This is a genomic window from Fictibacillus sp. NPDC058756, assembly GCF_042746035.1.
Taxonomy (GTDB): Bacteria; Bacillota; Bacilli; order Bacillales; family Fictibacillaceae; genus Fictibacillus.
This window is the reverse complement of the sequence record NZ_JBHYPU010000001.1, coordinates 865,074-922,744: the sequence shown is the minus strand read 5'-3', so window position 1 is coordinate 922,744 and position 57,671 is coordinate 865,074. Positions and strand designations below refer to the sequence as shown.

The following is a 57,671-nucleotide window of genomic DNA, read 5'->3' as shown; positions in this document are numbered from 1 at the left end:
GCTTTTTCAAAGAAATAAACCATGTAACCAAAATGGTATGGTGACATTTCTGGAATATTCACGATTAAGTTAGGAACTCCGCCGTCTGTATGCGCAAGAAGTGTGCCTTGGAAAGCTTTCTTATTAACAAAATCCATTGTTTGACCTGCTAGGAAATTCAGTTTGTCCAAGTTTTGATCATCTTCCTCAATCGGTAACTCTTCACGTGCTGAATCAACATAAAGTACTGTTTCAAATAGGTCACGGCGTCCTTCTTGAACGTATTGTCCCATTGAATGCAAATCAGTTGTGAAGTCCACAGACGCAGGATAAATTCCTTTGTAATCCTTACCTTCACTTTCGCCATAAAGCTGTTTCCACCATTCAGAAACGTAGTGGAGCCCTGGCTCATAGTTTACCATGAGCTCAATCGTCTTACCCTTGTTATATAGTGCATTTCGAACAGCAGCATACTGGTAGGCAATGTTTTCTGCAAGGTTTGGATTGTTGAAATCAACGGATGCATCTTTAGCACCATTCATCATTTCCTCAATGTTAACTCCGCTTACAGCGATCGGTAATAGTCCGACAGCTGTTAAAACAGAATAACGTCCACCAACATCGTCAGGAATAACGAATGATTCATAGCCTTCTTCGTTAGCTAATGTTTTTAATGCACCTTGCGCTTTATCTGTTGTTGCATAAATACGCTTGCGTGCTTCTTCTTTTCCGTATTTTTCTTCTAAGAACTTTCTAAAGATACGGAACGCGATCGCCGGTTCTGTTGTAGTACCAGATTTAGAGATAACATTTACAGAAACATCTTTATCCTTTAATACATCAAAAAGCTCTTTTACATAAGTTGATGAGATGTTTTGTCCAGCAAAGAAAACTTGCGGAGTCTTACGATCTTCTTTGGATAACAGGTTGTAGAAAGAATGATTTAACATTTCAATCGCTGCTCGTGCTCCTAAATATGAGCCTCCGATTCCAACAACAATTAAAACATCAGAATCACTTTTAATTTTTTCAGCACTTTTAACGATTCGGCTGAACTCTTCACGGTCATAGTTCTCAGGCAGATCTACCCAGCCTAAAAAATCATTGCCTGCACCTGTTTTTTCGTGGATTGCCTCATGTGCTGTTTTAACAGCTCCCGTAAGGTAATCAACTTCATGCTGCCCAATAAAAGAAAGGGCTTTGCTATAATCAAAACTCAGCTTTTTTGTCATATGTAAGCCTCCTAACAATCATTTATTCTTTCACTTTATACAATGGAACTCAGCAAATCAAGAAACCTCATTCATGTAAACGGTTTCGTGCTAATAGACGAAATATTCTTTCTTATCTCATAAAAAAGAAGGGGACATCCCCTTCTTTTATAATGACATTTTTAAGATGTTTAATACATCTTCTTTATTTTGCTTGCTGAAGTTGCCAAACTCACCTCTAGCCATTGCTTTATCGGCTATAAGATCAAGTTTCGAACTGTCAATATCATAATCCGCTAATGCGTTTGGTGCACCCAGTGATGTCCAGAATGCTGATAAACGGTCAATACCTTCCAACGCTGCTTCTTTATCTGATTTTCCTTCTGTTTCTACATTAAATACTCGAACAGCAAGCTGTTTAAATCTTTCCACATTTGTGTCTACGTTATGTCTCATCCAATTTGGGAAAAGAATGGCTAAGCCGCCAGCGTGAGGAATGTCATATACAGCAGAAACAGCATGCTCTATATTATGGCTTCCCCAGTCACCGCGAAGACCCATTTGAAGGGTTCCATTAAGCGCCATCGTACCATTGTAAAGAATGGTTTCACGCAGTTCGTAATTTTCCAGGTCTTCTAGCAGCTTAGGAGCCGTTTCCATGACCGTTAATAAAATCGATTCGGCAAAACGGTCTTGCAAAGGAGTATTTTCTGCATTATGAAAGTACTGTTCTAATACGTGGGACATCATATCTACAATTCCGTAAATCGTTTGATCTTTTGGAACTGAGAAAGTATATGTTGGGTCCAAAATTGAAAATTTCGGGAATACTAATGGGCTTCCCCAGCCATATTTCTCTTGTGTCTCCCAATTCGTGATAACTGATCCTGAATTCATTTCTGATCCAGTAGCTGCTAAAGTAAGAACCGTACCAAAAGGAAGAGCTTCTTGAGGCTGAGCTTTTAGAGTGATTAGGTCCCAAACATCTCCATCATATTTTGCTCCCGCTGCAATCGCTTTTGTACAATCGATCACACTTCCGCCACCTACTGCCAATAAGCATTCAATATTGTTTTCTTTACAGAGGTCTACGCCTTTTTTTACAGTTGACAGCCGTGGATTAGGTTCTACTCCAGAAAGCTCGCTTACTTCCATCCCCATCTTATTTAACTCACTCATAACTTCATCATATAATCCGTTGCGCTTAATGCTTCCCCCGCCATAGACAACAAGTACTTTTTTACCGTAACGGCCAAGTTCATCTTTAAGAGTCTTAATCTGATTTTTACCGAATACTAATCGGGTAGGGTTGTAATATATATATTCATTCATTGTAATTACTCCTCCTTACATCATTTAATCCGTATTATGTGGGACTCAGCCTTAAAAAGTAAAGTAATCAGCTTACCGAAACTTAGGATGCGTCAGTAAATGTTGTTTTATCCTGCAGAAGTCGGGAATGTATAAATAAAGTTAAAATTTGGCACTATAAGAGAGCATTTTTATAAAAAAATAGGAGGAATTATGAAATGAGTGGATTACAGCGATTTGCGCTGGCATTAGTGATTGTTGGAGCAATAAATTGGGGGCTAATCGGATTTTTTCAGTTTGATCTAGTTGCAGCCATCTTCGGCGGGCAGGACACTGCTTTAGCTCGTATCGTATACGGACTTGTTGGTCTATCTGGTTTGTACTGTTTAACATTATTATTTAAGCCTTCTGAAGAATTAAGCGGCGAAAGAACTCCTGAACATAATCGAGTTTAATATTCGGATTCGATCATTTTTGTGTACAAAAAAACCTCTCGAGATGAGAGGTTTTTTTATTATTTTTTAAGGCGCTTGTTAAGTTGAGCCTGACGATCAGTAGACTCTTTCAACCAGTCTTTAAGCTTTGCTTCAAGAGTGTTGAAACCTTTGTTAGCGTCTTGATTGTTATTGCTGCTGCTTTTCTTGTTGTTGTTGTTGAAACCACCAGGACGGCGTTCTTTTTTCGGTGCTGGTGCTGGTGCTTCTTGTGTTTGTCGGATGGAAAGTGAAATTTTCTTGCTGTCTTCGTCAACAGAAAGAATCTTTACTGACACAACGTCGCCAACACTTAAAGCGTCATTAATATCTTTAACGAAGCCATGGGAAACTTCAGAAATATGCACAAGACCTTGTACATTATCATTTAATGCAACAAACGCACCAAAAGGCTTAATGCCTGTAACTTTACCTTCAACAATGCTACCTACTTCAAAATTCATGAAAACACTCCTAACTATTTTTTAACCTGTTAAGTATAACATAACTATACAGTACAAGTAAAATCAATATATGGAGTGTTAACGGCCAGTTAATGTTAATTCCTGTTCTATATTAGGATTGTACATTTCGTTCTTCCCGAAATTGTATCTTTTCTCAATATTTATCTGGTGCCATAACATGAACATCAGTACCGTCCATATCTTTCTGCTGTAATCTCCTCTTCCTGCCCGGTGTCCTTCAAGAAGATTAAGTACCGTATCTTTATATAAATATTGATCCGTATCACTCGATAGAATCAGTTGTTTAGCCCAGTCAAACATTTCATTTTTCAGCCAGTGCCTGATCGGAACAGGAAAACCTAACTTCCTGCGGTGAAGAACTGAATCAGGTACAATACCTTGCATAGCTTCTCTTAAGGCATATTTAGTAGTTCCGTTTGTTACTGTCAGATTAGGATGTAAACTTGAAGCAATTTTAAACACTTCTTTATCTAAGAATGGAACTCGCAGTTCCAATGAATGAGCCATTGTCATCTTGTCTGCTTTAACGAGTATATCCCCCCTCATCCATGTATGAAGGTCGATATATTGCATTTTGTGTACATCATGAAACGCTGCAGCTTGATCATATAAAGGTTTTGTCACATTTTTATAATTATAGGCTGACCGATAATCTTTCAGAAGTTTACTCTTTTCAAATTCTGAAAACATCTTAGCGTTTCCAATATAACGCTCTTCAATCGTCATGCTTCCCCGCTCCAAGAAACTTTTGCCTTTAATTCCCTCAGGAAGAACGTTTGCAATCGCAGCAAGACCTTTTGTTATTCCTTTTGGCATGGAAGATAAATGACGTAAAGAGTATGGTTCATGATAGATGTTATATCCTCCAAAAAGCTCATCTGCTCCCTCACCTGATAATACGACTGTCACATGCTTTGCTGCTTCACGAGCCACAAAATACAATGGAACCGCTGCTGGATCTGCAACAGGGTCATCCATGTGCCAGATTATCTTTGGGAGCTCCCTGATAAATTCATCGGGTTTTACTAAATAATGAATGTTTTCAACGTTCAATGCAGCAGCTGTTTGTACTGCAACATCGATCTCACTGAAACCTTCTCTTTCAAATCCTACAGTAAAAGTTTTCAGTGACGGATGAAGTTCACTTGCAATTGCTACAATTGCACTGGAATCTATCCCGCCAGATAAGAAAGCCCCTACAGGAACGTCTGAACGCATGTGCACTTTTACGGAGTCACGCAAACAAGAGCGAATTTCATCTTTAGCTTCTTCAAGTGTCATATCTTTTGGTGTGAAATTCGGCATCCAATATGACTTGATCTTTAAAGGTCTGCCTGCTTTTTTAACAAAATAATGCCCTGGTTCGAGTTTCTTGATTCCTTTTGTTAAAGTCATCGGTTCAGGAACAAATTGATAAGTTAAATAGTGATGCAGTGCTTCAGTATCTATTTGCTGCTCTTGTTTCACAAGAGTGATGCTTTTCTTTTCAGATGCACAATACAAACCCTCTTCATCCTCTAAATAAAAGAACGGCTTAATTCCAAATGGATCCCGCGCACCAAAAAGCTCTTTCGTTTCTTTATCCCAGATTAAAAACCCGAACATCCCTCGAAGTTCTTTCATTGCCTCTTCGCGTCTTTCACTAAAAAGAGCGAGTATGACTTCAGTATCAGAGTGTGTTTTAAACTCAAAACCTTTTTCTTCAAGGTCTTTCCTTATTTCAACATAATTATAGATTTCTCCATTAAAAATGATCCAATAACGATCATCTTCATATGATAAAGGCTGTTTCCCGCTTTCTAAGTCGATGATGCTTAAACGGCGAAATCCAAAGCGGACATATTGATCAACAAAGTGTCCACTATCATCCGGACCTCTGTGTGTAATGATGTTTGTCATCTCAATTAATTTTTCAGTTTCCTGCTGTTCAGCAGTTTCAGGTGTATTTAACATATATCCAATAAAGCCGCACATTTTTAAGTTCCTCCCAGATAAAGCAGTTCAAATATCAAGTTTTTCATGTATCTAAAAAGGCAAAAGGTTTTCCAAAATATTAAATAGTTACCTTTATTTGAGAAACACCTCTTAATTATAACGTCTATTTTTAACTATTCACTACATTTTTGTTAAAAAAATGAAAAACAAGGAATCTGTACTATATTTGTCGAGAAAAACAAAAAAAAGTTACAACATTTTATTAATGGCTCATTGCTTTTGAACATTTTTATGGAGTACGCTTCTTTGACTAGTTGATTGGAGCGCAAGGTGCGAGACTCCTCGAAAATAAATATCAATTTTCTTCGTGCGATGTAACGCTGCCAAAGCCTTCCTTGTCCTGCAGGAGCAGCAGGACAGGTGAGACTCCTTATGGTGCAAAGCGCCGAGGAGGCTCACCGTACGCCCCGCGGAAAGCGAGCACCTGGAGCGGAAATCAATATCTTCGAATCACAACAATGTTTACGAAACAGCCTATTAAATCATTGAGTTGGGATCTAAAATCCGTTCTGCTTCTTCCGGTGTGAATAATCCTTTTTCAATTAAAAGTTCCTTCAACGTTTTCCCTGTTTCAAAGCTTTCTTTTGCCACTGCAGCTGCCTTTTCATATCCGATATGAGGATTTAATGCAGTTACCAGGGAAAGGCTTTGATCCAGCCACTCTTTAATTCTTTCTTGATTCGCGCTGGTTCCTTTCAAGCATTTATCCGTAAATACATTCATGCCATTGCTTATAATCGTAATAGATTGCAAAACATTATAACCAATTACAGGCATCATTGGATTAATTTCAAGCTGGCTTCCGATGGCAGCAGTTGTTACACAAGAATCATTTCCAATTACCTGTGCGCAAATCATATATAAATTTTCTAGAATTACCGGATTGATTTTGCCTGGCATTATAGAGGAACCTGGCTGGACCGCAGGCAGTGTAATTTCTGCAAGCCCGGTTCTTGGTCCGCTGCTCAATAGACGCAGATCACTTGAAATTTTTATGAGATGAACCGCTAGTTCTCTCAAGTGGCCGCTGATACGGATTGCAGAATTGGTATTTTGCATAAACATATACGTGTTTTCACTCTGTGTGAATGGAAGGTTCGTCCGTTTCGCAATCTCTTTTATGGCTAGAACTGCATACTTCTCATGTGCATTAATTCCGGTTCCTACTGCGTTTCCGCCTAATCCGAGTTCAAATAAATACTTTTCAGCTTCTTTTAAACTGTTTTTAACAGACAGAACAGCTCCTTTATATCCTTTAAATTCACTCCCCAGCCTGATAGGAACAGCGTCCTGCAAATGAGTACGTCCTGCTTTTATAACTGAATGGAATTCCCGTTCTTTTTCTTCCAAGACTTCTAGTAAATGATCTATAGCAGGATACAGCGTTTCATATAGCTGACCCGCAATTGAGATATGTATGGCTGTTGGAATTGTGTCATTTGTAGACTGTGACATATTTACATCATCGTTTGGATGAACGAGACTAAAATCACCTTTTTTGCCTCCTAGTATTTCAGCTGCTCTTGATGCGATCACTTCATTAACATTCATATTTTGCGAAGTACCTGCACCCGCCTGGTAAACATCTACAACAAATTGTTCGTTCCATTGGCCATTGATAATTTCTTCAGCAGCCTGAATAATACTGTCGGCTTTTTTAGCATTTAAATCACCGCATTCTTTATTAGCTGCGGCAGCACTTGCTTTGATGATCGCTTGTGCTTTAATAAAAGAAAAAGGCAGTCTGAGACCGCTTATAGGAAAATTATTTACCGCTCTCTGAGTCTGGGCACCGTAATAAACATCTTCAGGTACTTTTACTTCTCCTAACGTGTCCTTAGCAATTCGGAATTTATCCACTTCGTTCACTCCTTTTTAAAGCACTCTTATGACTTGTATTCCCATCAACAGAATATATGTAATCCTATTTTCAAATATTTACTTAACAAAAACACCTGTGGGCTTAACGCGGCAGACGAAAAATGGAAGCGTCGATTTAGACCCTATCTCCCGTCCCTTTGTTGATGAGGTTTCACGGTACGTGTTCTTTTTTTATTACACGTTTGCTCAGAATCATTGAGTATCGCTCAAAAACGCCGAGTTACGCTCAAACTACCTCTAGGTACGCTCAAAATCTTCCTTTTTCGCTCATATACACATCTTCCTTACAACGCTCCGCTGAAAGCGAGCACGTATGAGCGGAAATAACAGCTTCTTATAGCAACATAATACGAAAACAAACTTTTGAACAGAAACAAAACCGCCATGGATAAGGCGGTTTTACAATTGAGGCAACGCTATGACCACAGCAGGTTCTTTTTTAATAAACTTATGCTCTGTCTTATAGCCCGCTTTTTTTTGTTTCAAAAAGGTTCTCTTTGAAATTGGACGGGGCCTTGACCAGGAAAGGGAGTCAAGATTTTTCCAATTATCATGTGTAATAATTTCACTTTTGTAGTAATAACAGTTTCCGCTAGTATACTCTTCACAAATATAGCGGACTGTTTGACGACTGTGCATATCATCTCTCCATTTTTTACTTCATTATCCCCGCATGACGTTTCATTCATACTTTAAGCAAAAAAAGGCCTGAAGACCCTACCTCCAAGCCTTAATCTGTTAATTTCTGGTGTTCCACCACCACCAGCCACCAAATATCAAGATGAGAATAAACAAGATTATTATTACAGCCCAGATCCAACCGTAGCCATAACCGCCATAACCGTAGCCACCTGCATACGGGTAATAGTAAGGATAATATGGAAATGCCATCCTGCTACCTCCTTCATTTCTTTTCTTTATGCGTTCTTACTCCTTATTAAAATATGTACGAAGCATGTAAAGAGGAATAGAGACAAACGCACAAATTTTGATTGGACTGCTGGAATTCCGGGATGAAACAACCTTTATGATTATAGGAAATAATTGCACCTTGTATCTTTAGACAGGTTTGGTAAAACTACGTATAAGATTTTTGCGGACGGAGGGTAAAAATTCATGGCCGTAAATAAACAGCATCCATTTGTTCCTGGATATCGGTTAAATGTAAACAATGTGGAGATTTATTACGAATACTTCGATCATGAAAACCCGGATGCAAAAGTAATTGTGCTCGTTCATGGGTTTTTATCATCTACAATCAGTTTCAGAAAATTACTTCCCTATCTTACAAAAGAATATAAAGTGATTGCTCTTGACCTGCCCGGGTTCGGTCAGAGTGAAAAATCTACAAGTTTTATCTATAAGCTTAGTAACTATGGACAATTAATCATTGATTTTTTAGATAAGCTTAACATTCAAGATGTGATATTAATCGGTCATTCTATGGGCGGTCAGATTAGCATGCATGCAGCAAGAAAAGCACCTAAACGGATTAAAAAGCTTATTCTTCTTGGCTGCTGTTCCTATGTAAAACGAGCGAGCCGTTCTTTAATCGCATGCTCTTATTTACCTTTGTTTACATGGGGAATGAAAAGCTGGATTCAAAAAAAAGATGTGAAACAAAACCTATTGGCAGTTTTGCATGATTCAAAATTAGTCACACAAGAAATGATCGACGGATACAGCAAACCAATAAGTGAAGCGGCTTTTATCAATTGTTTAATCCGGCTTTTAAGACACCGCGAAGGGGATATGAGTTCAGAAGAGTTAAAAGAGGTAACTCAGCCAGTACTGATGATATGGGGTAAGGAAGACCGAGTTATTCCTTTGAAAACCGGCTATAGGCTCAAACACGATCTCCCAAACGCAGAACTCATTGTCTATGAAAAATGCGGCCATCTTGTCATGGAAGAAAAACCAGAAGAGATCACAAAAGAAATTCTTCGTTTTATCGAACAGCCAAATGGGGCAAAGCCATGAGATTCTTTAAAACAGGAAAGTCAATAAAATCCCACCCCATTGCAGAAAAAAAAGAAAATAAACAGTTAGATAACAATATCCTTTGGCAAGAAACTGGTATTTCGGATTGGACATCTGGTTATATCGAGTCTTTGATCTCACAAGAACGCTTTAATAAAGAGGTGCTTCGTTTCTTACAAGACCATAAAGAGCTTTCAAGCAAAGAAATGTATGAGCAGCTTCCATTTGGAAATAAACATTGGAATGAAAACCCTGATAAAAAAACGATTAATGCCATGGTTCTGCAGGGATGTGTCGCACTAAAGAAACGTTCATCTACAGGGATGATTTTCGTTCACCTAATGAAGGAACAAACCGTCAGGGCCATAAGTGTACCTGAAGTAGAATTTAGTGTAGTCGGTCCAAAAGAAGCTTTTAATGAGGATCTAGAAACAAACTTGGTATTGATTCAAAAAAGGCTACCTACCTCTGCTTTGCAAATTGAGCTTATTGAAATCGGCTTACGTACTAAAACGAAGGTCGCTGTTCTTTACTTAAAAGATATCGCAAACGAAGAAAATGTTAAGACACTGAAAAAGCGGTTAGCTGGAATTGAATATGATCACATTTTAGACAGCTCTTATTTGATCCAAATGATCGAAGACAATAAAATGTCTATCTTTCCGCAATTCATCGATACAGAAAGACCTGACAGAATTGTAGCATCCTTAATAGAAGGCAAGGTTGCATTTATAACGCAGGGTTCTCCCCATGGTGTTTATGGACCTGTATCGATCTTAGAATTCTTTTCGGCATTTGATGATTACTTTTTATCATGGCATATTGCTTCTCTTTTCCGCTTAATGAGAATGTTTGCCGTATTTTTTTCAATTTTCTCTACACCTTTATATGTTTCAGTAATCACCTATCACCCTGAATTGATACCGGATGACCTATTATCAACGCTGACCACTTCCAGGACAGACATCCCTTTTCCTCCTGTTCTTGAAGCCTTGTTCTTGGAATTAACCATAGAATTATTAAGGGAAGCTGGTGCTCGTTTGCCAACAAAAGTCGGACAAACGATCGGTATCGTTGGGGGGATCGTAATTGGAACAGCCTCTGTTGAAGCAGGTTTAACTAGTAACGTTCTTTTAATCATTGTCGCTTTATCAGCACTTGCTTCCTTTACGACTCCTGTATATCGAATGAGCAATGCGATCCGGCTTGTTCGTTTTCCGATGATTATTCTTTCAGGGTTTTGGGGACTCCTAAGTTTAACCCTGGGACTGATGATGATAATTTCACATTTATTGGCTTTAACTTCATTAGGAAGACCATACCTTGCTCCTATATATCCTCCAAGACTTTCTGATTGGAAGGATTCGTTTGTAAGATTGCCCTTTTATGTGCAAAAAGAAAGACCTAAACAATTAAAGGTCAAAGAAAAAAGAAAAATTAGCTGGTGGAAAAAGAGGGATATTGATGAATTTGAATAAAAGTAAATTTCCGCCTCAAGTTCATGAAAATGCCAAAATCGCACCAGAACTCGTTTTCTTTTTAGTTATTGGTGCACAAATCGGAGTTGGAATCCTTGGTTTTGTTAGATATATAGCGAAGTTTGTTAATCAAGACAGCTGGCTAGTTGTTATTGCAGGAGGTTTAGGCATCCATCTAGTTATTTGGATGATGTTTTCCATTCTGAACAAGCATGGGGGGGATATATTTAATATCCACCATCAATTCTTTGGAAAATGGCTGTCCCTGCCCCTAAGTATATTGCTTTCCCTGTATTACCTAACTACAGCAGTTGTAGTCCTTCGCACGTTTATCGAAGCCGTTCAAAACTGGATGTTTCCAGGTATTCCGACATGGACACTTTCTTTGTTTTTCACAGTTATGACCTATTACATCATAACAAAGGGATTTCGTGTAATAACCGGTATCGCATTTTTTAGCTTTGTATTAACAATATGGATTTTGTTTACTCACTACTTCCCTATAAAACATGGACATGTAATCAATCTAATGCCTTTTCTCGATCATGAGTTAGGTGATTTTTATCAGGCGTTTAAAGTGATGGTTTTAAGTTTTATTGGCTTTGAATATTTACTTGCCTATTATCCTCATATTCAAAATCCAAAAAAAGCACAAAAATGGGCTCATTATGGTTCAGCATCTACCACGGTTATTTATCTTATTACAACCATTTCAACACTGATGTATTTCAGTCCGAAGCAGCTGCAGGGGTTAACGTGGCCGACTCTTCAAGAATGGAAGATCGTTACCTTTCCTTTTATCGAGCGATTTGAATATATAGGGATTTCATTTTTCGGTATTGTTATCCTCATCAATCTGGCACTGGCACTTTGGGCTTCTTGCCGCGGATTAAACAGGGTGTTTGATATTAAGATCAGATTATCCGTAATTCCCGTTTCTCTTATTTTATTTCTTGCTCCTGCATTTTTCACAACCCGTTTTCAGGTAGATGAACTTAATAACTATACAGGAAAAATCGGATATTATTTGTTTTATGCCTATATACCGCTGCTTTTTATAATAAGTACTTTTAAAAAAGGAGCAAACAAATGAAAAAAGTAATTCTCCTTTTTATGTGTTTCTTATTAAGTGGATGTGCAGAAAGTGAAGTTCTGGATGACATTACAATCGTAAGGACACTTGGGTTTGATAAAGCATCAAAAGACAATGAAATTAAAGGTACAATCAATTATCCGATATTTATAAATGAACAAACCTTTAAAATGAAATACTTATCTGCGTCTGGCGAAACGTCAAAAGAAATTAGAAACGAACTAAATGAAATGACCGCGAGACCTATCTTTATAGGAAAATTAAATACGGTGTTATTTAGCGAGAAACTTGCCCGAGAAGGAATCATGGAAACACTGGATACATTGCAGAGAGATCCCGGTGTAGGAAGAGCCATTTATCTGGGTATCACTAAACAAAGTACAGAAAGTGTTTTATCCGATGATTATGGTAATACAAATTTGGGTGGCAACTATTTCAGCAATATGATTAAACAAAATGAAAACTATTCTAATCTGCCGTATTTAAATTTCCATACGTTTCTATACGCTTTTTTTGCAGATTGTATGGATCCTGTGATGCCATATTTATCAAAGAAGAATGAGGCAGTTAAAATTATGGGTCTTGCTCTTTTTAACAAAGATAAGATGGTTGGAACAATAAATGAACATCAAGTCCTGATTTTCAAGACCTTGTTTCAAAATTTTAACGAAGGAAGTTTCCAGTTTTCTACAAAAGAATACAAAGGCAATCTTGAAATTCTAAAAAGTAAATTGCACTATAAAATTATAAAGAAACCTCATCAAAAAGTTATGATCATTGTAGATGTAAAAGGCCGCTTAACTGAGTATACAAAGGTTAATGCGGGTGATCCAAAAGTAGTAAAAGGGATTGAAAAAAACATAAAAAACGAACTCGAACATAAAGCCCGAGAATTAACACGTAAATTTCAAGAACTAAATATAGATCCACTCGGTATTGGTGAACATGTGCGTTCACAAACAAGGGGATTCAATTCTAAAAAATGGCATGATCAATACCAAGATACGGATATCAATGTTGTATATAACCTTAAAATTTCGGAATCCGGGATATCTCAATAAGGGGTTGTTCCAAAAGTCAGGTAAACTGACTTTTGGCAGCCCGGATTATTTTATGTTTCAAATAAGAGGCTGACTTCATAAGTTTTTTACTTTAGAGTCAGCCCCTTTACTTTTATAGAAATTTATTGTTCACGGCTCTTTGTCATCTGCTGCCAAACCGTTCCTGCTGCTTCCTCACCGCTTTGAATGCGCTCTAAAGCTATTTTAACTTGTAAAGCTACTTCAAATTCCGGGTCATCTTGGGCAGCTTTTAATGCCGGAACTGCTGTTTCATCACCAACTTCAAAAAGAAAACGTGCTGCACGCCATCTTACTAATTTGTTTTTATCAGAGAGTGCATCACACATTACTGGAATGGCCTTTGGATTGCCCAGATCGGACAAGGCATCACCTGCTGTTCGTCTTACAGACACATTTTTGTCCTGCAAGGCAAGATACAATAATGGGAGAACAGCTTCATCTTCAATCATTCCTAAATAGACAACTGCTAGACGTCTGATGGATGGCTTTTCATCCTTTAAAGCTTGTTTCAAAACCATTACATCATCTAGTGTCGGATTCATTCTTTCGAGTGCCGCATACCGCGTTTGCCAATCACTGTCACGGAGCTTCTCAGCTACTTCAGAAGTTGAAACGTTCTCTTCCTCAATTTCTTTTTCACTATTCGAGCAATACGCTTGTTCCACTAACTGATCAAGTCGTTCTTGAGGATAAACGGCTGACAGTTCTTCTGCTACTTCATTTCCTACTTGCTCAAATGTTCCATAACGAACACCTTGCTCTTCCCATTTACGCTCCATTACAAGGTTATCTGAAGAATCCTGCGCTTTAAGTGCTGCTTTTGCAAAACGTTCTGGCAGTCCAACACGTTTTTCTTCTTTTTCTGTCTTAAGCTTAATCTGCATCGGCAGTCCGCGGAACATTTGAATAAGAACTGTAATTTCAGTGATTTCATCTTCCTTTTCCTCACTTTGTTCTGCAGCCGGTTCTTCTTCCTGTCCAAATACTTTCCGTACTCCGGCTAAAATATCTTCCCATTTCGAACGGGGATTCCGGTCGAGAGCCATAAAGTCAGCAACATGATAGATGCTCTTTACCCCTTCTACTTTCAAGATTTCCTGAATAAATTCAGGTGCGTTCTGAGCATTGTCTTTTGTATAATTGTGGCGCTCTGTTCCTGGCAGTGTCTCATCTAAATTTATTTTCATGGAGTTCGGGCTTGGCGTTGGTTCAATTCCTGTAATCTTCAATTATCATTCACTCCCCTTTTATTAACTGTTTTTCATTTATTGACTCTAAATAGCTTGTAATCTGCTCTTTTTCTCTATCCGTAAACTTGTACTCACAATCCACGCCTTCATCATGTGCGATGATTTCCTGAAGCTCACCGTCTTTATCATATACTGCAAGGGCACTTGGATCGTTTAATCCTTCAGGCAGAATTTCCAAATTTTCAATATCAAATGAAATATAAACATTTAACCATGGGCCTACCTGATTAATTTCATAACCAGTGAAGTTCAGTTTTCCTTCAAAATAATTTGTAAAACCATACTTGAACATAGTTTTCCTCCAATAAGCATCTCATTCCTATTATAAGGAACATCCACCTAAATCTCAAAAAATGCTGTTAAACATAAAAAACAAACACATAAAGATGTGTTTGTTTTTAAAGAAGGCTTGCTTTTGGCTCACTTTGTTTCATTCTCTTCATTGACAAGTTGATTGGAGTGGAAGGTGCGAGACTCCTCGAAAATGAACTTCACATTTTCTTCGTGCGATTTAAAGCTGCCGGAGCCTTCCTTGTCCTGCGGGATTAGCGGGACAGGTGAGACTCCTAAGGGCACAAAGCGCCGAGGAGGCAACCTGCACGCCCCGCGGAAAGCGAGCATCCTGTAACGGAAATCAACCACTTCCAAAAGCAACAAAGTTTGTGAAAAACAATCTTTTTGAGAGAAGAGCCTTAAAGATTAACTCATTTCTTTGAGAATGGCGCGAACAGGGCTGCCATCTCCATCTTGTAACGGAAGGGGCAGCGCCATCAGTTCATACTCCCCTTCTGAAACTTCATCAAGCACCAATCCTTCTAAAATATGAATGTTATGCTGATGAAGCGCATGATGTGCCTGCAGTTCCTTGCTGTCAAGGGGATCGACTGACGGCATGTCCACTCCGATCAAACCTACTCCATGTTGTTTTAAAAAAGGAACCACTTCGGGAGATACAGGTACGATTTTTTCCGGGAAAATGGTACGGTCACTCCAGCAATTCGTTTTAAAAATCACACGTTTTGTGCCGTTTTTTATTTTCCCCTCCATACTTTCAATTGTAATCTCCAAAGCACCTGTCACATCAATCACCAAAGAGGGACCTGTGTATAGATCAAGAGGCAGGTCGATGACTCTTTTCCCTTCATTGTCAAAATGAAAAGGAGCATCGACATGTGTGCCAGTATGAGTACTCATCTCAAGTCTGCCAACGTTAACTGAACCCGATTGTTCCTTCGTCCAAGCCAGGTCAAATGCATAAGGAGTGTCTCCTGACCAGCCAGGAACACCATTATATAACGGCATAGAAATATCAAATATCTTCACTTTTCCGAATCTCCTTATGCAATGACTTCCCGTTTATTTTCATATTTCTCGTATTCACGTGTGTTCATTATTTTAGCTAAAATGTGCACAGCATCATATACATCACGGAATGAATTATAAAGAGCTACTGGAGCAAGACGGATCACATTAGGAGCACGGAAGTCAGGCACGATGCCATTATCTTTCAAAGCTTTACAGATTCTGGCTGCATCGTTATGCATTAACGCCACATGTCCGCCTCGTCTTGCATCATCTAATGGATTTACTACTTTAAAAACATCTTTTAGCTCTTGGTCCAGCAGATCCATTAACAATGTTGTAAGTTTTAATGATTTACTTCTGATCCTTTCAATCTTCGCTTCTTCGAAGATTGAAAGCGAACCGATTAATGGAGCAGTACTGAGCATATGCGGTGTACCGATTTGAAATCCGCCAGCAGATTCTTCAGCGTCAAATGTATGGTCCATATCAAACTGCGATTCTTTTTTACTTCCGAACCATCCGGAAAGTCCAGGTGTTTTTGTGAAATGCTTTTTGTTCACATAAATACCGCCTACTCCTCCAGGTCCTGCATTTACATATTTATAGTTGCACCATAAAGCGAAATCCACGCCCCATTTGGATAATTCATGAGAGATCGCACCAATTGAATGACAAAGATCAAATCCAATCGGAATATTTCGTTTGTGCGCCTCTTTAGTCAAACGTTCCATATCAAGCAGTTGGCCACTGCGGTATAGAACGGAAGGCAACACGATTAGAGCAACATCATCTGTCATCGCATCAATGATATCCTGCTCCTCCAAAGTCATACCGTTCTTGCTCTTAACTTGAACCAGTTCTGTTTCAGGGTTAAGCCCTTTCAGCTTCAGCTGGCTTTGAAGTGCATAAATATCTGACGGAAAAGTCAGCTCATCTGCTAAAATCTTTGTCTTGCCTGGTTGCGGCTCGAAAAATGTGGCTGCCAGCTGATGCAGGTTTACTGTTGTTGATCCGGTAACGATTACTTCTTTCGCTTCTGCACCTACTAGTACTGCTAACTTTTCAGCTAACTGTTCACTCAGTGTGAACCAAGGGTATTTACCACCCATCCAGCCGTCGATTCCTTGCTCTTTCCAATCATTAAGAACATCCAATAAAGACTGTTCAGCTCGTCTTGATAAGAGACCTAAGGAATTTCCATCTAAGTATATCGAATCATTTTTTACATAAAACTCGTTTTTAAATGAAGCTAGTTCATCATTCTGATCCAAAAGTTCTACTGTTTCCGCTGTAATTTGAGTCATCTTATAATTTCCTCCTGCAACTAGTTCTTGTAACCGTTTTCAACACAAGGTAAAAAGACATATACTTTTCCCCTCATCTTCCATTATGATAGAGCGAAGGGGGGTTGCCAGTGAAACGTTATTTGTGGTTTTCCGGAATAATTTCCGTTTTCTTTATTACCATTGCACTCTTATATATGTATAATAACGCAGATTTACAGGCGATAGAAGAGAGAAAGGCACCCAAGCTAGAAAATACAGCCATGCCGAAACAAACAGAGCCTGGACCAGCAGTTGAAAAGCCCGTCGAAAAAACAACAAGCCTTACACTCGCAGCTGTCGGTGATATTTTAATTCATGACACCGTTTATAATAAAGCCAAACAGCAATCCGGCGCATATAATTTCAATCCAAACTTTGTACCGGTAAAACCTTATCTGACACAGCCTGATATTACAATGGCTAACCAGGAGACTATGATTGGCGGTACACAATTTGGTTTATCTTCTTACCCATCTTTTAATTCTCCTCACGAAGTGGGTGATGCATTAAAAGAAAATGGTGTTGATCTTGTTACACTAGCGAACAACCATACACTTGACCGCGGCGAAAAAATTATTCTAAGCGCGTTAAATTATTGGAACGAAATTGATATGATGTATACAGGAGCATATGTTTCACAGGACGATCAACAGAACATCAGGATCATGAAAAAGAATGATATCACGGTTTCCTTTTTAAGCTATACATATGGGACTAACGGAATACCTGTCCCTGCCGGAAAAGATCATCTTGTGAATTTAATCGAAGCAGAAAAAATTAAAAATGACATACAAAGAGCCAAAGGTTTGTCAGATGTATCGGTTGTGTCTCTGCATTTTGGCAATGAATATGAAAGAATGCCAAATGATTTTCAAAAGGAGATTGTTAATGTTGTCACAGAAGCTGGCGGTGACATTATCATCGGACATCATCCACACGTCCTTCAGCCAGTGAAATGGGAAACGGCAAGTGACGGGTCAAAGACGTTTGTTACCTATTCATTAGGGAATTTTCTATCTGGACAAAGAAGGAACTATAAAGATATAGGCGGCATCGTTCAACTCACGGTAACAAAACATGTAAAAGGAGAAGAAACCACAATCGGTCTGGTGGAACCTAAATTCCAGCCGACTTATGTGGATCGTTCTTTCGTTATTCACCCCATGAAAGATCTGCCTGAAATGAAAAAATCATACGACGAGATTAAGGCACACATGAAACAATGGGTACCTGAACTGAATTTCTTTGAATAAAAAACAGAAAAGCTGGCTCAGATGTGAGCCAGCTTTTACTTATTTTCCTTTAGAACGCGGACTTTGTGTATCTCTTTTTGGAATTTCGTCTGCAAATTTTTCATCTGAAAACTCTACGTTTGTCATACTTTCTGTAGGTGTCTGATTGTTTTTAGCCGCTGCATCTAAAGCATGTTTTCTTTTCGCCATAATAATATCCCTCCTTACCAGTAGGATGTGTACTTTCTTAAAAATTAAAAGGTGACGCCTATATAATTGAGACGGACTATTTTTTACAATCGTTGATTACGGTACGTGATTTTTTATTATTACACGTTCGCCCGATGTGAATGGGTTTTAACCCAATAGTGTCCTTGTTTCGCCCCAACAAAGCCTCGCTGCACCCCGAAATCTAGAAGTTTCGCCCCATAACCACTCATATTCACCCCGTAAATGTTTTTCCAGCTTAAAAACCTAATCACTAGACATGCTGCTATTCAAAATTTTATAAAAAAAAGAAAAGCTGACTTCACAAAGCATTTACGTCTTTGTGAATCAGCTTTTTTAACTTATAACACCATAGCCGCAATGAATCCAAATGCGATCAATGGCAAGTTGTAATGAAGAAAAGTTGGAACACACGTATCCCAAATATGATTATGCTGATTATCTACATTCAAACCAGATGTTGGTCCAAGCGTACTGTCTGATGCTGGTGAACCTGCATCTCCTAGTGCTGCAGCTGTTCCGATCAAAGCTATGGTCGCCATTACACTAAGACCTAATTCGCCTGCAAGCGGAACAAAAATCGTTGTAATGATAGGGATAGTTGAGAATGAAGAACCAATCCCCATTGTCACAAGCAAACCGATCACTAACATTAGCAACACGCCAAGTGCGGCAGAGTTGCCAATAAATGCAGCACTGTCTTTTACCAATGTTTCAACTTCACCTGTCTCACGCATAACCGCAGCAAAACCTGCTGCAGAAATCATTACGAATCCGATGTATGACATCATTTTCATACCTTCCGTTAGAACAGCATCTGAAGATTTTAATTTTATTTGACCACTAAAATATAGCAATACAATACCTGATAATGCACCGAAGATCATTGAATCAGTTTGCAGTTGTACGAAAAGAGTTGCCGCGATTGCTAGAACTGCTGTAATGATTGATCGTTTTGTGTAAACTGCTGCTTCAGAATTGGCAGAGTCGACAATTTTATTTTCATAACTGCGAGACTTTCGATACGTAAGGAAAACAGCAATCAACAAGCCTGCGATCATACCTAATGAAGGAATCGTCATCGCTGTTGGTATTTGATCCATTTTTACTGTTAATCCGCTATCCTTCATATTTGTCTGAAGAATTTCATGAAAAATGCCTCCAAATCCTACAGGGAACCACATATATGGTGTAATTAAACCAAATGTGATAACGGTAGCCACCAGACGTCTGTCTAACTGAAGCTCATTTAAAACATGAAGAAGAGGCGGAATGAAGATTGGAATAATTGCTATATGAACTGGAATCAAGTTTTGAGAAAAAGATGAAATCATTAATATGATAAAAAGAATAAGAACTTTTGAAAGAGATTTTTTTCTCGTTTCTTCTTCTCTACCTACAAGCAAGATGGCTTTGTTAACCATCAAGGCAGGAAGTCCCGTTCGTGATAGGGCCACAGCAAAACTTCCTAACAATGCATAACTTAGTGCAATTACTGCATTCGATCCTAATCCTTCGGTAAATACGGTTATCGTTTCAGTAAGACCCATTCCAGCGATAAAACCGCCTGTAAGTGAACCTACTAGTAAAGCTACAACTACATGTATACGTAAAAGGCTTAGTACCAGCATAACTGCTACTGCTAATACCACAGCATTCATTATATTATTTCCTCCCTAAAGCTTTATTACTTTATTTCGCTAAATCGCTAATTTGTTAAACCTTTAACAAATTAACATGTTTGTAGAACTGTGTCAATGAAAAAAAGGGAGACTGAATCATGATAGATTCAGCTCCCTTTTTATTTTATGCTTTAAAGTTTCTAACAAATGTTGTCAATGTGCGGACCATTACTCCTGTTGCACCCTTTGGACCAAGTTCCGATGCTCTTGATGAGTATGCTGTTCCAGCAATATCTAAATGTATCCAAGGAGTTTTTTCTGCGAATTCTCCTACAAATAATCCCCCTGTAATGGCATGCCCGAGTCTACCGGTAGCGTTATTAAGATCAGCGACATCACTTGTCTTCAGCATATCTTTAAATGGTTGAAAACTAGGAAGCAGCCACAAGAGTTCTGCTTCATCTGATGCTGATTGTTTAATATGCTCATAGAAGTTTTCATCATTCGTTAAGGCACCTGTTGTACAATCCCCAAGGGCTACCAAAACTCCCCCTGTCAGTGTTGCAACGTCAACGATGAATGCTGCTCCTTGCTCTTTTGCGTATGTAATCGCATCTGCAAGAATCAATCGTCCTTCGGCGTCAGTGTTACGCACTTCGATTGTTTTTCCGCTTAATGAAGTGATAACGTCACCTGGCTTCATGGCAGAACCGTTTACAAGGTTTTCTGATGAAGGAATAACAAACATTACATTTATCTCAGGCTTTAATCGGCCAATAGCTTCCATCGCACCCAGAACAGCAGCACTTCCGCCCATATCACTTTTCATCTCGTGCATGTTTAATGCAGGTTTGATCGAGTATCCGCCGGCATCAAACGTTAACCCTTTACCAACTAATGCAACAACAGAATCCCAAGTCTTTCGCCCTTGGTATTTTACTGTAATTAACTTAGGAGGCTGATCGGATCCTTGGCTTACTGCAAGAATACCTCCCATACCCAGCTTTTCCATGTCTTCTTTTTCTAAAATTTCGTACTCCATACCGTATTCCAGTGCTACGTCGATGGCTTCAGCAGCAAGATCGGTTGGTGTCAGCAAGTTAGCAGGCGTGTTAACTAAATCTCGTGCAAGATTAATACCTTTCGCATACGCATATCCACTTGTTAAGCCCGCTTCTGCTTCACTATTTTCCGTATAAACCGTAACTTGCTCCAACCTTTTTTGAGGTTCATTAGATTTCTTTTTATAGTTCTCAAATTGGTATGCCGAAGTCCCTGCCGCTTCACTAAAAGCATGTGCAAGTTTTTCCATTGATACTGAATCACTTTTAAAGGTATCCAGCAGGATTGAAAAATGAGTTCTTTTCTCTTTTGAAATTTCTTGTACTGCTCTGCCAAACGTATCTCTCACTCTGTCATACGTAAGCTCATCTCGTCTGCCTAAACCAGCAAAATAAATACGTTTCGTACCAATCTGATTCAGCGTATTTAATTTTTTTATACTTTTTAATTTATTCGAAAGGTCTCCGTCTTTAATTAGCTCGGTAATATGACCTTGAAGTTGTTCATCTATATCAGCCATTACCCCAGAAAGTTTAGGCTCTTGAAATAAACCGACCAGTAGGACTTCTTCTTGTTCTTTAGCATTCCATGGATGTTTTATTGTAAACACGTTAAAGTTCCCCCTTATGCAAATTCTTACTTTCTAAACTCATTATACTCTTTCTTTTAGAATATTTCGAATTCATCTTGTTTTATTCTTCTAAATTTATATAGTATGACGGCAGCACAGGCAAAGTGTGTGATGCTGTGAATGGTACTCTATCAATATGTAAAGGCATTAAATCTAGACATTGTTCAATAAAATGAAGTACAGGTTCTAAATCTAAATTCCAGAAATGAGGTTTGTAAGGTGTCAGGTAGAGTTTTGCTGCTTTCATCATCTCACGTGCACCTTTTACATTGCCGTACTCATAATGATATAAGGCGACGGTCATCTGCAGCAGGCCTTTAATAAACAAGTTGCTGCGGTCTGTAAGCCATATCGCCTCTAAAAGGTCATGCCCTGTATAATAGTCTCCTTCATTAAAAACAACAAAAAACTCGTAATACTCCTGAGGAAAAAAGTCCATCTCTAAAATCCCCTTCCATGATTCATGTTACCAGAGATTGAACACCATTCAAATCGGGTAACAACTATCTAAAATAGCCATACTATAAACCACCACAATGAGAGGGAGCCAATTATGTCTGATTTATTTTTCAATTTCCCATTATTCGCAGCATTATTTGGAGTTTTTTCTGCACAGTTCTTAAAAATCCCTATCCACTACTTCAATACAAAAAAAATCAAATGGGATCTATTTATAAGCACCGGGGGAATGCCAAGTTCGCATTCAGCTTCCGTTACATCGCTTGCGACTGCAATTGGGGCCATGCATGGTCTAGGTTCTTCTCTTTTTGCTATTGCAGCAATGTTTGCCATTATTGTAATGTATGATGCAAAAGGTATACGATGGCATGCAGGAGAACAAGCTGCCGTATTGAATGATTTAGTAGAAGAATTCAGAGATCACGTTCAGAAATCTAATAAACAATTTGAACAAAAGGATGTTGAAGAGCAGAGAAAAGAATTAAAGGAACTTTTAGGACACAGCCCTAAAGAAGTGTTCTTTGGCGGGCTGCTTGGAATAACACAAACATTAATTCTATCGTGGCTCTTTTTATAATAGGAGGTACTTTGTTTTGAAATTGGTATCAATTTGCCCGAGCAATACAGAGCTTCTTCATTTTTTAGGAGCAACTCCCGACCTGATTGGAATTGACGACTTTTCGGACTGGCCATCAGAGGTGGAGCGATTGCCACGATTAGGTCCTGACTTATCGATTGATATGAACAAGCTTGAAGCTTTAGAGCCAGATTTAGTTTTAGCAAGTTTGAGTGTACCCGGGATGGAGAAAAACATAGAAGAATTGAACAAGCGAAACATTCCACACGTCATCTACGATCCTCAGTCTCTTACAGACATCCAGAATGACTTGCTGGATTTAGGTAAAAGGCTTAACCGATCAAATAATGCTGAGCATGTTGTTAAATGGATGAAAGATGAAATAAACGAATATATGAGAATAAGCAATTCTTTAAATAAACGTAAAAAAATCTATTTTGAATGGTGGCCAAAACCGGTTTTCACGCCTGGTAAGATAAATTGGCTCACTGAGATCTCACGTCTTGCAGGTGGTATGAACCTATTTGAAGATGTAGAACTCGCCAGTGTCCAGACAACATGGGAAGATGTTGTAGACCGCAAACCTGATCTGATCGGCATGGTATGGGTTGGTGTAAAGACGGATAAAATGCGTCCTTCTCATATAAAGAAAAGAGAAGGTTGGGATATATTGAACGCTCATGGAACTGAGATTGTAAAGCTTGAGGAATCGCTATTTTGCCGTCCTTCACCGCGTTTAATCTTCGGTCTAAAAAGACTTGCTGCACTTATTCATCCTGAGAATTATCCTGCTTTTATACCTGAGCAAGAAGAAAATGATATGAAAGAGCTTCAAGTTATCATTAGATGACCTGAAGCTCATTTTTGGTTATGGAGCTTTTATCAATATATAAACTGCTGTCTGAACACTTGCATCGACTTCTCTTCGTTCCATGCCTTAAGTTCTGTTTCAGTTATATCGCCATCACCGAGCTGCACCACATACACATTAATGGTTTTCTTGCCCCACTTTTCATATACTTCTTCTACTGTATTGTAATAAAGATCAATTCTATGCCCTTTAATTGCAGATCCAGTATCAGCAACGACACCATAGCCGTATCCTGGAACCCATAGAACGGTGCCTATCGGAAAAACTTTTGTATCCGCGGCAATTGTTGAATATAAATCTCTTTTTACCTTTACTCCGGATTTCGTTATTCCATATGCAGGATGAGTTTTTTCTTTTCCTGTACTTTCTTTGCCGGCAGTATAGCCTGTTGCAGTTACACTTACTGCCGGATATTTTGAAAAGTCAATTGTATCCTCTATCGATTTTGGAGGTTTTGCCTCAGCAGAAGAAAGCATCATGTTTGGAGCATAAAATGAAGGCATTGATTTTAAGGTTTGTAATAAAGTTTTCAACGCAGCGTCTACAATCTGGATATCACTGGATTTTTTTTCATCCAGCCAGCTAGCGATATCGTCTGCCTGAACCCCGGAAACAGAACGAAACGTGGTAAAAATAGCGCAGACAAAAAGAAAAGTCAGCACTGTTCTTTTTGCAATTTTTCTTAGTTTAAGCAAAAAATGTCCACTCCTCTCCTTTCTATTCCTTCCCATTCATGAAAAAATGTATACGGATTAGTTGTTTAGTTAAAGTCGAGAAGAGTTTGTGCAGAGACTCCTTCAGGCTCACCATACGCGGAAAGCGAGCATCCTGGAGCGGAAATCAACCACTTCCAATAGCAACAAAGTTTGCGAAAACACCAAAAAAAAGACTCCCCAGAGGAGAGTCTTTTAGAACATCTGATAACCGCGGACACGAAGCATCTTGATCGCAACACCTGCTAAAATAGCACCGATAAGTCCGAAAGTTAAAATTGTTATATCTGAAGGAGATAAATTTACTAAATCACTTGCAAGCTTTTGAAAACTTGAACCTGGCTTAGTAAAATACTCAAAAAATCTTATATCATCCACAATCATAACGACGACTAGAGGATAAAGAATAACCATAAACCATGTAGCGCGCAGAAGCATATTAAACAAAAAGCCTATTCCAAAAAATAGAACCATGAAAAGCAGCATTGAAATAAAAAACTGTGGTAAAAGCAAATCCATGATGTTGACACCCCCATATATCTGTCGTTAGTTTACTAAATGGGGGGATTTACGTCAATTGCATTGAGAGCGTTACCTCGCTAAGCTCTTTTCTTTCCGCTTCCGCAGCATTCTACACACGTTTCAGAACCTCCAAGCAACAGCTGGAAATATCCTTTACCATCACAATATTGACATTGATCATGTTTTTTCTGAACCGCATGTTTTCTCATGTTGTAACACTCCCTTGTTTTTAGTTTAAATTTTCAGATAATAATAACAAGGATTCAGGTTATTGAAAAACCTGTTTTAAGGCGAAATAACCTGATGTAAGCGTAAACATTGAGCACAATCTTAAATTATCAGAATATTTCGTACATTTTTATCTGCAATCAAAAATTTTATACGAAGTGTATCCGAATATATCTCCCGGATTAATTTCATCCTCGATATGCTTATTTTTTTCATTCATAAAATAATGAACCATTAATGAAGTGGCTGGATCCACCTTAAGCTCCTCAGGGGTCAAAAATGCAGCTCTTTCTATTTCATTTTCATCAGCAATTAGAGCCCCGCTCTTCTTTTTCAGTAAAAAAACAATCATATTATCACTGATGGTTTCTTTGATTACGCCTGAACGAATACCTAGTACTGAGACCACTTCTCCCAAAATACCAGTCTCTTCAAAGACTTCTCTAATTGCTGCTTCATCAACGGTTTCTCCTGCATCAACAAATCCTGCTGGAATGGACCATTTGCCTTTTAATCCGCCATATTTCTTCTTTACGACAAGCCATTTCCCATCATCTATTAAAAGGCCAGCAGCTGCAAGCCAAATCTTTCCTCTGTCTTTTTTAGTCATCAGCTTGATCGTCCTTTCTTTTTAAGCTGTATTCTTAAGAATTTTTTCTTTTCATTTGAATTTGCCTTCATTGATAAGTTGATAGGAGTGCAAGGTGCGAGACTCCAGCGGGATCAGCGTGCCAGGTGAGACTCCTAATGGCGCATAGCGCTGAGGAGGCTCACCGCACGCCCCGCGGAAAGCGAGCATCCTGGAACGGAAATCAACCACTTTCAAAAGCATCAAAGATTTTGAAAACAGTTTTTTTATTATATAAAAAAGAACAGAAGCATTAGCTCCTGTTCTTAGTTTACACGAATCGATTTAGAAAAGTTTTAATTTACCTTTTTTAATAACCATTGGTACTCCGCCAAGTAAGAACAGGTAACGGTTATCGATTACTTTTTTCATCGCTGATGCAGTAGCACCGAACAATTTCTTGTTTCCTACTTTACCAATCGCTTCACCTTTACCAAGTGATGCAACCGTACCTTTAATATCCGGTTTGAATTCTTCAAGCTTTCCGCCATTCATTAATGCTTTGATGTTGCGGCCGATTGTATAAGCTTGCTGAATTGCGATTTGTGCAGTTGGAGGGTAAGGACGGTTTGCTTCTTCGTCAATGATAAGCGCGCAATCCCCTGCAACGAAGATGTAATCAAACCCTGGCATACGAAGATCCTTATCAACTTTTACACGTCCGCGCATTGTTTCAAATCCAGCTTCTTCTACTAGATGGTTACCGCGAACTCCGCCTGTCCAAACGATTGTGTTTGCTTTAATTTCTTCACCATTCGCAAGAACAACTCCATCTGTATTACACTCTTTAATCGGAGTGTTAACTAGGAACTCAATTCCGCGGCGCTCAAGGTTGTTGATTGCATACTCAACAAGCTCTTCATCAAATCCAGGAAGTACTGTTGGAGCAGCCTCGATATTTACGATACGTACTTTTTCACGAGGAATATCATACTCGCGGCAAAGCTCAGGTATACGGTCAGCAAGCTCTCCAACGAACTCGATGCCTGTGAATCCAGCTCCACCTACTACGATTGTAATAAGCTCGTCTTTTTCGCCTTCGTTATTATAGCGAGCAAAAGAATAGTCAATATGCTCACGGATTTTACGTACAGAGTTAATGCTGCGGATGCTGAATGCATTTTCTTTAAGGCCCTGGATTCCGAAAGTTTCTGGATCTGATCCTAGAGCAATAATTAAATAGTCATATGTTAATTCTTGGTTTTCTAGAACAACACGCTTTTCATCTTTTTTAATTTCTACAACAGTATCTTGTACAAAGTTAACTTTGTTCATATCAATGATGTTGTCGATCATGATACGCGTTTTATCGTGATGCAAAGTACCTGCTGCATTTTCGTGAAGCCATGTTGTTTGGTAATGATAGTTATGTTTGTTTACAAGTGTTACTTCTGCTTCATCTGATCCTAATTCTTTCTGTAAACGAACAGCTGACATGATTCCGCCATAACCGCCGCCTAGAATAAGTATTTTTGGCTTACTCATCAATTTCACTTCCAGTTCTCATTTTTTTTAGTTTGACCTTTTCATTCATTAAATATGAAGAAAAGGAATAGATTGTGATATATTTCACGTAATAAGATATAAATAAATGCAAAAAAATGTTCGAAATATCGACATCTTTTTTTCATACGTACTCATCTTATTCCTTTTTCCTTGTTTTTTCAACCCTTTTTTCGTTATGATAATTATTCAATTCTTTTATGAATTGTTGTCTTTTTGGGTATCAACCTATGCCAAAATATACTAGTGAAAAAAGAGGACTTTTTGCCTTTATAAAGAATGTTTATGAGAGATAGCAAAGAGTTCTGGTCAGAACATATTTTATGTTCATCAGTCATAGAAAACAGAAGAGGTGAAAGTGATGGCAAAAGAAATTTACGATATTACGATTATTGGTGGAGGTCCATCAGGATTATTTGCTGCATTCTACGGCGGCATGCGTCAAATGAAAGTTAAGGTTATTGAAAGTATGCCGCAGCTCGGCGGACAGCTTTCTGCTTTATATCCTGAAAAATACATATACGATGTTGCCGGTTTCCCAAAAGTTCTGGCTCAAGACCTTGTTAACAACTTAAAAGAACAGGCTATGCAATTTAATCCTGCCGTTGTCTTAGAAGAGTCTGTTCAGAACGTTGAAAAAAATGATGATGAGATTTTCGAATTAACTACCGATAAAACGGTTCATTATAGTAAAGCAGTTCTGATTACAGCAGGTGTTGGTGCATTCCAGCCACGCCGATTGGAGTTAGCTTCTGCACAACAATATGAGGGTAAAAACCTGCACTATTTCGTAGATGATCTCCAAGCATTTGCAGGCAAAAGAGTTCTGGTTTGCGGCGGCGGAGATTCAGCTCTTGACTGGTCGCTAATGCTGGAGCCTATCTCCCCACAAGTGACACTGACTCACAGACGCGACAAGTTCCGTGCGCATGAGCATAGTGTGGAACAATTGATGAATTCTAAGGTTGTTGTTAAAACTCCATATCAAATAACTGAATTGATTGGTAACAGAGAAAATATTTCGGCAGTCGTTTTAGAAAACGACGACTTGAAAGAAACGATTGAAGTAGATGCAGTTATTGTTAACTACGGATTCATTTCATCTCTCGGTCCGATTAAAACGTGGGGTCTCGACATCCAAAAGAATTCCATTGTGGTTAACTCTAAGATGGAAACGAACATTAAAGGAATTTATGCCGCTGGTGATGTGTGTACGTATGACGGCAAAGTAAAGCTGATCGCATCTGGTTTTGGCGAAGCTCCAACTGCGGTAAACAACGCGAAAACATATATCGATCCTAACGCAAAAACTCAGCCTATGCACAGCACAAGCTTATTTTAAATATCCGAAAGGCGCCGGACAATGGTTCTGGTGCCTTTTCTACATATGTAATAAAGGAGTGAAATCAATTGAATAGACAATTTACTGAAGAAGAGATGCACGCTGCTGATTGTTTGCAGGAAATCCAAAGAATTATAAGCCAGCTTCACATAACTGACGAATCCTTCCTAGAGGAAACAAGAGATCAAGTCCCTCGTTTAAAAGAACTTTTAAGCGAGCTGGAAAAATATACCTTGGAATAATTTCCTTCTGGATTAAGTAGTCATTTTTTGTTATTATAGTTTGTGAGGCGGACAAGTGCCGCTGACCAATCAGTTTTTTCACCCGGTGTTGGCGCGCCGGGTTTTCTTATACCCTTTTTTAAACGAGGAGATAAATCCATGGAAATGAACTTAATTTTCGGTATCGTGTTCTTTATTTTAGGAACTGTTTTAATGCCCCTTGGTTTAAAACAGACAAGTAAGCAAAACAAAATGCTGCTTATAGGTGCATCCGTTTTTTCGGATTTAATCGGTCTTGCATTAATATTTAAACTAATATAATGATACTTAACATAACAAAAACCCTCCTGAACGAAAAGTTCAGGAGGGTTTTTGTTATGTTAGCATTCTTCAGGAGTTCCGGCATTTGTTGCTGTACGGAAAGATGATCCGCAGCCGCAAGAAGCGATGGCATTTGGATTTGTAATCGTAAATCCTCCGCCCATCATGTTTTGTTTAAAATCGATAACAGTGCCTTTTAACACCTTAGCACTTTCTTCATCTACAACGACACGAATACCTTCAATCATTTCTTCTTGGTCTGAGTCAGCAAGGTCACTATCGAATCCCATTCCATAAGAAAGACCTGTACATCCTCCGCCTTTTACAGCAACACGAAGAAATTGATTTTTATCTTCTTCATCAGCCAGCATTTCCTTGATTCTGCTTGCTGCACTTTCTGAAATCTCAACGATCATTTCACTTTCACTCCTTTTAATAAGGATTATGGCTTAAGTATACCGTTTCCGTTATAAGCACTCAAGGAATCGGCTTTGGCACTATTTTTCGTTATGCTGCAACTGCATAATTTTATTATGAGTTTCATCAATTTTTTTACTATATTTTAAAACCATAGGATGCTGTATTCCAAAAGTATTTGCTGTTTGTATCATCTTATTTCGAAGACTTTCTAATTGTTCGATTTTTTCTAGTCTAGCGGCAGCTGATGTGGCTTTCATTTTCGTCACTCCACTCTTATATTTAAGACAAGTAAGGTATATCTATTTTACAGTTATTTCAATAAATAGACAATAAACCCCTAGTAAAAAATACACATTTTTTTGTATTGGAAAGTTTTTTATAAAAGTGACTTCCTTGTCCAAATGTATGATTAGGCTTATAATGAAAAAAAGCATCTGAATGCTTGAATAGGCTTGTTTTTTAGATTATCTTTTAATTCCTTATTTTACATAGTATTCGCATAGTCTTTGTAAAAGAAGAGCATAGTCTCTGCCGAAGATCCAAAAAATTTAAACATCATCTGAACATTTCGCTAGAATATTAGGGGGATAAAAACATGGCAAATATATTAACGTTCGATACTCGAATGGAAGCAATTGCAGAAAAAGTTAAACATGGTGAACGTCTTACAATTGAAGATGGTTTGTATCTATATGAAACTGACGATTTGTTATCTGTAGCGTCACTCGCAAATGAAGTGAACCGTCAAAAAAACGGAGATCATGTCTATTTCATCGAAAACCTTTATATCAATCCAACAAACGTTTGTGAAGCTACTTGCAGCTTCTGCGGATTCAAACGCAAGCCTGGAGAAGAAGGCGCCTATACAATGAATGAAGAACAGCTCTTAGAGTATGTTCAAAAACGCTGGAATGACAATATCCGTGAGTTCCACATCGTTGGCGGACACAATCACGAAGTTCCATTTGATTACTACTTAAATACTGTCAGCACATTGAAAAAGCACTATCCTCAAGTAACCGTAAAAGCATATACTGGGGCTGAAATTGAATTCTTCTCTAGGATTGCTGGTACTTCAATGAAAGAAGCATTGCAGGAGCTTATCAAAGCCGGCCTTGATACGATGCCAGGCGGAGGAGCTGAAATCCTTACTGAACGATATCGCTTAAAAATGAGTCCTGACAAAGCATCAACTGATCAATGGCTTGAAGCCCATGAAATTGCACATGGTTTAGGATTGAAAACACACGCTACTATGCTATACGGTTCCATTGAAACTAAAGAAGAGCGCCTGATTCATATGGATCGTCTGCGCCAGCTTCAAGACGTAACGAACGGTTTCATGGTATTCATTCCGCTTGCGATGCAGCCTCGTTCACAATCAATGGGCTTAACGAGAAGAACATCTGCTTTTGATGATATGAGAACGATGGCAATCAGCCGTCTCATGCTGGATAACTTTGACCATATTAAAGCGTATTGGATTAATATCGGCGTACAGCTGACACAAATGGCTCTTACATTTGGATCGGATGATATCCATGGAACACTGATCGAAGAGCGCATCTCACATGCTGTTGGTGCTTTAACATCAGCTGGTATTACCCGTAAAGAACTCGTTCACTTAATTAAAACGGCAAATAAAGTACCTGTTGAACGTGATACATTCTATAACATCATTCAAAAATATTAATGAAGAAACAAAGCCCGGCTAATTAAATTGGCCGGGCTTTTCATATGAAATTTTTTTACGGTACGTGTTCTTTTATCTATTACACGTATGCTCAAAAATACGAACGTACGCTCAAGAAAATTGTTTTACGCTCAAAAAGACCAGCGTACACTCAAAATAAACAACCTGCGCTCAAACCTCGTCTAATTTCGCTCAGAGTGAGATAATTCCTGCTTTAAAAGGTATTCTCCTGTGCAAATCACTTCAGCAGGTCCAGTCATTAATACATCACCGCTTGATTGCCAGTTGATGATAAGGTCTCCGCCAGCTAAATGAATGGTAATATCATTGTTTCTTTCCGCTTTCCCATTTAAGATTGCTGCAACAGCTGCCGCACATGCTCCGGTGCCGCATGCTTGAGTAACACCTGATCCTCTTTCCCAGACTCGAAAGTGCATTTCTTCTTCAGAAACAATCTCTACAAATTCTGCATTAACCCAATCAGGAAACATCGGATCTTTTTCAATCACTGGTCCCAGAGAATGTAACGGTGCTTCCTCAATGTCATCTACAAAGAAAATCGCATGCGGGTTACCCATTGAGACAGCCGTCATATTTAGGTCGCTTCCGTTAAAAGAAACGGGTTCATTGATAACGGAGTTTTTATTTGAGAATCCTTTTACAGGAACTTGATCAGGGATGAGTATTGGGTTACCCATATTAACGGTTACCTGACTAACTTGATGTTTTTCATCTATTGTCAGTTTTGCAGTTACAAGTCCCCCAAGTGTTTCAATTGTAAACTCTTCTTCATTTACAATGCCATTTTCATAAGCATATTTAGCAACACAGCGGAGACCGTTTCCACAGTTTTTTGCTTCTGAACCATCGTTATTAAATATCCTCATTTTAACGGGTGCTTTTTCACTCGGACAAATTAAAATCATGCCATCTGACCCGATTCCCGTATATGGATTTGATACGGAAACAGCAAGATCTGCCAGGTCGGCTTCAGCGATTGCTTCTTCAAACATGTTCACATAGATATAGTTATTTCCGAGTCCATGCATTTTTGTGAATTTCAGCTTCTTCATGTTTTATTTAAAGCTCCTTATTGTTGACCTCTTAATTTTTCATCTGTATAAAAATAATCGTCATCAGCATTAAGTATTGTAAGCTTTCCGTGACAGCACGGCATGATCAACCGTTGCTTTACGCCTTCTTTTGCAAGCTCCATCTGCTCTTCTTTAAAACTTGTAAGCACGTTGTCACTTTTACAAAAAGGACACTCGGCGATATAGATGTCATTCATCATTCGTTCATAAGGCCATGTATATTCAAAGGTTATTTTCATGTGATTCATCCTCTATTTGGAAGGTGTTATAATTGCATTATCATTCACAACTAACATTTTTTAAAGTATAATAGGTCATGTAACAAAATACAATAGCGATCCATCTTCGGGGCAGGGTGAAATTCCCGACCGGCGGTAATTGAAGATTCCCTCTTCATCAGCCCGTGAGCGGAAAAATTCAGCAATGAATTTTTCATGCTGATCTGGTGTAACTCCAGAGCCGACAGTATAGTCTGGATGGGAGAAGATGTTGGTACAGCGGTTCAATTTTATAAAATTGAACCCTTTGTTTAAGTACGCATTTTAAACTCTAAAATGCTTCTTTCTCATGCTGTTCTTCATACAACAACTCCCTTAGTCCATTATTTTAGGCTAAGGTTTTTTGTGTGATACAGGCTGTGCTGCATTTGAAATCATTAGATGGCGCAAGACAAAAGAGGAGAGATTTCAATGCAAAAGGGAAAAATCAAACAAATGGTAGCTGTATCAATGCTCAGCACAATCGCATATGTGCTGATGATGCTCGACTTCCCATTTCCGGGGCTTCCACCATTTTTAAAAATCGACTTTAGTGAAGTTCCCGCACTGCTGGCGGCCATAATCTTTGGGCCCATTGCAGGCATCATGGTTGAAGGAATTAAAAACACGCTTCACTATGGTATTGTAGGAAGCTTTACAGGTGTTCCCGTCGGACAACTGGCTAATTTTATAGCAGGTATACTGTTTATTCTGCCAGTATCGTACTTATTCCGCAAAAAACATACTGTTAAACGTCTTTCAGTCGGTCTGATTTTAGGAACAGCTTTAATGACATTAACCATGGGATTCCTTAATTATGTTATTATCCTGCCGGCATACACATGGTTCCTTGGAGCTGAGCCGATGTCCAGTCAGATGATGATGGACCTGATTCTTAAAGGGATCACACCATTTAACCTAATAAAAGGTACGATTATTACTTTATTGTTCTTAGCTTTATACAACAGAATGAAGCCTTGGGTGATGAAACAAATTGCTCAGCAGGCTTAATATATGAAAGAAAACCGCTGCGTTCTCTGTACGCAGCGGTTTTTTTCTTCTACGTTAACTATTCGGTTTAATTAAACCAAAAAGAATGCCCATAGCATGTGCTTTGAGCATTCTTTTCTTTTTATAAGTGTTATTTTATAAGAATAACCCTACGATTGTTCCAGTTAAAACTGAACCCATGGTAGCTACTAGTAATACCTTCAAACCAACTTTTGCAAGCATTGATGCTTTTTCGCCATTTATTGCTTGTACAGTACCTAGAATAATTCCGATTGAAGAGAAGTTGGCAAATGAGATTAGGAAAGATGATACAATACCAACTGTCTTGTGAGACATATCAGGAATCATTTTCATAAAGTCTAGCATCGCTACAAACTCATTAGCTGCAACTTTTGTTCCCATTACTGAACCTGCTCTTACAATTTCATGTGTTGGAATTCCCATAATGAACGCGATTGGAGCAAACACATAACCTAATACTTCTTGGAATGTTAAGCCGAATACAGAATCGAACGCAAAGTTCACCATTGAAAGTAACCCGATGTAAGTGATTAGCATTGCACCAACGATTAGGGCAACTTTCCCTCCATCTAAGGCACCATTACCAATTGCTTCGAATAAAGACTTTTCTGGAATCATTTCTTTAACTTGAATCTCTTCATCTTCCTCAGCACTAACAGGACATACAATAGATGAGAGGATAAGTCCAGAGAACACGTTGATCGGAAGTGCTACCAAAACATATTCAGCAGGAATCATTTGCATGTAAGCACCCAAGATTGAACAGCTTACTGCTACCAAAGAAGAAGTAACAACAACAAATAATCGGTTAGCTGATAATTTATGAAGCTGTGACTTAACAGAAATAATTGCAGTTGTATCACCAAACACCATTGAATTTACTGCTACAAAAGATTCAATTTTTGGAAGTCCAGTAATTTTAGCAACTGCCCCACCAATGTATTTGATCGCTAATGGTAAAATTCTTGTGTAAGTTAAAATTGATAATAAGGCAGATACAAAAATAATCATCATAAGAACATTAATGAAGAAATATTCTTTTCCACTCAGATCTCCAAAGACGAACGCAATACCATCATTACCGAATGAAAGTACCTTATTAAAAACGTTTACAATCTTATTCAAAATAGTTTTACCTATTTTAGTGTTAAGCATGAAGTAGGCAATACCCAATTGTACTGCGAACATAATTACAACAGCTTTATAATTTATGTTCTTTTTATCATTCGACATTATGAAAGCGATTGCAATTAAGATAATAATTCCAAGTATTCCAAATAGAATTGACATATCAATATTCCCCCTTATACATTTAAAAAACTAGGTTGACTTTTTATATTGAAACTGCTTCCAATTTTACAACTAGTTGTCAGACATCAAATGACTGACCCCTTAATAATGTAACAAATTTCGACAAAAATGCAATCCCTTTTTTAATATTTGCACCTTAGATATTTTTCCCAATAAAAAAGGACCTATCCAATAAAAAAACAGCTTCTCCGTCTAAATATGAGAAGCTGTTCCTAAAACATAAAGTTTTCATCTATATGATTGTAAATATTCTTTACGAGTTCTTCTGGAGACTCTCCATGGACAATATCCCCATTTACGAGAGCAAAAAGTGATTTTGCACATTGTCCGCAATAACCAAGACATCCATATTCGATTACATCTAAATCATAATCCTTTTCTAATTCTTCGAGTGCTTTTTGTGCACCACTTGCCAAGTTACTGACGCAAAACTCAATAATCGGTCTCATCTTTCATTTCACCTCTTAATGAATCCATCCTAACTGTTTCTTGAAGGCTAGTCAATGTAAACACATTGATTTTTCCACAAAAATAGTTGTGAATTTATAGCAAAGTGCTATACTTAAACATGTCAAAAACGTGAAATCGTTTACTTACAGTATTTTAAGGTTATTAATCAATATACACTACTATAAACATAGATAAGAATTGTCTTGAAAGAAAAGGGGATATGACAAATGAAGCACCTCGTTTTACTTGGCGGAGGATATGGAAATATGCGTGTGTTGAAGAGGCTTCTTAATTCCTCAGACCTCCCTGAAAACATTCAGCTTACACTCATTGACCGTGTGCCATATCATTGTTTAAAAACTGAATATTATGCACTGGCTGCCGGAACAATATCTGATCACCATGTTCGGGTAACGTTTCCTGAGCACCCTCGCTTAAACATAAAATATGGTGAAGTAACAGGAATCGATATTAATGAGAAGAAAGTGCTTTTAAAAGATCAGGACGATGTATCCTATGATGATCTTGTTATCGGACTTGGGTGTGAAGACAAGTATCATAATGTGCCAGGGGCCGATCAATTCACATTGAGTATTCAAACGATTGATAAGTCCCGCCACACCTATCAAGTACTTAACAACTTACATGCTAATGCCGTTGTTGGTGTTGTTGGAGCAGGACTTTCTGGTGTTGAACTGGCATCAGAACTTCGCGAAAGCCGCCCAGATTTATCAATTAAGCTGTTTGACCGCGGAGATATCATTCTTTCAGGATACAAAAAGAGACTAAGTAACTATGTTCAAAACTGGTTTGTAGAACATGGTGTTGAAGTAATCAATAATTCTAATGTGACTAAAGTGGAAGAAGGCGCACTTTATAATCATGATGAGAGGGTAGAATGTGATGCTATCGTATGGACAGCAGGCATTCAGCCAAGCCATATTGTTCGCGAACTAGATGTTGAAAAAGACAGCCAGGGCCGCGTCGTTTTAACTGAACATCACCACCTTCCTTCTGAAGAACATGTTTATGTAGTTGGCGATTGCGCGAGTCTACCTTATGCACCTAGCGCACAGCTGGCGGAGGAACAAGCAGAACAGATCTCTCAAGTTCTATTAGCACGCTGGAACAATCAGCCGCTTCCAGAAATGAACGAGATCAAACTAAAAGGTGTTATGGGATCCCTTGGCAAGAAGAGCGGATTCGGCACGATGGGAAGCGCGGCGTTAATCGGCCGCGTACCACGCTTATTAAAGTCAGGTATCTTATGGCTTTATAAATATCAGGTATGATGAGAAGCCGGCTAACAAATAGGTTAGCCGGCTTATTTTTGATTGTACTGATTATTTACGGTACGTGTTTTTATTTTTATTTCACGTTCGCGCAAGAATGATAAAGTTTCACGCGAAAAAGTCCTCGTTTCACGCCAAACACCTTTTGTTTCACTTCAGAAACTCCTTCTTTTCGCGCTCCATGATGTTTTTTTATCTTGAAGTTCCCTATAGTTAGCTCGCAGGTTTCCTAAATTAATAAAAAAACAAAAAATGACATGAACGAACATCATTGGTGTCCGTTCGTGTCAGCTTTCTTTATAATTACCACCAAAAAGGACGGAAACGGCGAATTCGGAAAAACGGAAAGCCAAATATTCCGAAGCCTGGAAAGAATGGACCAACAAAAATGATACGACTGTCACGCTGTTCACTTTCACCAGGCATGATCATATACATATTATCCTGATCATAGCTGTGAAGTTTACCATGATACACATTGCCATCATTCAATTCGATCGTAACGTTCTGTCCCATATATTTTAGACAAAGATCATGATAATGATGGTGATAGTGACCCATATGTGAAGATTCATCTTTATATTTTTTACCTTTTGAAGGGTTCAACAATGGCATTTGCCTCCTTTTTTTCCATAACATCATATTCTAAAAAAGTGACAAAGTATGTGTACAAACCCAATTCATAAAAAATAGGCGCTTAACTTACAGCGCCATAACCATTTTGTTCAATTATGCTATAGATAGTCTTTATATTTGGGTTGCCTTCTGCAACTACCTCTCCGTCAATCACAACAACGGGATAAAAAAGGTCTTCTTCAATAATTCTTACCGAAAATGCTTGGTCTGCTTCATTTTCTGGATTTTCCATATCTATATATAGCACTTGAAATACAGCATTTGGAAATTTTCTGGATATTGCAGCTTCCAGCCATTCAGCAGTTTCTTTAGCTGATGGAAGGTGTACACAGCTCGCACATTTCTGCTCGGCACCATATACTTTAATAACAAGTGAATTTTTCATGAAGAATCACCTCAATGTATGCGCTTATTTGCTTCCATCATACCTTATTTTGCTAGAAAGAAAAAGAAGCAAATATCATGATGCTTGCTCATGGATTTTTTATTCCATATCCCGTATACTAAAGGTAAGTTCTTTTTAAGAAAGGAGCCTTGATAGTTATGGCTGAAACTCAAAACTTAGAGATGCGTGAACAAGTAGAAGAAGTTCTTGATAAATTGCGTCCGTTCCTTCTTCGTGATGGAGGAGACGTGGAATTAGTGGATATTGAAGAAGGTGTAGTAAAAGTACGCCTTATGGGTGCTTGCGGAAGCTGCCCGAGTTCAACAATCACACTAAAAGCTGGTATCGAACGTGCACTTTTAGAAGAAGTTCCTGGTGTCGTTGAATTAGAACAAGTATTTTAATTTTTATGAAGAAGCCGCTTATCTAGCGGCTTCTTTTTTTTGGCTGTTTTCGCAAAGCTTGCTCTTGAAAGTAGTTGATTTCCGTTTCAGGATGCTCGCTTTCCGGGGGGCGTGCGGTGAGCCTCCTCGGCGCTTTGCGCTATAGGAGTCTCAATGAAACCTGTGTGCTCCTGCGTCTACAAGCAACTCCTAACGAAGTGAGTTTCCTCGTCGCATGCCTTACGAGGAAGAATACTCAAGTAGATGGCACGCTAACCCCCCAGGAGTCTCGCCCCTTACACTCCAATCAACTTTTCAATGAAGTCTAAAAAACATTATTTGAAAGCGAGGCCACTGAAAAACCGGATTATCAAATCATAAAGTGCTCTATATGGACTAAAAACCATCGATTGTTGTTCTTGAATCATCCTATATCACTACACGAATTTGATTCTTTATTATACAAAAAATTAGAAACACCTCGTCACTGCGAGTTGATTTAATCCTTTTTTTGGATTTATGATGCAAACATGTAGTGATTGGAGCGGAAGGGTACTGACTCCTGCGGGACGAGTGGGACAGGTGAGACCACTAAAGGCGCGTAGCGGCAGGGGGCTCACCGCCCGCCCCGCGGAAAGCATGTACCCTGAAGCGGAAATCACCGCACCAACACTCTTTTGAAACAGTCCTTTAAGTATTAAGACATCAAATGCACAAGCAATGCTTTTTGTGCGTGAAGACGGTTTTCAGCTTCAGGAAACACAACTGAATGATGACCATCAATGATTTCTGCTGTCACTTCCTCCCCGCGATGAGCAGGCAGACAGTGCATGAAAATATAATCTTTTTTAGCATGTGACACAAGCTCCTGATTCACTTGATAGGATTCAAAATGAGCCATTCGTTCCTCAGCTTCGCTCTCCTGCCCCATACTTGCCCATACATCTGTATAGATGACATCACTGTTCTTAACACCGCTTATCGGATCATTTGTAACTTCCACGGTAGATCCTGTTTTCTTAGCGATTTCTTTTGCATAAGAAACAATTTTTTCTTTCGGTTCATAATTTTTTGGCGTAATAATGGTACAATCCATTCCGACTTTAGCTGAAGCAATCAGCAGAGAATGAGCAACATTATTGCCATCACCAATATAGGCAACTTTTTTTCCTTTAAATGATCCTTTGTATTCTAAAATTGTTAAAAGATCAGCGAGTGCCTGGCATGGATGGAAATCATCTGTCAGTCCATTAATCACAGGGATGCTACTGTTATGAGCCAGCTCTTCAACAGTCGATTGGTGGAAAGTACGGATCATCAGCCCGTCTAGATAGCCAGATAATACCTTAGCTGTATCTGAAACGGTTTCTCCTCTTCCCATTTGTATATCGCGAGTACTTAAATGGATTGCATGACCTCCAAGCTTAAGCATAGCAGCCTCGAATGACACTCGGGTGCGTGTAGATGACTTTTCAAATATCATACCAAGGATTTTTCCTTTTAATAAAGGCGGTGCGGAAGGTGCTTGCTTCTTTAAGTCTTTAGCGAGATTCAGCAAATCAATGATTTCATTTGCTGAATAATCTAGCAGTGTCAGGAAATCTTTCTTAGTTCTCGTTGTGCGTAAAGGATGAACAATTGACATCAGATCAACACTTCCTTTCTTGAGTTCTTTAATAAAACAGCTGCTTGCAGGTAAGCTTGTGCGGTCTCTTTTCGAGTAAAAACATGCAGCCTCTCCAGCACGGCACTTTTTGCAGAAGTGCTGTTTGTCTCATCGATAAAATTTATATAAGCTGTTTTATTGTCCGTTTTTATCCATTCATCAAAAGACATAACTTCTTTCGTTAAAACTTCAAATCCAAGGTCCGCCCACGCTTTCAAATCAGCTTGTGCAGGATCACCTTCTATAAAAATGCTTCCTTTGAAGTCCCAAAGGTCATTTAATTGAAGACCCGATCCTTTTAACGCTTTGAGCAGTGCTGACGTAAAATCGGTGTCTGTTCCGATTACTTCACCTGTTGAGGTCATGACCGGAGAAAGCACTGGCGAAACTCCTGACAGTTTAATCGTTGAAAAAACAGGTGCTTTTACTGTAATAAACGGTTGGCCATTATGCTCGTCTTCAAGCTTTAATTGGTTTAAAGGTGCTCCAAGCATCAGTTCTGTTGCTTTTTGCACTAAGTTCACAGCTGTAATTTTACTCATGATCGGAGCTGTCCTTGAAGCCCTTGGATTTACTTCAATCACATATACTTCTTCACCTTTTACTGCGAATTGTATATTAAATAATCCTTTATAATTCATGTTTATTGCAATTTTTCTTGAGTAGCTGATTAAGCTGTCTTGAACACTTTCTGTAAGGGACTGCGGCGGCGTTACAGTTAAGCTGTCACCAGAATGTACGCCTGTTCCTTCAATATGTTCAAAAATTCCCGGTATAAAAATGTCCGTTCCATCTGTTAGCACATCTACTTCTGCTTCTTTTCCTTCTAGGAACGTATCAATTAAGATAGGATAGACAACATCCTCATTCAGCAAAAATTCATTAAGCTCTTTTGCAGCGTAAAACACTTTCATCCCGCTCCCCCCGATTACATATGAGGGTCGGACAAGTATCGGAAACCCTAATCCTTCAGCAAAGGCTTTCGTTTCTTCTTTATTATGAGCCGTGAATCCATCTAATTTTGGAATATCAATTTCTTCTAAAAATTGATAAAAGCGATCTCGGTCTTCCATTTGATCGACCGTATCCGCTAGAGTTCCTAGAACATGGACGCCAGCATTCTCTAATTCTTCAGCTAAATTAATTGAAGTCTGACCACCAAACTGTAAAATAACATCTGTTATTCCTTCAAACTGCAAAACGTTATAAATATCCTCAAACGTTAATGGTTCGAAATATAATGAGTCGGATACTTCATAATCTGTACTTACCGTTTCAGGATTGTTGTTGATTAATATGGCTTCATATCCCAATCTGTTTAAAGCTAACGCACTGTGCACACAGCAATAATCAAATTCAACACCTTGCCCTATTCGTATAGGGCCTGAACCGATAACAGCGACTTTTTTCTTTTGATCAGGTTTCTTATCACTCACTCCGCTCCAGCTGGAATAAAAGTATGTTGTCTTTGCTTCAAATTCAGCAGCGCATGTATCAACCATTTTGTATGAAGGGATGATCTTCCACTCTTCTCGTTTAGTTCTAACCTCTTTTTCAGAAACAGACCAAATTTCAGAAAGATCGTGATCTGAAAAGCCATACTTTTTTGCCAACTTCAGCTGTGATTCATCTATGGTATTTAAGCTTAATTTCTGCAGAGTCTGATTCATCTGAACCATTTGACTGAATACTGATAAGAAATAAGGCGTGATCTTGGTTACCTCATGAATTTCTTCAGCGGAAATACCTCTTTTAAGCAGTTCAAGAACGACAAAGAAACGGCGGTCGTCTGCATGAGCTGCGAGTTTGAATAGCACTTCTTCTTCTAAAAAAGCAAGTTCTTTTAAAAACATGCCTTCTGTTTTTAGCTCGAGTGAACGAATCGCCTTTTGGAAAGCTGAAGCCATATTTCGTTCCAAAGCCATTACTTCTCCTGTTGCTTTCATCTGTGTGCCAAGCTTTCGGTCGGCGTCAGTAAATTTATCAAATGGCCAGCGAGGCATTTTTACTGCTACATAATCCAAAGCCGGCTCAAAACTTGCAAATGTAGTTCCTGTAACAGGATTCTTCAGCTCGTGAAGGTTGTATCCCAGTGCAAGCTTTGCCGCGATTTTAGCTATAGGATATCCAGTAGCTTTAGAAGCAAGTGCTGAGGAACGGCTCACTCGCGGATTAACTTCGATTAAGTAATATTCAGAAGTATGCGGATGAAGAGCAAACTGTATATTGCAGCCTCCAACGATTTCTAGTGCATTTATAATCGTAAGGGACGCTTTTCTTAATGACTGATACTCATCATCTGTCAGTGTCTGACTTGGTGCAACAACTACAGAATCACCAGTATGCACACCCACTGGATCAACGTTCTCCATATTACAGACTGTAATGCATGTGCCATTATCATCACGCATTACTTCATACTCGATCTCTTTAAAGCCTGCGATACTTTTTTCAATCAGACACTGATGGATAGGACTTGCCGAAAGACCTTGTTTGACAAGGTTTGTGAGCTCTTGTTTCGAACCTGCAATCCCTCCTCCAAATCCGCCAAGGGTATAGGCTGGACGGACAATAACCGGATAGCCTGTTTTATCTGCAAATCCAATGGCTTCTTCAACGGAAAATACGATTTCACTTTCTGGTACAGGCTCTCCGAGCTTGTGCATAAGGGCACGAAACTCTTCTCGGTCCTCTGCTTTTTTTATGGATTGTATATCTGTACCTAAAAGCTTTACTCCATATTTTTGAAGAATGCCATTTTCATAGAGATCCATCGCAAGGTTTAAGCCTGTTTGACCTCCGACAGTTGCTAACAGTCCATCAGGCATTTCTTTTTGAATAATTTGTTCTGCATATTCAACGGTTAATGGTTCAAAGTAAATCTCGTCTGCAAAAGTCTTATCCGTCATGATGGTTGCGGGATTGTTGTTGATTAAGACAACTTGAATTCCCTCTTCTTTTAGTGCTTTGCAGGCTTGTGTCCCTGAATAATCAAATTCTGCTGCCTGACCTATTACAATAGGTCCTGACCCAATCACTAGAACTTTCTTGATGTCGGATACTTTAGGCATAGCTTCTCACCTTCTCTTTATGCTTAACAGTCTGGATGAAATCCTGAAAAATTTGTGCGTGTTCTTGCGGTCCAGGTGCTGCTTCAGGATGAAATTGGACACTTGAAATATCGTATTGGCTGTGCCAGAGCCCCTCCACACTTTTATCGTTTACATTCTCAAACCAAATGTTAAAACCGGTTGAATGTAAACTCTCTTTTTTCACAACATAACTATGATTTTGTGAACTCATCGATACTTTTCCTGTTTTCACATTCATAACTGGATGATTAGCTCCTCGATGACCAAATTTCAGTTTCATTGTTTCCCCGCCAAATGCGAGTGCCAGTATTTGATGGCCAAGGCAGATTCCCAGCACCGGGTAGCGGACCGCAATATTTTTATAACGATGAAAAAAGTTTGAAAATCTCATAGGGTCACCTGCACCATTTGAGAACACGAAACCATCTGGATTCAATTTTTCTATTTCGGCAGTCTCATAGTCATACGGAACAACAGTGACTGTGCAGCCTTGAGCTATAAGGGAATCAGCAATCGATTTTTTATAGCCAAAATCAATAAGAACAATGTGTGTTTTACCTGCACCAAATTTCTTAAGTGCTGTTTTCGGCCAGCTTTCTTGTAATTGAAAGGAATCGGAAGGTATAGTGCTTGTGTGCATAACAGCAGGGACCGAACCTTTTACACGGATCTGCTGAATGAGAGCTCTTGTATCGACATTTGTTAAAGCAGGAATATGATGATGGTTAAGATACTCTGTCAATGAGTGTTGTTCGCCTTCGAGCTGAAAAGGATAGCACTCTGCCATAATGACACCTGAAACTTGAATATGAGCGGATTCCATACTTTCCGGCTTGAAGCCATAGTTACCGATAAAAGGGTAAGAAAATACAACGATTTGTCCTTGGTAAGATGGATCTGTCAGCACTTGTTCATATCCAGTCATTCCTGTATAAAATACAACTTCACCCGAACAATATTGATGATCACCGAGCCAGTCTCCTGCAAATGAAGTCCCATTTGCTAATGTAATAGAGCCTTTCATAGTAAATTCCTCTCCTTGTATAAAACCTATATCTATTCGTATTTTTATTCATATATTCGTATAAAAAATAAGGATTATTCGTCCTTTTAGTTCGATACCGTATGATACTGTTTAAACAATTGAATAATAATCGCTGCAGCTGTTTCTAATTCTTCATCAGAAACGGTTAATGGCGGGAGCAGGCGAATAACGTTCTCTCCTGCCGGAACGGTTAGTAAACCATGCTCTTCTAGCCACTCTATCAAACTGCCCGCAGGTCTCTCACATTCTATGCCGATTAATAAACCCTTGCCTCTGATTTCTTTCACGAGTGGATGTGATCGCAGCGAGTCTGCAAGAGTTTCTTTAAACTCATTTCCTTTCCGTTCAACTTCTTTTAAAAATTCGTCCTGGAAAACGATATTAAGAACCGACTGGCTCACTGCACAGGCTAAGGGGCTTCCACCAAATGTCGTTCCGTGGCTTCCTGGTCCAAAAGCAGTTTTCAATTTCTCTTTTCCAAGCATAGCTCCAATCGGGAATCCATTTCCCAGCCCTTTTGCAAGTGTAACGATGTCTGGGTTTAAATCGAAATGTTCAAATGCATATCTTTTCCCTGTTCTTCCGATCCCTGTCTGCACTTCATCAATAATCAGCAGGATTTGATTCTCATCGCATATCTTCTGAATTTCCTTATAAAATGAAAAATCAGCCATACGGACTCCGCCTTCACCTTGAAAAACTTCCATCATGATAGCAGCTGTATCCTCATCTGCGATTTTTTTCAGCTGTTCTGTTTCATTCCATGGCAAGTGCACAAATTGAGAAACAAGGGGACCGTAGCCATTTTTGATCTTTTGCTGGCCTGTTGCGGACATAGAACCGAATGTACGCCCATGAAAAGAATCCTTAAACGTTATGATTTTATTTTTTCCTGTAAACTTCTTTGCGAGTTTAATTGCTGCCTCATTGGCTTCAGCACCGCTGTTGCAAAAAAAGGCTAAATCTAATGGTGTGTTTTCTACAAGTGTTTCAGCAAGAACTTCCTGCTGTTCGATTTTAAATAGATTAGACGTATGCCATATTTTCTCACTTTGATTCTTGATAGCCGAGACGACTTCTGGATGACAATGACCGAGGCTCGTTACTGCAATTCCGCTCGTAAAATCTAAATAGCGCTTGTTGTTTTCATCATACACATATGTCCCGCTTCCCTTTTGAAGCTGAAACTCTTTTCTTTTATACGTTGGGAATAAAGAACTCATATCGCAAGAACCTCCTTATAGCAGCGTGTACCTGACAATGTTTGGTCCGTTATTAATACCTCATTGATGTTCAGGTTTAGACATTTCACAGCTGCTTCTACTTTCGGTATCATTCCGCCATATATGTGTCCTTTATTTATGCCTTGCTTTAATTGAGTAACGGTTAAATAATCAGCCTTCTGTCCTTCAACTTGAATTCCTGATATATCTGTAACGAAACAGACCGATACGGCTGAAAGTGCTGCTGCTGTTTCACCAGCTGCGGTGTCTGCATTGATATTTACTTCATCCCCGTTTTCGGTGACACCTAGTGAAGCAATAACCGGTACCTTTCCAGACTCTAATAATTTTTCTAAAAGATCTGTGTTCACTTTTTTAACTTTGCCGACACACCCATACTTTTCTTCGTCCAAAAACTCACATTGAATAAGTGTATTCTCTGACCCGCATAAGCCAGCAGCTTGAATTCCTTCCTGGTTTAATCTCTCTACAAGTTTCGTATTTGCTATATCCTTTAATGCTGCTTTTACGCATGAAAGGATCTCTGGTGATGTGATTCTTATTCCGTCCTTCATTTGAATCGGCAAACCCTTCTCTTGCAGTTTTTTGTTTATTTCAGGTCCCCCGCCATGAACAATAACTACTTTTTCCCCATTTTGAATCTTATTCTGCAAGCTTTCAAAAAAGGCAGGCTGTAAATTTTCTAACGTGCTTCCGCCAATTTTTAATACAGACAACAAATTTCTCACATCCTTTTACGTTCGGTAACTAGCATTAATTTGCACATAATCATAGGTTAGGTCGCATCCCCATGCTCTTCCGTTTCCGAAGCCTTCTGATAAGAGGACAGTGATATGAATTTCCTGGCCTTTTAAGTAGTTTCGAATCTCTTCTTCTGAGAAGACAACAGGCTCTCCATCTGCCACTACTTCATGATCGCCAATCAATATTTTAATTTGGTCTGGGTTAAAAGCCACTCCACTATATCCTGCAGCTGCAAGGATTCTTCCCCAGTTGGCGTCACATCCAAAGACAGCCGTTTTAACAAGAGGTGATCCTACAACCGTTTTGGCTATGATTCTAGCTTCCTTCTCCGTTCTGGCACCTCTTACATTTACTTCAATAAGTTTGCTCGCACCTTCACCGTCTTTAGCAATAAGTTTGCCTAAATCTTCACAAACTAGGACAAGAGCATCCAAGAATAAATCCCATTCTGGGTGGTTTTTGTTCAGTTCCTCATTCTCGGCCATACCGTTAGCAAGCATAAGGACCATATCATTTGTTGAAGTATCACCATCTACTGTAATGCAGTTAAATGTTCGTTCTACAGCATAGGACAGCGCTTCGTGAAGATCATCCTGATGAATGTTTGCGTCTGTTGTAACAAATCCAAGCATCGTTGCCATGTTCGGATGAATCATCCCTGATCCTTTTGCAGTACCTGCGATCGTAATCGTTTTATCATTGATTTTAAAAGAATAAGCTGTATTTTTAGATACCGTATCTGTTGTTAAAATGGCTTGAGAAAAATCAATAGATCCCTTCAGCTCGGCATCCAGCTTAAGATTTTGAATGCCTGCCGTTATTTTATCCAAAGGCAGGTGTTCACCGATTACTCCGGTAGATGCAACGCCAACAAGGTGTGGAGGAATGCCAAGCTTATTCGCAGTTTGCAGCTGCATTTCCTTTGCATCTTCCATGCCTTTTTTACCGGTACATGCATTGGCGTTTCCGGAATTGACTATAATTGCTTGAAGCTTTCCCTCTTGTTTAATGCTTTTCTGTGTCACTTTTAGCGGAGCCGCCTGTACTTGGTTTGTCGTGTAAACTCCTGCTGCGTTTGCTGGTTTCAAGCTGTAAATTAGTCCTAAATCCAGCTTCTTATGTTTTACTCCGCAATGAAGTCCGCTTGCGTAATAGCCTTTTGGTGTCGCAATGTTTATTCCTGTTACCTTGTGTATGGATGGTTTTGTAGCCTGCATCTATCCTGCCTCCTCTTATTATGGGAACAATGGTGATTGCTGCAGTCCCTCTGATTCTTTTAAGCAAAACATGATATTCATATTTTGCACTGCTTGCCCTGCAGCGCCTTTGATTAGATTGTCTATTACAGATACAACCGTGATTCGATTTGTCCGTTCATCAATCGTAAATGTTAAATCGCAATAGTTTGAACCGTACACCTGCTTTGTAAAGAGATCTGTATTTTCCTTAAAAACACGTACAAATGGTTTTGATTTATAGGATTCATTGAAAATCTCACTAACAGAATGCGATTGGATATCGTCCGCCAGCTCTGCATACATAGTAGCCATTATTCCTCTAGTCATCGGTACAAGATGAGTCGTAAAGGTAATGTTAACTTCTGTATCAGCAAGGGTTTTCAACGTTTGTTCGATCTCTGGTATATGCTGATGTTTGTTCATCTTATAAACACTTAGACTATCATTTGCTTTTGTAAAATGAGATGCTTTTTGAGGTGAAGCCCCAGCACCTGATAATCCGCTTTTCGCATCAATGATCAGTGTTTTTGGGTTAATCAGTTTTGTTTTCACTAATGGCAATACTCCGAGCAGCGCTGCTGTAGGATAACACCCCGGGTTTGCGATGAAAGCCGCTTCATTTATTTCCTTCTCGTTCCATTCCGATAAGCCGTATACCGCTTTATTTATAAATGAATTGTCAGGAGGCTCCTTCCCATACCATTTCCGATATGTATCTGTCTCTTTTAATCGAAAATCTCCTGCCAAATCTATCACGCGCATCTTCTGGTCAAGAAGCGGGGGAAGTAGTTCTGATGATACGCCGCTTGGAGCTGAACAAAACAGAACATCAAGTTCATCTGTTTCTAACTGCTCAAATGAGCGAAGTTTATCCTCGTTAATTCCAAGCAGGTGAGGAGCTTCATCCGAAAGTAATTGACCTTGTTTTGAGGATGAATAGATAGATACTTCTTTGATTTCTGGATGTGCGGTTAACAGCCGGAACAATTCTAATCCACCATATCCGGTTACTCCAATAATTCCAGCTCTCAAACCACATCACTCCTTTAATAAGTTAAGGTTCATTATAGGACTGTATAAAAATTAATTCAAGAGTATATTTATTAATTTTTAATTTATTATAAAATTCGCTTTTTTATTTCTGTAAAAACAGGGTGTTTTCGTAACTTTTGGCTTTTTTAGGAATGGATATATCTTTTTTATCAAAAAAAGAAGCAGTTTGCTATTAAAACTGCTTCTTTAGCTCTCCCGTTTTTAGAACATCTAAATAATTTCACCGCAATTTATAATAATTTCACCTTACCCCTCAATAATTTCACCCTGCTCTTCTATAATTTCACCTCTATCTCCAATAATTTCACTTATACCGGAAATTGTAGATTTTTCGACAATACACACCTGAACGATGCTGCCCCAATTAAGACAACTTGGTATGTGAAATGCCTTTCACGCCAGCTTACACTGCACTTGACCCTTTCTCTCTAATCTTACTGCTACGTCCCATCATCATGCCCACAAGATACACTTTCCGACAGTAAAAAAGCTGCTTTAATTAGGTTATCTTAAACCTAACTTAAGCAGCTTTACTTAAAATATTTTATTGTCTTAAAAATCCGCCTTCAGAATGGATGATTTGTCCGGTAATCCACTCGGCTTCTGGTGAAGCTAAAAACGAGATCAGCCTTGCTGCATCTTCTGGTTTGCCAATTCTTCCTAGAGGAAACTTCGGCAATAATACTTCTTTAAGAACTTCTGTCATCCATCCGGTATCGGTCGGTCCAGGATTAACAGCATTGACTGTAATCCCTTTAGGACCCAATTCCGCAGCCATCGTTACCGTTAAAGCTTCAATCGCTCCTTTTGTAGCGGCATACGCCAGTTCACCTGTCATTGGACCTTTTGACTGGCCGGAAGTCAGATGAATGATGCTTCCCTTTGTTCCTTGAAAACGTTTTGCGAATTCCACGCTTAAAAGAGCAGTCGCCCGAAGATTTATGGCATAATGCTTGTCCAGCATCACGCTTGTTGTTTCTTCCCAAGTATGGTTTTGTGAAAAACATGCATTATTAACAAGAATACTTGGCGAGCCAAGTTTTTGTTCGATCAGATTAAAGAGATCAGGAACCTGGTTCGATTCAGCTAGATCAATCTCTTTGTATGAAGCTTGTACTCCAAAACCCTGAAGTTTTCTGGCCAGAATATCCGCATCACTTTGATAATCGCCTTCATGCATCTGTTTGTCATATGTACCCCATGTAGTGAAAAAAATATTTGCACCTTTTTCAGCAAGCTGTAGACAGATTGCAGCTCCGATACCGTTCAATCGGCTTGCTCCAGTTACCACTGCTGTTTTTCCTTCGAGAGGACGAATTGTCATTTGTTTTCCTCCTTAGCTGACAGGGGTTTCAGCCGTTTTGCCATCTAAAACAAATGCGATGTTACGACCAGCCAGCTCTGCCATCTTCATTCTCGTTTCCACACTTGCACTACCAATGTGAGGCAAAGCCACCACTTGTTTCATCGTTAGAAGCGGATGATCCGCTGGGATCGGTTCTTTTTCAAAAACATCTAAACCAGCTCCAGCTATTATGCCGTTTTGAAGAGCATCCACCAGTGCTTCTTCATCAACTGATGCTCCTCGTCCTGCGTTAATAAAAATAGCACTTTTTTTCATCGTCTGAAACGCTTCCCTATTAAACATGCCTTTCGTCTCAGCGGTAAGCGGAGCGAGACAAACAACAAAATCAGACTCCTTCAGCAGATCATAAAAATCCTTATATTCAGCATTTAAGTTTCTCTCCGCGTCAGATTTGCGGTTTCGGTTGTGATATAAGATGTTCATATCGAATCCCTTTGCACGTCTTGCTACCGCTTCACCAATCCGCCCCATACCTACGATTCCGATTGTCTTATGATGAACATCAGCTCCTGCCAGCAATAAGGGACCCCAGCTGTTCCATTTTCCTTCTTTCACGTAGTTGGCTGATTCAACAACACGCCTGGCTGTCGCCAAGATTAATGAAAAGGCTAAATCAGCTGTTGAATCGGTCAGAACATCAGGTGTATTGCATACCGTTACGTTATTCTCTTTTGCTTTATTTATATCAATATTGTCATAGCCTACTGCGAGGTTAGCCACAACTTTCAATGAAGGGGCATTATCCAAAAGTTCACCATCCACTTTGTCTGACAGCATAGTTAATAACCCTTCAGCTTTTTGCGCTTCCTTTAAAAGAACTTCACGAGGAACGGCTTTTTCCTCATGCGGCCACATGCCGACTTCCGCTTTTTCTTTTAGCGCATAAAGTGTTTCTTCCGGCAGCTTTCTTGTGACATATACATATGGTTTTTGCATCCGCTTTCACTCCTTATTTTTATTTTCGCATGTGCGTACAGAAAAAACAAAAAAGAGCTCTTAATGAGAGCCCTTTTTCGTCAAATCATTGGAACGAGCCAGTCAACCATCGGAATATTTAATTCACGCACAGGCAAACCGATCGATCTGAAAAAACTTTTAAGAAAATACTCATTTTGTCTTTCATACGAGATTAAGTCAGTAAAGCGGCGTACATATAGTTCTTTTCCTATATCTCTTTCATTTTTATAATGGCCTTCAACTGTATCAAAATATTGTGAAGGAAATAAGAGTCTTCCATACAACAATCTCCAAGCACCTTTTGACAGAGGTTTTACCTTTTCGTAGTCATCAATTAAATTTAATACTTCGTCACTTCTGAACTGAGGCTGATAAATTTTTTCGCGGATGCATTCTGCCACATCTCTCATAGGGCTATCAATAACCCAGCCGACAGGCAATTTAATAAAACCGCTTGAAGATCTCAGCCAGGAGCGTTCGCTAAAGCGGTCATAACAGATTGCCGCAGACCCGATTCCTTTTGGCCCTCTCTCTAATTGATAGTCTGTGATGTACTGAATGGCATTCTCTGCAAGTCCCTCATAATAAGGAAAAGTCGTTAAAAATAGATGATCAAAATCATTTTTTTGTTTTCTCGCTGACACTTCGGCATACGTGTTGTGCATTTCATCAACACGATTCATCCATAAGAGGGGCCATTGCCCATAGGCAACCTGCTGAACCGGGTAATATTGCTCGAGTCCTTTACCCCGTTTATGAAATTCTGCCAGCTCCATTCCTAATGAAACATTCCGCTGTTCTTCTTTCTTATGAGACTTTTTGAAGATGATTACGGATTCTCCATCTACATATGCACTAGGCATGTTTGTAATCGTTGGATGGAGTACGGGCAAATTGCTTTCTCCCCGCTGCTGCAATAAATCACTGATGAATATCATTTCCTGCAATTTTTCATATGTCATCTGCTGCTGAGGAATAACAATATACTGGTCTCCCTTGCAGGTAAATGTCCGGTACCCGGATTCCGATCGTCTGTCTTCGCAAACAAGTTGATAATGATGAAAAATATCTCTTTCAAACAAAGGCGATCCCCCCACCTATCAGCTTTCCACTGCTGCAAGATCATTAACATCCGCATATATGGATACACCATTGTATGCCCATATAGGCGAAGTGGTTAGCTTTTTTTGATAAATTCATAACTTTATCGTGAAAACATATACTATACAAAGCTAAGGAGACTACAGAGAAAAGGAGTACAGGGATGCAAAATAAAAAAGTGGAAAATGTCGAAGAAACAGCACGCAAACTGCTGAACGAACGGGGCGTTACGGTAAACGATATAGCTGAACTCGTTTATTTTCTCCAAGTCCCCTACCATCCTGATTTAAAAATGGATGTATGCAGAGAAAATGTTGAAAGAGTCATTGCAAAGCGTGAAGTTCAAAATGCCATATTAACGGGCATCGGACTTGATGTTCTAGCTGAAGAAAAGAAGTTAGAACAGCCGCTTCAGGAAATATTGGCTAGAGATGAGAGTCTTTACGGTATTGATGAGATTATTGCTCTTTCTATAGTAAATATATATGGTTCGATTGGATTTACGAACTACGGGTTCATCGACAAACAAAAACCTGGCATTTTAGAAAAATTAAATGATAAATCTACTGGCAAAGTTCACACGTTTTTAGATGATATAGTTGGTGCAATCGCAGCAGCGGCATCCAGCCGTCTCGCGCACAGGGCTGCAAACACAGAATAATAATAAGGCTTAAGAACAAGAGAGATACTCTTTTGCCCTTAAGCCTTTTTTATTTCGGCTGTTTTCGCATACATTGTTGCTTTTGAAAGTAGTTGATTTCCGCTCCAGGTTGCTCGCTTTCCACGGGGCGTGCGGTGAGCCTCCTGCCGCTTTGCGCCATTAGGAGTCTCCACCTGACCGCTCGTCCCGTAGGACAAGGAAGACTCCGGCAGCGAGACATCGCACGAAGAAAAATTGTAGTTTATTTTTCGAGGAGTCTCACACCTTGCGCTCCAATCAACTTGCAAATGATGAAAAAGCTATAAGTTACAATCCTTTTGAAAAGAGCCTTTATTTAATATCCCACTCATCTAACCCATCAACTGTGTAGGTAGGATGGATATCGATATCTTCGAGGTGCTTTTTTGTTGTTACCCCTGTATGAACTAGAAGGGTGTCCAGACCTGTTCGAATACCTGCTAAAATATCGGTTTGGTAGTTATCACCGATCATCAGTGTTTCTTCTTTTTTAGTTCCTAATGTTTCAAGTGCCATCTCCATAATAATCGGCTCTGGTTTTCCGATAAAAATAGGTTCAGTCTGCGTTGAAACCGTGATAACAGAAGTCAGCGAACCATTTCCAGGCAGAAGGCCTCTTTCTGTAGGAAGGGCAATATCTCCATTGGTTGAAATGAATACAGCTCCGTTTCTAACCGCAAGACAAGCTTTAGCCAATTTCTCATAAGTAATAGAACGGTCGATGCCTATCACAACATAATCTGGATTTTCATCTACCAGCTTTAAGCCCTTTTCCGTAAGTGCTTCCCTAATGCCATCCTCACCGATACAGTAAACCGTCGCACCTTCTTTTAGATTAGATATGTAGCTGGCTGTTGCCATACTCGTTGTGAAAACATGATCAGAGGTAGCCGGTATTTCAAACCCTTTCAATACTTCTGCAACTTGCTTCTTTGTTTTTGATGAGTTATTCGTAACAAATAAATATGGCAGATCAAGCTCGTTCAGTTTTTTAACAAATTCAACTGCTTCATGAATTCTTTCCGTTCCTCTGTACATCGTACCATCTAAATCAATCAAAAATCCTTTATATGCTTTCATAATTTCTCTCCTTTATATACATTTATCATTCTGCCCATTGCCAAAAAAAAAACACACCTGAAGCAGGTTATCCTTCAGATGCAGCTCTTTTTTCTCTAATGACATAACAGCAATAATCCCCGCCTTTTGCCATACATGTCTTCCGTTCAATGTCATCTGTATGAAGCATTCTTTTAAATAAAGAAAGTTCACATGAACAAGCTTGCTGATATTCATTGGCTACCATTGCGATAGGACAATTATACTCAGTAAGCACATAAGTACCGGGATCCTCACCCTTTTGCCAATCAACCATATATCCTGCTTCATTTTGAATGTTAGCCAGTTCATTCACTTTTTGCTCAAATTGAGTCAGGCTGTTCATACGATCTTTATATTTATCTTGCAGCCGGTTTTCTCGTCGTTTAAATAAGCCGTCAACCGTTTCCGTTCCACTCAGCTCTTCAATATCTTTTAAAAACTCAACGGTCAATCCGGAATAGTTTCGTGGGAATTGTTCATCACCGCTTGCAGACAAATGATAAAAATGGATAGGTCTTCCCATGGCTTGACGTACAAGCGTTGTTTCAATAACATGGTCCCTCTCCAATGTATTGAGATGGCGTCTAACAGCCATTTCTGTAATCCCAAGGGATTTAGCCATTTCCGTAACGGTCATCCGTTTATTTCTTTTTAAAAGATAGATGATCTCATCACGTGTTGAGGTGTGATTCTTCACAGTCATCACCATCCTTTTTTACCATTTTACCGTAAACATTAGAAAACGTACATTTTTAAATAAAAATGTTTAAAAACTATTTTCTCTCTCATTTATTCCGGTAAAAATGCAGATACCGGCCCTAATTCTTCTTCCAAATACCGCTTAACATGAGCTGGAAAAGCTGAAAGTTCCGGCATATATTTTTTTATCGTATTGTATGTTTGTTCAACATCTGATTGCGGATAATCCTGAACGAGCGATTTACGCATAATTACTACACTTTTTAAAGATGCTGCTTCATTACTTGGCAATACTTTTTCATCAATAAGAATATCCAGAATGTCTTCAAAGCTGCCTGGATCACGCATGATAAAACCGTCGATGATCATATTTCCAACGTCCATCATGGATTCAATAAGCATATGGCCGATTCGTTCTACAGCAAGAACTTCAACACGGTTTTCTGGAATAGACATTGTTTCAAATGTTGTTATTAATTCATTCATATACACTAAATGTTCGTTGATTTTCTTGCGGTCAACAAAATACATAGTCATCACCTTTTGTAAGTTTCTCAAGTAAAGTGTAACATAAAAGAAAAGAATTCATTTATCCTAAAAATGAAAATTATCGCTAAGAAATTTGAGGAGGCTTCATATATGTCAGATGAAACATTTTTCTTGTATGACGATACAGAAAAAACGGAAACCCGCTTTGTAAGCTTTATGGGGAAAAATACACGATTCGATTTAGCTATCACGAAAACAAGCCGTCATTACGGAAAATCACTTGTGCTGAATATGCTTGGCAGTCACTTTGCCATTATTGGACAGGATGATTTAGAAGAAGAAGGCTATTTGGAGCATGCTTTTAACTTAACGGAAGAGGATGCTATGGAGCTGCGTGAATTTTTAGCGGAGGTTATTTAAAGGCTTTTTGGGGAGTCTTTGTTGCTCTTGAATGAGATTAATTTCCGTTGCAGGGCTCGCTTTCCTCAGGGTGTGCGATGAGCCCAATCGTCGCTTAGCGACATTGATTGGTCTCATCTGTCCCACTCATCCTGCAGGAGTCTCGCCCTTCCTCTCCAATTAATTTTTCAAGGAAGAGTTTCCTAAATACCCAGTAGCAACGGCTTTAGATACGCTCATTTCTTAAGGGTGTTGCTTTTAGGTTTTGTAAAAGCATCCTTGCAAGTTGATTGGAGTGCAAGGTGCGAGACTCCTACGGGACGAGCGGTCAGGTGGAGACTCCTGATGGCGCAAAGCGGCAGGAGGCTCACCGCACGCCCCGTGGAAAGCGAGCAACCTGGAACGGAAATCAACTACTTCACAAATAAGGTTTTACTCAAAATGTACCAAGCAAGAATCATCTTCTACGGGACAAACTTTAAGTAAGGATAGAGATAGCCTTTATCCTAAACTGGTCCCGAGAGGATGGTTTTTTTGTTCGAAAAAGAGACAAAGCAGTATACTGACTTTTCGAATGTAGAGACCGGTCGCAACTATGTGCTTCCTGAAGATCTGCCTGAAGGTCCATATGGTTCCCCGATAAAGAGGGCTTTAGGTAAATCAACTCCGTGGAGAGAAGAGCAGCGATACTATAGTGCCTTTAACTACGAAAATAAAACCTTGCATGAAGGACTTGAAAGACATGATCCTGGTGCGCATCCAACCCATGATGACCCAGAATATCATTCTGAACAGCCTTACGATGATTCTCGCGGCTCATAAAGCAAAGAAAAACCCCTGAAAACTCAGGGGTTTACTTTTTTTAACACAAAATACGGACAGCCGAAATTGCAATATTCATAAATGTATTCCGGCAATGTACTGATTTTCGTATCGAACGTAGCCTTTTCGTGATTATCTTCAAAAAAACCACGCAAACGAAGTTGTTCGTAACCTAGGTCACCAACAATATAATCGTATTTATGTAAAATTTCACTGTAGCGCGCTTTAAATTGTTCCTCATTAAAGGCTTCCCGTACATCTTCAATCACTTCATAGGAATAATTACCAACTGTAATCAAAAATGCTTCACCTCATTTCCTGATACTTATTTTACCATGTTTCGCCCTTTAACAGCCAACAATTTCTTTGTAAAGTATTCCGGTTTCAGGTCATTCTAAAGAATAAGGAGGTGAAAACACCTGTGAAAAAATTAGGAATGTTTTTATGTTTAGCCATCGTTCTCTCTGGGTGCGGCGGTGACGATCAAAAGAAAATGGGTCAGGAATATAAATTTTCAAGAACTAATGTTAAAGATGAGAATCGGATTGGCAACAACAAGAATTACGGGGATTTTGGATATATGCGCCATATGTCCGGGGACAAAGTTAAAACAGGAAATGCTGTACCTTACTTAAACCGTCAAAAGCTTGCAGATATGATCTCAGACATGGTCCTTCAGCTTCCAGATATTAAAGATGTAGGGACTCTTGTGACGGATGAAGAAGTATTAATCGGATATAAGACAACGAACAAAGACAGAAATGCTGCAGCTGACCAAGTTAAAATGACCGCGTTCTCTGTTGTTCCGAGATATTATCACGTATATGTGACTGATGAAAAAGGTATGATTAATAAAATTGAACAATATCAAGCTTTAAATAATGATACAGAGGACATTGAAGGAATCATCGACCGCCTGATTCAAGAAATGAAGAAATCTCCACAGGGTAAGAAATGGAACTATGGAGAAAATGAAAACGGTGAAATGAATGGTGAAACAAATCCAATGCGCGGTGAAATGGAAGGAAAATAAAAACCAGAAGCAGATTTTTGCTTCTGGTCTTTTTGTATTAAATATTTTGGGCTGCGGCATTTACTTGCTCATCCGCATGATAAGAGGAACGTACTAGCGGACCGGATTCACAATGTTTAAATCCTTTGCTGAAAGCAATATCGCGAAGTTCTTTAAACTCTTCAGGTGTATAATACTTTTGTACTTTTAAATGTTTTTTTGTTGGCTGCAAATATTGACCGATTGTCATGATATCTACGTTGTTTGCACGCAGATCATCCATTGTTTCGATGATCTCTTCCCATGTTTCACCAAGTCCGATCATAAGGCTTGATTTAGTTGGAATGTTTGCATTCATTTCTTTTGCACGGCGCAAGAATTCCATCGTTCTATCATAGGTAGCACGTGCACGAACTCTTGGAGAAAGTCGTCTTACTGTTTCAATGTTGTGGTTCATAATATCCGGTTTTGCATCCATCAATGTTTTCAGTGCGTCAATGTCACCAAGCATATCAGATGGAAGAACTTCGATTGAACAGAACGGATTACGTGCGCGTACTGCACGAACAGTTTCTGCAAAGACATGTGCTCCGCCGTCTTTTAAATCGTCACGGGCAACAGCAGTTATTACTACGTGCTTAAGTCCCATTTGTTCTACAGATTCAGCAACGCGTTCCGGTTCCTGAAGATCCAATTCAGTAGGCAAACCAGTTTTTACAGCACAAAAACGGCATGCTCGGGTACAGATGTCTCCTAAGATCATAAATGTTGCTGTTTTACGGACAGCCCAGCACTCATGAATGTTAGGGCATTTCGCTTCTTCACAAACGGTATGTAGCTTCTTCTCACGCATCATTTTCTTTAGTTCTTTATAATTTTCGTTCGTGTTTAGCTTTATTTTTAACCATTCCGGTTTACGGACATATTCTTCTTTCTTTGCCATAATCATCACCCCAAATTTTCTTGGTCTGAAAGTCACATTTTTGTTTAGATTCAAACATTA

The 57,671-nt window shown here is 39.1% G+C and carries 61 protein-coding genes and 1 riboswitch (1 of these 62 only partly in view); of the genes, 19 read left to right on the top strand and 42 right to left on the bottom strand.

All coding sequences use genetic code 11. The annotated features are described in order from the left end of the window. Positions 1-1,211, bottom strand: partial view of a glucose-6-phosphate isomerase gene (locus ACFW35_RS04560; RefSeq protein WP_379844084.1) — the 5' portion only. Its footprint begins 139 nt before the window's first position; only the first 1,211 of its 1,350 coding nucleotides appear in the window; it begins with the start codon at positions 1,209-1,211; its stop codon lies beyond the left edge, outside the window. Positions 1,212-1,358: 147 nt separating this feature from the next. Continuing rightward, positions 1,359-2,522, bottom strand: coding sequence for an iron-containing alcohol dehydrogenase (locus ACFW35_RS04555; protein WP_379835449.1), 1,164 nt, complete (start codon positions 2,520-2,522; stop codon positions 1,359-1,361). A 197-nt stretch (positions 2,523-2,719) separates the two neighbouring features. Between ACFW35_RS04555 and ACFW35_RS04550 the strand changes: the two genes are divergently transcribed. Next, on the top strand, positions 2,720-2,956 hold the full coding sequence (locus ACFW35_RS04550; RefSeq protein WP_066292112.1) for a DUF378 domain-containing protein: 237 nt from the start codon (positions 2,720-2,722) through the stop codon (positions 2,954-2,956). A 59-nt stretch (positions 2,957-3,015) separates the two neighbouring features. Here ACFW35_RS04550 and yugI read toward each other — a convergent pair whose 3' ends face one another. From yugI to ACFW35_RS04530, 4 genes are all read right to left on the bottom strand, one after another. After that, positions 3,016-3,438, bottom strand: coding sequence for a S1 domain-containing post-transcriptional regulator GSP13 (gene yugI, locus ACFW35_RS04545; protein WP_379844082.1), 423 nt, complete (start codon positions 3,436-3,438; stop codon positions 3,016-3,018). 78 nt (positions 3,439-3,516) lie between these two features. Beyond that, the gene (asnB, locus tag ACFW35_RS04540; RefSeq protein WP_379844081.1) at positions 3,517-5,433 is read right to left on the bottom strand and encodes an asparagine synthase (glutamine-hydrolyzing); all 1,917 of its coding nucleotides are present in this window, start codon (positions 5,431-5,433) and stop codon (positions 3,517-3,519) included. Positions 5,434-5,931: 498 nt separating this feature from the next. Beyond that, positions 5,932-7,314: a class II fumarate hydratase gene (locus tag ACFW35_RS04535; protein WP_379844079.1), complete on the bottom strand. Its 1,383-nt coding sequence runs from the start codon at positions 7,312-7,314 to the stop codon at positions 5,932-5,934. Positions 7,315-8,073: 759 nt separating this feature from the next. Beyond that, positions 8,074-8,226 (bottom strand): sporulation protein YjcZ, encoded by a 153-nt coding sequence (locus ACFW35_RS04530; RefSeq protein ID WP_379844078.1) that lies wholly within the window; start codon positions 8,224-8,226, stop codon positions 8,074-8,076. A 225-nt stretch (positions 8,227-8,451) separates the two neighbouring features. Between ACFW35_RS04530 and ACFW35_RS04525 the strand changes: the two genes are divergently transcribed. From ACFW35_RS04525 to ACFW35_RS04510, 4 genes are read left to right on the top strand one after another with little or no spacing between them, the layout of a single operon-like run. Further along, positions 8,452-9,315 carry an alpha/beta fold hydrolase gene (locus tag ACFW35_RS04525; RefSeq protein ID WP_379844076.1) on the top strand — a complete coding sequence of 288 codons (864 nt, stop codon included), beginning with the start codon at positions 8,452-8,454 and terminating at the stop codon, positions 9,313-9,315. Next, a complete protein-coding gene (locus ACFW35_RS04520; protein ID WP_379844075.1) occupies positions 9,312-10,793 on the top strand; it encodes a spore germination protein in 1,482 nt (493 codons plus the stop codon). Before ACFW35_RS04525 ends, ACFW35_RS04520 begins: the two co-directional genes overlap by 4 nt. After that, on the top strand, positions 10,780-11,886 hold the full coding sequence (locus ACFW35_RS04515; protein WP_379844073.1) for a GerAB/ArcD/ProY family transporter: 1,107 nt from the start codon (positions 10,780-10,782) through the stop codon (positions 11,884-11,886). The genes ACFW35_RS04520 and ACFW35_RS04515 overlap by 14 nt, the downstream gene beginning before the upstream one ends. Further along, positions 11,883-12,947 (top strand): Ger(x)C family spore germination protein, encoded by a 1,065-nt coding sequence (locus ACFW35_RS04510; protein ID WP_379844072.1) that lies wholly within the window; start codon positions 11,883-11,885, stop codon positions 12,945-12,947. Before ACFW35_RS04515 ends, ACFW35_RS04510 begins: the two co-directional genes overlap by 4 nt. A 122-nt stretch (positions 12,948-13,069) precedes the next feature. Here the strand turns inward: ACFW35_RS04510 and ACFW35_RS04505 are convergent, their stop codons facing one another. The 4 genes from ACFW35_RS04505 to kynU all read right to left on the bottom strand — a co-directional run bounded on the left by ACFW35_RS04505 (position 13,070) and on the right by kynU (position 16,827). Further along, a complete protein-coding gene (locus ACFW35_RS04505; RefSeq protein ID WP_379844070.1) occupies positions 13,070-14,197 on the bottom strand; it encodes a conserved virulence factor C family protein in 1,128 nt (375 codons plus the stop codon). A 7-nt stretch (positions 14,198-14,204) separates the two neighbouring features. Further along, entirely contained in the window at positions 14,205-14,510 is a 306-nt protein-coding gene (locus tag ACFW35_RS04500) for a hypothetical protein (RefSeq protein WP_379844069.1), read from the bottom strand. 407 nt (positions 14,511-14,917) lie between these two features. Further along, positions 14,918-15,541, bottom strand: coding sequence for an arylformamidase (kynB, locus tag ACFW35_RS04495; protein ID WP_379844067.1), 624 nt, complete (start codon positions 15,539-15,541; stop codon positions 14,918-14,920). 14 nt (positions 15,542-15,555) lie between these two features. Beyond that, on the bottom strand, positions 15,556-16,827 hold the full coding sequence (gene kynU, locus ACFW35_RS04490) for a kynureninase (protein WP_379844066.1): 1,272 nt from the start codon (positions 16,825-16,827) through the stop codon (positions 15,556-15,558). 104 nt (positions 16,828-16,931) lie between these two features. Between kynU and ACFW35_RS04485 the strand changes: the two genes are divergently transcribed. Beyond that, positions 16,932-18,101 (top strand): CapA family protein, encoded by a 1,170-nt coding sequence (locus tag ACFW35_RS04485; protein WP_425590083.1) that lies wholly within the window; start codon positions 16,932-16,934, stop codon positions 18,099-18,101. Between the two features lie 39 nt (positions 18,102-18,140). On the opposite strand, the gene ACFW35_RS04480 is transcribed toward ACFW35_RS04485, so the two are convergent. The 4 genes from ACFW35_RS04480 to ACFW35_RS04465 form a co-directional block, all read right to left on the bottom strand. Continuing rightward, complete coding sequence (locus ACFW35_RS04480) at positions 18,141-18,290, bottom strand: hypothetical protein (RefSeq protein ID WP_251321359.1); 150 nt, start codon at positions 18,288-18,290, stop codon at positions 18,141-18,143. 359 nt (positions 18,291-18,649) lie between these two features. Continuing rightward, a complete protein-coding gene (locus ACFW35_RS04475; protein ID WP_379844063.1) occupies positions 18,650-19,969 on the bottom strand; it encodes a Na+/H+ antiporter family protein in 1,320 nt (439 codons plus the stop codon). 145 nt (positions 19,970-20,114) lie between these two features. Beyond that, a complete protein-coding gene (locus ACFW35_RS04470; protein WP_379844061.1) occupies positions 20,115-21,602 on the bottom strand; it encodes a leucyl aminopeptidase in 1,488 nt (495 codons plus the stop codon). Between the two features lie 82 nt (positions 21,603-21,684). After that, entirely contained in the window at positions 21,685-22,062 is a 378-nt protein-coding gene (locus ACFW35_RS04465; protein WP_379844060.1) for a DUF309 domain-containing protein, read from the bottom strand. Positions 22,063-22,176: 114 nt separating this feature from the next. Here ACFW35_RS04465 and ACFW35_RS04460 point away from each other — a divergent pair, with 114 nt between their 5' ends. Together ACFW35_RS04460 and ACFW35_RS04455 are read left to right on the top strand one after the other, a co-directional pair. Further along, positions 22,177-22,659 carry a divergent PAP2 family protein gene (locus ACFW35_RS04460; RefSeq protein ID WP_379844058.1) on the top strand — a complete coding sequence of 161 codons (483 nt, stop codon included), beginning with the start codon at positions 22,177-22,179 and terminating at the stop codon, positions 22,657-22,659. Between the two features lie 16 nt (positions 22,660-22,675). Continuing rightward, positions 22,676-23,509 carry a cobalamin-binding protein gene (locus ACFW35_RS04455; RefSeq protein WP_379844057.1) on the top strand — a complete coding sequence of 278 codons (834 nt, stop codon included), beginning with the start codon at positions 22,676-22,678 and terminating at the stop codon, positions 23,507-23,509. 32 nt (positions 23,510-23,541) lie between these two features. Here the strand turns inward: ACFW35_RS04455 and ACFW35_RS04450 are convergent, their stop codons facing one another. The 5 genes from ACFW35_RS04450 to ACFW35_RS04430 form a co-directional block, all read right to left on the bottom strand. After that, complete coding sequence (locus ACFW35_RS04450; RefSeq protein ID WP_379844055.1) at positions 23,542-24,225, bottom strand: 3D domain-containing protein; 684 nt, start codon at positions 24,223-24,225, stop codon at positions 23,542-23,544. Between the two features lie 213 nt (positions 24,226-24,438). Further along, entirely contained in the window at positions 24,439-24,762 is a 324-nt protein-coding gene (locus ACFW35_RS04445; RefSeq protein ID WP_379844054.1) for a YuiB family protein, read from the bottom strand. 80 nt (positions 24,763-24,842) lie between these two features. Continuing rightward, positions 24,843-24,974, bottom strand: a complete 132-nt coding sequence (locus tag ACFW35_RS04440; protein WP_172827366.1) for a YuiA family protein — start codon at positions 24,972-24,974, stop codon at positions 24,843-24,845. Between the two features lie 149 nt (positions 24,975-25,123). Beyond that, complete coding sequence (locus tag ACFW35_RS04435) at positions 25,124-25,603, bottom strand: NUDIX domain-containing protein (RefSeq protein WP_379844052.1); 480 nt, start codon at positions 25,601-25,603, stop codon at positions 25,124-25,126. A gap of 303 nt (positions 25,604-25,906) precedes the next feature. Continuing rightward, positions 25,907-27,106: an NAD(P)/FAD-dependent oxidoreductase gene (locus ACFW35_RS04430; RefSeq protein WP_379844051.1), complete on the bottom strand. Its 1,200-nt coding sequence runs from the start codon at positions 27,104-27,106 to the stop codon at positions 25,907-25,909. 379 nt (positions 27,107-27,485) lie between these two features. Between ACFW35_RS04430 and ACFW35_RS04425 the strand changes: the two genes are divergently transcribed. From ACFW35_RS04425 to ACFW35_RS04415, 3 genes are all read left to right on the top strand, one after another. Then, on the top strand, positions 27,486-28,466 hold the full coding sequence (locus tag ACFW35_RS04425; protein ID WP_379844049.1) for an NAD(P)/FAD-dependent oxidoreductase: 981 nt from the start codon (positions 27,486-27,488) through the stop codon (positions 28,464-28,466). Between the two features lie 68 nt (positions 28,467-28,534). Continuing rightward, on the top strand, positions 28,535-28,708 hold the full coding sequence (locus tag ACFW35_RS04420; RefSeq protein WP_379844048.1) for a hypothetical protein: 174 nt from the start codon (positions 28,535-28,537) through the stop codon (positions 28,706-28,708). A 138-nt stretch (positions 28,709-28,846) separates the two neighbouring features. Then, positions 28,847-29,008 (top strand): hypothetical protein, encoded by a 162-nt coding sequence (locus ACFW35_RS04415; RefSeq protein WP_165389355.1) that lies wholly within the window; start codon positions 28,847-28,849, stop codon positions 29,006-29,008. Positions 29,009-29,067: 59 nt separating this feature from the next. Here ACFW35_RS04415 and ACFW35_RS04410 read toward each other — a convergent pair whose 3' ends face one another. Together ACFW35_RS04410 and ACFW35_RS04405 are read right to left on the bottom strand one after the other, a co-directional pair. Next, complete coding sequence (locus tag ACFW35_RS04410; protein WP_379844046.1) at positions 29,068-29,424, bottom strand: HesB/IscA family protein; 357 nt, start codon at positions 29,422-29,424, stop codon at positions 29,068-29,070. 81 nt (positions 29,425-29,505) lie between these two features. Continuing rightward, entirely contained in the window at positions 29,506-29,685 is a 180-nt protein-coding gene (locus ACFW35_RS04405) for an aspartyl-phosphate phosphatase Spo0E family protein (RefSeq protein ID WP_379844044.1), read from the bottom strand. Positions 29,686-30,023: 338 nt separating this feature from the next. Between ACFW35_RS04405 and mqnE the strand changes: the two genes are divergently transcribed. Further along, complete coding sequence (mqnE, locus tag ACFW35_RS04400) at positions 30,024-31,121, top strand: aminofutalosine synthase MqnE (protein WP_379844043.1); 1,098 nt, start codon at positions 30,024-30,026, stop codon at positions 31,119-31,121. 182 nt (positions 31,122-31,303) lie between these two features. On the opposite strand, the gene dapF is transcribed toward mqnE, so the two are convergent. Together dapF and ACFW35_RS04390 are read right to left on the bottom strand one after the other, a co-directional pair. Then, positions 31,304-32,194 carry a diaminopimelate epimerase gene (dapF, locus tag ACFW35_RS04395; RefSeq protein ID WP_379844041.1) on the bottom strand — a complete coding sequence of 297 codons (891 nt, stop codon included), beginning with the start codon at positions 32,192-32,194 and terminating at the stop codon, positions 31,304-31,306. Between the two features lie 17 nt (positions 32,195-32,211). Continuing rightward, entirely contained in the window at positions 32,212-32,454 is a 243-nt protein-coding gene (locus tag ACFW35_RS04390; protein WP_066292176.1) for a hypothetical protein, read from the bottom strand. A 98-nt stretch (positions 32,455-32,552) separates the two neighbouring features. After that, a riboswitch (FMN riboswitch) is annotated at positions 32,553-32,707 on the top strand. A 197-nt stretch (positions 32,708-32,904) separates the two neighbouring features. Here ACFW35_RS04390 and ACFW35_RS04385 point away from each other — a divergent pair. Then, positions 32,905-33,483, top strand: a complete 579-nt coding sequence (locus tag ACFW35_RS04385) for an ECF transporter S component (protein WP_379835505.1) — start codon at positions 32,905-32,907, stop codon at positions 33,481-33,483. Positions 33,484-33,618: 135 nt separating this feature from the next. On the opposite strand, the gene ACFW35_RS04380 is transcribed toward ACFW35_RS04385, so the two are convergent. Together ACFW35_RS04380 and ACFW35_RS04375 are read right to left on the bottom strand one after the other, a co-directional pair. Then, the gene (locus tag ACFW35_RS04380; RefSeq protein ID WP_379835507.1) at positions 33,619-34,794 is read right to left on the bottom strand and encodes a NupC/NupG family nucleoside CNT transporter; all 1,176 of its coding nucleotides are present in this window, start codon (positions 34,792-34,794) and stop codon (positions 33,619-33,621) included. 233 nt (positions 34,795-35,027) lie between these two features. Further along, complete coding sequence (locus ACFW35_RS04375; RefSeq protein ID WP_379835509.1) at positions 35,028-35,264, bottom strand: YuzB family protein; 237 nt, start codon at positions 35,262-35,264, stop codon at positions 35,028-35,030. Positions 35,265-35,492: 228 nt separating this feature from the next. Between ACFW35_RS04375 and ACFW35_RS04370 the strand changes: the two genes are divergently transcribed. Continuing rightward, positions 35,493-36,557 (top strand): NAD(P)/FAD-dependent oxidoreductase, encoded by a 1,065-nt coding sequence (locus ACFW35_RS04370; protein WP_379835511.1) that lies wholly within the window; start codon positions 35,493-35,495, stop codon positions 36,555-36,557. Between the two features lie 303 nt (positions 36,558-36,860). Here the strand turns inward: ACFW35_RS04370 and ACFW35_RS04365 are convergent, their stop codons facing one another. Continuing rightward, the gene (locus tag ACFW35_RS04365) at positions 36,861-37,166 is read right to left on the bottom strand and encodes an LSM domain-containing protein (RefSeq protein ID WP_379835513.1); all 306 of its coding nucleotides are present in this window, start codon (positions 37,164-37,166) and stop codon (positions 36,861-36,863) included. 88 nt (positions 37,167-37,254) lie between these two features. After that, positions 37,255-37,578, bottom strand: coding sequence for a YuzD family protein (locus tag ACFW35_RS04360; RefSeq protein WP_379844039.1), 324 nt, complete (start codon positions 37,576-37,578; stop codon positions 37,255-37,257). A 158-nt stretch (positions 37,579-37,736) separates the two neighbouring features. Here ACFW35_RS04360 and ACFW35_RS04355 point away from each other — a divergent pair, with 158 nt between their 5' ends. Beyond that, a complete protein-coding gene (locus ACFW35_RS04355; RefSeq protein WP_066238880.1) occupies positions 37,737-37,982 on the top strand; it encodes a NifU family protein in 246 nt (81 codons plus the stop codon). 676 nt (positions 37,983-38,658) lie between these two features. Here the strand turns inward: ACFW35_RS04355 and argF are convergent. The 10 genes from argF to yutH all read right to left on the bottom strand — a co-directional run bounded on the left by argF (position 38,659) and on the right by yutH (position 51,448). Continuing rightward, entirely contained in the window at positions 38,659-39,606 is a 948-nt protein-coding gene (gene argF / locus ACFW35_RS04350) for an ornithine carbamoyltransferase (RefSeq protein ID WP_379844038.1), read from the bottom strand. After that, a complete protein-coding gene (locus ACFW35_RS04345; RefSeq protein ID WP_379844036.1) occupies positions 39,606-42,698 on the bottom strand; it encodes a carbamoyl phosphate synthase large subunit in 3,093 nt (1,030 codons plus the stop codon). Before ACFW35_RS04345 ends, argF begins: the two co-directional genes overlap by 1 nt. Continuing rightward, positions 42,691-43,743: a carbamoyl phosphate synthase small subunit gene (locus tag ACFW35_RS04340; RefSeq protein ID WP_379844034.1), complete on the bottom strand. Its 1,053-nt coding sequence runs from the start codon at positions 43,741-43,743 to the stop codon at positions 42,691-42,693. The genes ACFW35_RS04345 and ACFW35_RS04340 overlap by 8 nt, the downstream gene beginning before the upstream one ends. Positions 43,744-43,829: 86 nt before the next feature. Next, the gene (locus ACFW35_RS04335) at positions 43,830-44,987 is read right to left on the bottom strand and encodes an acetylornithine transaminase (protein WP_379844032.1); all 1,158 of its coding nucleotides are present in this window, start codon (positions 44,985-44,987) and stop codon (positions 43,830-43,832) included. After that, complete coding sequence (gene argB / locus ACFW35_RS04330) at positions 44,984-45,727, bottom strand: acetylglutamate kinase (RefSeq protein WP_379844030.1); 744 nt, start codon at positions 45,725-45,727, stop codon at positions 44,984-44,986. The genes ACFW35_RS04335 and argB overlap by 4 nt, the downstream gene beginning before the upstream one ends. Positions 45,728-45,742: 15 nt before the next feature. Further along, positions 45,743-46,969, bottom strand: coding sequence for a bifunctional ornithine acetyltransferase/N-acetylglutamate synthase (argJ, locus tag ACFW35_RS04325; protein WP_379844028.1), 1,227 nt, complete (start codon positions 46,967-46,969; stop codon positions 45,743-45,745). 18 nt (positions 46,970-46,987) lie between these two features. Then, positions 46,988-48,022 (bottom strand): N-acetyl-gamma-glutamyl-phosphate reductase, encoded by a 1,035-nt coding sequence (argC, locus tag ACFW35_RS04320; protein ID WP_379844026.1) that lies wholly within the window; start codon positions 48,020-48,022, stop codon positions 46,988-46,990. Positions 48,023-48,587: 565 nt separating this feature from the next. Next, entirely contained in the window at positions 48,588-49,367 is a 780-nt protein-coding gene (locus tag ACFW35_RS04315) for an SDR family oxidoreductase (RefSeq protein WP_379844025.1), read from the bottom strand. A 12-nt stretch (positions 49,368-49,379) separates the two neighbouring features. Continuing rightward, entirely contained in the window at positions 49,380-50,345 is a 966-nt protein-coding gene (locus ACFW35_RS04310; protein WP_379844023.1) for a 2-hydroxyacid dehydrogenase, read from the bottom strand. An 80-nt stretch (positions 50,346-50,425) separates the two neighbouring features. Continuing rightward, a complete protein-coding gene (yutH, locus tag ACFW35_RS04305) occupies positions 50,426-51,448 on the bottom strand; it encodes a spore coat putative kinase YutH (protein WP_379835533.1) in 1,023 nt (340 codons plus the stop codon). Between the two features lie 182 nt (positions 51,449-51,630). On the opposite strand from yutH, the gene ACFW35_RS04300 reads away from it, so the two are divergent. Next, positions 51,631-52,128, top strand: a complete 498-nt coding sequence (locus ACFW35_RS04300; protein WP_171978779.1) for a phosphatidylglycerophosphatase A family protein — start codon at positions 51,631-51,633, stop codon at positions 52,126-52,128. A 330-nt stretch (positions 52,129-52,458) separates the two neighbouring features. Here the strand turns inward: ACFW35_RS04300 and ACFW35_RS04295 are convergent, their stop codons facing one another. From ACFW35_RS04295 to ACFW35_RS04285, 3 genes are all read right to left on the bottom strand, one after another. Further along, positions 52,459-53,226, bottom strand: a complete 768-nt coding sequence (locus ACFW35_RS04295) for a TIGR01457 family HAD-type hydrolase (protein ID WP_379844022.1) — start codon at positions 53,224-53,226, stop codon at positions 52,459-52,461. A gap of 67 nt (positions 53,227-53,293) precedes the next feature. Further along, positions 53,294-53,950 carry a helix-turn-helix transcriptional regulator gene (locus tag ACFW35_RS04290; protein ID WP_379844020.1) on the bottom strand — a complete coding sequence of 219 codons (657 nt, stop codon included), beginning with the start codon at positions 53,948-53,950 and terminating at the stop codon, positions 53,294-53,296. 86 nt (positions 53,951-54,036) lie between these two features. Continuing rightward, positions 54,037-54,477 (bottom strand): DUF86 domain-containing protein, encoded by a 441-nt coding sequence (locus ACFW35_RS04285; RefSeq protein ID WP_379844018.1) that lies wholly within the window; start codon positions 54,475-54,477, stop codon positions 54,037-54,039. Positions 54,478-54,585: 108 nt separating this feature from the next. On the opposite strand from ACFW35_RS04285, the gene ACFW35_RS04280 reads away from it, so the two are divergent. Both ACFW35_RS04280 and ACFW35_RS04275 read left to right on the top strand, forming a co-directional pair. Beyond that, entirely contained in the window at positions 54,586-54,855 is a 270-nt protein-coding gene (locus tag ACFW35_RS04280; RefSeq protein WP_066292236.1) for a DUF3055 domain-containing protein, read from the top strand. 504 nt (positions 54,856-55,359) lie between these two features. Beyond that, positions 55,360-55,656 carry a hypothetical protein gene (locus ACFW35_RS04275; protein WP_172827368.1) on the top strand — a complete coding sequence of 99 codons (297 nt, stop codon included), beginning with the start codon at positions 55,360-55,362 and terminating at the stop codon, positions 55,654-55,656. Between the two features lie 23 nt (positions 55,657-55,679). On the opposite strand, the gene ACFW35_RS04270 is transcribed toward ACFW35_RS04275, so the two are convergent. Then, a complete protein-coding gene (locus ACFW35_RS04270; RefSeq protein ID WP_077359566.1) occupies positions 55,680-55,955 on the bottom strand; it encodes a YutD family protein in 276 nt (91 codons plus the stop codon). 122 nt (positions 55,956-56,077) lie between these two features. Here ACFW35_RS04270 and ACFW35_RS04265 point away from each other — a divergent pair, with 122 nt between their 5' ends. Next, on the top strand, positions 56,078-56,689 hold the full coding sequence (locus tag ACFW35_RS04265) for a YhcN/YlaJ family sporulation lipoprotein (protein WP_379844017.1): 612 nt from the start codon (positions 56,078-56,080) through the stop codon (positions 56,687-56,689). 37 nt (positions 56,690-56,726) lie between these two features. On the opposite strand, the gene lipA is transcribed toward ACFW35_RS04265, so the two are convergent. Continuing rightward, positions 56,727-57,611, bottom strand: a complete 885-nt coding sequence (gene lipA, locus ACFW35_RS04260) for a lipoyl synthase (protein ID WP_077359568.1) — start codon at positions 57,609-57,611, stop codon at positions 56,727-56,729. Positions 57,612-57,671 lie beyond the last annotated feature (60 nt).

Bases quoted from the DNA above. Each gene is read 5' to 3' on its own strand.
- ACFW35_RS04375 (WP_379835509.1), bottom strand. From the start codon at position 35,264: ATGAGACCGATTATTGAGTTTTGCGTCAGTAACTTGGCAAGTGGTGCA.
- ACFW35_RS04295 (WP_379844022.1), bottom strand. From the start codon at position 53,226: ATGAAAGCATATAAAGGATTTTTGATTGATTTAGATGGTACGATGTAC.
- dapF (WP_379844041.1), bottom strand. From the start codon at position 32,194: ATGAAGAAGCTGAAATTCACAAAAATGCATGGACTCGGAAATAACTAT.
- ACFW35_RS04290 (WP_379844020.1), bottom strand. From the start codon at position 53,950: ATGACTGTGAAGAATCACACCTCAACACGTGATGAGATCATCTATCTT.
- ACFW35_RS04500 (WP_379844069.1), bottom strand. From the start codon at position 14,510: ATGTTCAAGTATGGTTTTACAAATTATTTTGAAGGAAAACTGAACTTC.
- ACFW35_RS04445 (WP_379844054.1), bottom strand. From the start codon at position 24,762: ATGGATTTGCTTTTACCACAGTTTTTTATTTCAATGCTGCTTTTCATG.
- ACFW35_RS04310 (WP_379844023.1), bottom strand. From the start codon at position 50,345: ATGCAAAAACCATATGTATATGTCACAAGAAAGCTGCCGGAAGAAACA.
- ACFW35_RS04410 (WP_379844046.1), bottom strand. From the start codon at position 29,424: ATGATCGTTGAGATTTCAGAAAGTGCAGCAAGCAGAATCAAGGAAATG.
- ACFW35_RS04345 (WP_379844036.1), bottom strand. From the start codon at position 42,698: ATGCCTAAAGTATCCGACATCAAGAAAGTTCTAGTGATTGGGTCAGGA.
- ACFW35_RS04555 (WP_379835449.1), bottom strand. From the start codon at position 2,522: ATGAATGAATATATATATTACAACCCTACCCGATTAGTATTCGGTAAA.
- ACFW35_RS04355 (WP_066238880.1), top strand. From the start codon at position 37,737: ATGGCTGAAACTCAAAACTTAGAGATGCGTGAACAAGTAGAAGAAGTT.
- ACFW35_RS04285 (WP_379844018.1), bottom strand. From the start codon at position 54,477: ATGTATTTTGTTGACCGCAAGAAAATCAACGAACATTTAGTGTATATG.
- ACFW35_RS04515 (WP_379844073.1), top strand. From the start codon at position 10,780: ATGAATTTGAATAAAAGTAAATTTCCGCCTCAAGTTCATGAAAATGCC.
- ACFW35_RS04275 (WP_172827368.1), top strand. From the start codon at position 55,360: ATGGTTTTTTTGTTCGAAAAAGAGACAAAGCAGTATACTGACTTTTCG.
- ACFW35_RS04315 (WP_379844025.1), bottom strand. From the start codon at position 49,367: ATGACAATTCGTCCTCTCGAAGGAAAAACAGCAGTGGTAACTGGAGCA.
- ACFW35_RS04380 (WP_379835507.1), bottom strand. From the start codon at position 34,794: ATGTCAATTCTATTTGGAATACTTGGAATTATTATCTTAATTGCAATC.
- mqnE (WP_379844043.1), top strand. From the start codon at position 30,024: ATGGCAAATATATTAACGTTCGATACTCGAATGGAAGCAATTGCAGAA.
- ACFW35_RS04425 (WP_379844049.1), top strand. From the start codon at position 27,486: ATGGCAAAAGAAATTTACGATATTACGATTATTGGTGGAGGTCCATCA.
- ACFW35_RS04520 (WP_379844075.1), top strand. From the start codon at position 9,312: ATGAGATTCTTTAAAACAGGAAAGTCAATAAAATCCCACCCCATTGCA.
- yugI (WP_379844082.1), bottom strand. From the start codon at position 3,438: ATGAATTTTGAAGTAGGTAGCATTGTTGAAGGTAAAGTTACAGGCATT.
- ACFW35_RS04480 (WP_251321359.1), bottom strand. From the start codon at position 18,290: ATGGCGAAAAGAAAACATGCTTTAGATGCAGCGGCTAAAAACAATCAG.
- ACFW35_RS04550 (WP_066292112.1), top strand. From the start codon at position 2,720: ATGAGTGGATTACAGCGATTTGCGCTGGCATTAGTGATTGTTGGAGCA.
- ACFW35_RS04475 (WP_379844063.1), bottom strand. From the start codon at position 19,969: ATGAATGCTGTGGTATTAGCAGTAGCAGTTATGCTGGTACTAAGCCTT.
- asnB (WP_379844081.1), bottom strand. From the start codon at position 5,433: ATGTGCGGCTTTATTGGATATATGTTAAATACACCTGAAACTGCTGAA.
- ACFW35_RS04280 (WP_066292236.1), top strand. From the start codon at position 54,586: ATGTCAGATGAAACATTTTTCTTGTATGACGATACAGAAAAAACGGAA.
- ACFW35_RS04530 (WP_379844078.1), bottom strand. From the start codon at position 8,226: ATGGCATTTCCATATTATCCTTACTATTACCCGTATGCAGGTGGCTAC.
- ACFW35_RS04390 (WP_066292176.1), bottom strand. From the start codon at position 32,454: ATGAAAATAACCTTTGAATATACATGGCCTTATGAACGAATGATGAAT.
- ACFW35_RS04335 (WP_379844032.1), bottom strand. From the start codon at position 44,987: ATGAGTTCTTTATTCCCAACGTATAAAAGAAAAGAGTTTCAGCTTCAA.
- ACFW35_RS04360 (WP_379844039.1), bottom strand. From the start codon at position 37,578: ATGAAAAATTCACTTGTTATTAAAGTATATGGTGCCGAGCAGAAATGT.
- ACFW35_RS04405 (WP_379844044.1), bottom strand. From the start codon at position 29,685: ATGAAAGCCACATCAGCTGCCGCTAGACTAGAAAAAATCGAACAATTA.
- ACFW35_RS04525 (WP_379844076.1), top strand. From the start codon at position 8,452: ATGGCCGTAAATAAACAGCATCCATTTGTTCCTGGATATCGGTTAAAT.
- ACFW35_RS04300 (WP_171978779.1), top strand. From the start codon at position 51,631: ATGCAAAATAAAAAAGTGGAAAATGTCGAAGAAACAGCACGCAAACTG.
- ACFW35_RS04460 (WP_379844058.1), top strand. From the start codon at position 22,177: ATGTCTGATTTATTTTTCAATTTCCCATTATTCGCAGCATTATTTGGA.
- ACFW35_RS04430 (WP_379844051.1), bottom strand. From the start codon at position 27,106: ATGAGTAAGCCAAAAATACTTATTCTAGGCGGCGGTTATGGCGGAATC.
- ACFW35_RS04385 (WP_379835505.1), top strand. From the start codon at position 32,905: ATGCAAAAGGGAAAAATCAAACAAATGGTAGCTGTATCAATGCTCAGC.
- lipA (WP_077359568.1), bottom strand. From the start codon at position 57,611: ATGGCAAAGAAAGAAGAATATGTCCGTAAACCGGAATGGTTAAAAATA.
- ACFW35_RS04435 (WP_379844052.1), bottom strand. From the start codon at position 25,603: ATGACTAAAAAAGACAGAGGAAAGATTTGGCTTGCAGCTGCTGGCCTT.
- ACFW35_RS04440 (WP_172827366.1), bottom strand. From the start codon at position 24,974: ATGAGAAAACATGCGGTTCAGAAAAAACATGATCAATGTCAATATTGT.
- argF (WP_379844038.1), bottom strand. From the start codon at position 39,606: ATGTCAATTGTTCATCCTTTACGCACAACGAGAACTAAGAAAGATTTC.
- ACFW35_RS04510 (WP_379844072.1), top strand. From the start codon at position 11,883: ATGAAAAAAGTAATTCTCCTTTTTATGTGTTTCTTATTAAGTGGATGT.
- ACFW35_RS04340 (WP_379844034.1), bottom strand. From the start codon at position 43,743: ATGAAAGGCTCTATTACATTAGCAAATGGGACTTCATTTGCAGGAGAC.
- kynU (WP_379844066.1), bottom strand. From the start codon at position 16,827: ATGACTCAAATTACAGCGGAAACAGTAGAACTTTTGGATCAGAATGAT.
- ACFW35_RS04370 (WP_379835511.1), top strand. From the start codon at position 35,493: ATGAAGCACCTCGTTTTACTTGGCGGAGGATATGGAAATATGCGTGTG.
- argJ (WP_379844028.1), bottom strand. From the start codon at position 46,969: ATGCAGGCTACAAAACCATCCATACACAAGGTAACAGGAATAAACATT.
- ACFW35_RS04465 (WP_379844060.1), bottom strand. From the start codon at position 22,062: ATGGACTTTTTTCCTCAGGAGTATTACGAGTTTTTTGTTGTTTTTAAT.
- ACFW35_RS04415 (WP_165389355.1), top strand. From the start codon at position 28,847: ATGGAAATGAACTTAATTTTCGGTATCGTGTTCTTTATTTTAGGAACT.